Below are 57671 nucleotides of genomic sequence, written 5' to 3' on the forward strand. Positions count from 1 at the left end.
ACACCCCAAATCGCCTTCGAAAACCCCGGATATTCAATAAATTCCATAAAGACAACGCAAAAATCAGACCTGATCACTCTTCCGAAAACCAAGGGGGTAAATGAACACTAAAATAGTAGTATGACCCAACGTTAATGGCAACTCATTTTCTCTTAGGATTGCCTTCTATATTTGACAATTCCACTTCTAGAGCGTTAAAAAATTCATCGATATCGTATTTCCCATGGATAAAAATCCTTCCAGGGCTCAGATAGTCGTGAGATATCTCTCCTTTGTTGATCACAACTATCTTTCCTGAACACATAGATGGGAGATAAGCTGCTGGAGTTACCGTCAGGGACGACCCCACGACAAAAAGAATGTCTGCATTTTTTATGAGGGTCTGACATTCATTGAGATACTTTACATTTTCACCAAAGAAAACGACATCAGGCTTAATAACACCTTTACAGATATCACAAAGAGGGACCTTTTCTTTAAGAACCTTGTGGAAAGAAGTTTTATAATCATATTCTTGACCGCATCGGGTGCAGAAGCTTTGCCACATGCTGCCATGAATTTCAAATACTTTTTCCGAACCTGCTTTTTGATGCAGAGCATCGATGTTTTGTGTAATAATCCCCTTAAGCAGCCCACCCTTTTCCATGTTAGAAAAAAAATAATGGGAAAATGTGGGTTGTATCTCATTAATAGTCTTTAGAAACTCTCGGTGGAATTCATAAAAGAATGACGGATTTTGATAAAAATAATCAATATCGAAAATAAGTTCAGGATCAGTTTTCATTTTTTTTCTATAAATGCCATTTGGGCCTCTAAAGTCAGGGATGCCCGCATTTGTTGACATACCAGCTCCGCTTAAAAGGACCACTTTTCGAGAAGAGAGTAAAACCTCTGCACAACGTTTAACATCAAACATAAAATCTTTATCCATAAGACCACCTCCGTGTGTTTTTATTATATCTTAAAAAAACTTGCAAGTTAATGAAAATTTTATGCAACCGATTGCCCTTTTTGATACAATGTCGCCAGTATAAAAATGGAGGTGTTACGATGGCTAGCAAAAACCTGATTTACGGGGTGGATGACAAACCTCCATTCCCGATTATGGTGTTAGCAGGATTTCAACACGTTTTAACGTTATTTGGCGCTACTACTCTTGTCCCTCTTATTTTTGGCCCAGCCATGGGGATGACGACGGCAGAGATTGGCTTTTTTATTTCTTGCGTTTATTTAGCTATGGGTATTGCCACCCTTATTCAGACCCACCCCAGGTTGGGATCAGGTCTTCCCATTGTTCAAGGTTCCAGTTTCAGTTTTATCCCTCCAATTATGACTATTATTGCAGCTTATGGCGCAGCGGGCCCTGCCGCGGTAATGCAGCATGTAGGAGGTGCCCTTATCGCAGGAGGGATTCTTCTTTCGATCATCGGTTATAGTAGAATAGTAGGGGTTATTAGAAAAGTCATTACCCCTATAGTTATAGGCCCCACGATCATGGCGATCGGGTTTTCTTTGGCTCCAGTTGCCATTCAGGGTAATGCGGCCAATTATTGGCCCATTTCATTGATTGTTGTTGTGTGTGTATTCTTTTTCAGTCTTATGAGTAAAAATAAATATTTCAACATATTTGCTATCCTTGCCTCTATAAGCATTGCTTATCTAGCAGCCTTAGCAGGTTCTCTTCTAGGCTTTTTCCCAAGCGAACATCCTGCTTTTATAAATCTAGCCAGTGTGGCGGATGCTCCCTGGTTCCGTTTCACTGGTATTATGCCATGGGGTTTGCCAAAGTTTGATATCCTTTCCTTTGGGGCCATAATTGCTGGGTTCTTTGCCGTAATGATTGAATCCATTGGAGATTATCACTCTTGCTCCTATGTGGCGGGGTTGCCAGATCCCGCACCAGCCACCATTAATAGAGGGATTGGAGCGGAAGGGCTCAACTGTGCGATCGCTGGGGCGCTTGGAGCTGTAGCCACCACATCCTACACAGAGAATATTGGACTTATAGGACTTACAGGTGTGGCTTCTCGATGGGTAGTTCGCACAGGCGCCATTCTCCTTATCCTTATGAGCTTTGTAGGAAAGATTGGTGCCCTCATCGCAACGATTCCAAGTCCTGTTATTGGCGGTGCTTATATTGCCCTTTTTGGCATTATCGGAGCTCTTGGTATCCAGATTCTTCTTCGGGCGGACATGACTAGCCAACGGAACGTTCTCATTGTAGGTTTTGCCTTTCTTATGGCTCTAGGTCTCCCTGGGTGGGTGGAAGCTCAAAAAGATGCATTCTTTTCTATTGGTATTATAGGTCAGGTTCTCTGGGCCATTATGAAAACGCCCATGGCTGTCGCAGGTATTTGTGCGGCATTTTGGGATAATGTTATCCCAGGAACATTAAAAGAGCGGGGACTTTCAGCGCAGTAGCAATCTTTTGAAACGCTGCTCTTACAAAAAATTGTTTACATGTTAAAAAAGCCCAACCTGAAAAAAAGGTTGGGCTTTTGCGTTATAAAGAAAGCAAAAATAATTTTAATCACAAAAGAATGGGATCGTATCGAGAAGGAAGAAGATTGGGTGATTTTTTGTTTTTGTATACCCTATTTTTTGAAGATTTATTTTAAAATAAAAGAGTATAAATTTCTTGTTTTTTAAAATTAACAGAATGGAATTACAAAACGAATATACGAGGTTGCGTTACTGGTGGTTGACCCTGTTATAAATTAATACGATGAGAAGATAGAGGTGAGAGATAATGAGATTTAAAAGACTATGGGGCGTGGCTGCCATCCTTATTGTTGTTGGAGGTTTTTTCCTTTTATCGAATAGAAAAGAGGAACAAAAAGAGAAGGTTGTGGAAAAAATCGCTCGTCCTGTAAAATATATAACCCTTTCTGCCCCAGACGTTGTTTTACGACGCGTATTTCCAGGTAAAGTCCTTGCCTCAAAGACAGCAGATCTCTCTTTTAGAGTGTCAGGTCCTCTTATTGAGTTACCAGTGAAGAAAGGTGAACCTATAAATAAGGGCGATCTTGTTGCCCAAATAGATCCTCGAGATTTCAAAGTTCAATTGATGAATGCTCAGAGCGCCCTGAATAATGCTAAAGCACAGCTGTCTGCTATGAGAGCTGGAGCAAGAAGAGAAGAAATTTCGGCTTTATCTTCTCAAGTTGCTTCGGCGAAAGCCAAATTGGCAGAGGCAGAAGCAGATTATAAAAGGATGGAACGCTTATTTAAGGAAGGAGTTGTTGCTCAAGTAGATTTAGAGCGGTCAAAAACAACCTATGAGGTGGCGAAAGGGGAAGTGAATGCTGCTAGTCAGGAACTTCAGAAGGCAAAAAGTGGTGCTAGGGCTGAAGACATTGCGGCGATGGAAGCTACTATACAGGGGTTAGAATCTCAAGTTCAAGCTGCTCAAAGTGCCTTGGATGATACAGAACTCAAAGCTCCTTTTAAAGGTATTATTGCTGCTCGATATGTGGACAATTTTCAAAGCGTGCAAAGGACCAACCGATTGTAAGTTTACAAAATCTGGAAGAGGTTGAAATAGTGATCTCTATTCCAGAACAGGATATTATGAAATTTCGTTTAAATACTTCTTTAGGAGTATCTTCGTCTTTTGAGGCAGCACCCAACACTCAATACTCTCTTGTCTTTAAGGAGATATCTACAGAAGCCGACCCACAAACACAGACGTATGCAGTTACATTCACGATGCCTTACCCGAAGGACATAGTTGTTTTGCCAGGTATGACTGCGAATGTTGAATTTACTGGGCAAAACGGGGCCCATGAGGTTAAAGGATTTGCAGTCCCTTCTATAGCCGTTGTTCCAGGAGAGGGAACAACGCATTTCCTTTGGATTATCAATGAAGAAACCATGACGGTTCATAAGGTGGAAGTATATATTCATTCGTATCAAGGCGATATGGTCATTGTTGGTGGGAATATTACAGTTGGAAATCGTGTCGTTACGGCTGGAGTGAATTATTTAGCCGAAGGGGATCCAGTAACGTTCCTTTCTCCTAACGAGTAGAGGCCTATTATGAATATTGCAGAATATTCAATTCAAAAGAGATACGTGACGTGGTTTTTTACAGTTTTTTTGATTATAGGTGGAGTTTTTGCCTATAAAGGATTAGGAAAACTGGAAGATCCTGCCTTTACTATTAAGACCGCAGTAGTTACCACTGCTTATCCAGGAGCTACGCCAAAAGAAGTGGAGGAAGAGGTAACGGAAGTTATAGAACGGGCTGCTCAACAGATGGGACAAGTGGATAAGGTCCGGTCTCTTTCTCAGGAAGGCGTTTCTCTTGTGTATGTAGATATTAAAGATACGTATACAGCAAAAGATTTGCCTCAAATATGGGACGAGTTACGACGGAAAATAAATGATGTTCAAGAGCATTTGCCACCAGGAACAAGTCGTTCTTTAGTTAACGATGACTACGGAGATGTATATGGAGTTTATTTTGCCCTTACTGGCGAAGGATATTCTTACAGAGAACTTGAAGATTTTGCCGATTATCTGCGTAGGGAGTTGCTCCTTGTTCCTGGGGTTGCAAGTGTTGAAGTGACAGGCATACAAAAAGAGGCTATTTATGTAGAAATTTCCAGAACGAAACTTAGTCAGCTCGGTATCTCTATGGGAGAACTTTTTCAAGTTCTCAAAGCTCAGAATTTCGTGGTTCCATCGGGGAAAGTGAGAGCGGGGGCAGAGTATATTCGCATAACTCCAACTGGGGAGTTTTCTTCTGTCGAACAAGTAGGGGCGTTACTTCTTGCATCTTCCTCGAGGGTGCTGATCCGTTTAGATGACATAGCTACAGTTACTCGTAATTATATAGAGCCGACACGGGCAATTATGCGTTATAACGGAAGTCCTGCTGTTGGAATCGGTATCTCCAACGTAGAAGGTGGCAACGTTATTGCTATGGGAGAAGCCATAAAGAAGCGGCTCAAGGAACTAGAGCCGCAGACTCCTATCGGCATGAATTTAGGGCTTATTTACTACCAGTCGGATACAGTTCAAAAGGCAATTAATAACTTTTTATTAAATCTTCTGGAAGCTCTGAGTATAGTTATTGCCATATTACTTATATTTATGGGTTTCCGCAGTGGGATGCTTATTGGCGGGGTATTGTTGCTTACAATTTTTGCCACTTTTATCGCAATGAAACTTGTGAGGATAGATCTTCATAGTATTTCTCTTGGAGCATTGATTGTAGCTTTGGGAATGCTAGTGGACAACGCCATCGTTGTTGCTGATGGCCTTCTTGTGCGGATACAAAGTGGTGAGGATAGAATATCTTCTGCCGTGGGTGTTGTGACTCAAACTCAATGGCCTTTGTTGGGAGCTACTTTTATTGCTGTTATAGCTTTTGCTCCTATTGGCCTGTCCCCAGATAGCACAGGGGAGTTTTGCCAAAGCCTTTTTCAGGTGGTGGGGATTTCCTTGATTATAAGTTGGGTGCTTGCCGTTACCGTTACTCCTGTAGCCGGTGTGCGTTTTTTAAAAACTTCAGCAAAAGCAGAAATTCCCTACGATACAAAACTTTATAGGGTGTATAGAAGATTTCTCAAGGCGTGTATTCGTAAGAGAAAGGTAACAATATTGGTTATGGTTTGTTTGCTTGGTTCTGCTCTCATAGGCTTTACGTTTGTGGATCAATCTTTTTTCCCAAGCTCCTCAAGCCCCCTTTTTACAGTGGAATTTTGGCGTCCTCGGGGTGCTTATATAGAAGAGACCCAGAGAGAGGTAGAAAAAGTTGAAGCTTTTATTTTGAAACAGCCAGAGACAGTTTCTGTAGCAAGCTACGTGGGACAGGGAGCCCTTCGTTTTATTCTCACCTATACGCCAAGTGATTCTTCTGATAGTTATGGACACTTGATAGTGGAAGCTAAGGATTTGAAATCAGCAGAGTCTTTACGTCGTAAACTGGGAAATTTCATGAATATAGAAATGCCAGATATCGACCCCAGGGTTCGTTCCTTTAGTAAAGGAACAGGGGGAGGTGCAAAAATACAGGCGAGGTTTACGGGGGACGATCCTCGTGTTTTACGACGTCTAGGAGAAGAAGCTTTTTATATGATGAGGAACGCCCCCGATTCGATGAACATCCGGAGCGACTGGGGAGAAAGGGTCAAGGTTATTCGTCCCGTACTTGATGAGGTGCGAACCCGACAAGCTGGTTTAACACGGCAAGATGTAGCATCGGCCCTTGAGATGTCCTTTTCGGGTATACAAGCAGGCTTATACAGAGAGAGGGATAAACTCCTCCCTATTATAGCTAGATTGCCTAAAGCGGATAGGGCGAGACTGGGGGCACTTCCAGAAGTAGAAGTGTGGAGCCCCCTTATGAGAAAATATATAGCCTTAACTCAGATTACAAAAAGCATTGATACCATAGCTGAAGACCCCGTTATTTATAGGCGAAATCGTATGAGGACTTTTTCTGTAGAGTGTGATTCCCGTTCTGGGAAAACAGGTCTTTTATTTGCTCGTATAAAGCCCGAACTGGAAAATATTTCTCTTCCTTTAGGATATAGCCTCAGTTGGGAAGGCGAGTATGAAAGTTCTCAAAAAGCTCAAGGTGGACTTGTGGGGATGATTCCTATTGCTTTTTTAGCCATGGTCGCTATATTAGTTGTTCTTTTTAACGGGTTTAAACAACCCATTATGATCCTTCTTTGTCTCCCCTTGTCCATTATTGGTGTAACGGCGGGATTACTTCTTTTTCATAAATCTTTTGACTTTATGGCTCTCCTGGGATTCTTGAGCCTTGCTGGCATGCTCATAAAAAATGCCATTGTGCTTATTGATCAGATCGATCTCGAAATACGGGAAGGAAAAGAGGGCTTTTCAGCTATAGTGGATTCGGCTATGAGTCGTGCTCGTCCTGTTCTTATGGCAGCTATGACCACGGTTTTAGGTATGATCCCTCTTTATTTTGATATTCTCTTTTCTGCTCTGGCAGTTACTATTATGTTTGGCTTGGCTTTTGCCACGGTTTTGACGTTAATTATCGTACCAGTTCTTTACTCTGTTTTTTTAAAAATTCCTGTTTTTAAAGACGAAAATGTTAGGTAGATCTGTCTTTCTGAATTTGACAAATATACCCATATTCCGTATATTATTAATGAATACATTAAGTTTAGCGACTCGGTAGGATATAGCTGTGATAATAATGTTATAATCAAAGAGAATTCTACTGAAAAGGTATACAGTTTTTACTATCTCAAACACAAAAATCATACAAGAGGAGGAATGACGATGACGAAGAGGTTAGAAGTATATAAGTGTGATTTATGTGGCAATGTTGTGGAAGTGCTTCATGCCGGAGCAGGACAACTTGTTTGCTGCAATCAGCCTATGAAACTTTTAGAGGAACAGACGGCCGATGCTTCGACGGAGAAACATGTGCCAGTTATTGAAGGATCAAAAGTTAAGGTAGGAAGTGTTCCCCATCCTATGAAACCTGAGCATTACATTGAATGGATAGAAGTTATTTCAGGGGATAAAATTTACCGTCAATTCTTGAATCCAGGAGATGCTCCTGAAGCTGAATTTCATGAAATTACGCCAGAATTAAGCAGAGAATATTGCAATATACACGGACTATGGAAGGCAGGGAAGTAGACTATGATATCAAAGAAAATGCAGGACGCTATTAACGATCAGATCAATGCAGAGCTCTATTCAGGTTATTTATATTTAGCAATGGCAGCTTATTTTGAGGAGCAGAACCTCATGGGGATGGCCAATTGGATGCATGTGCAGGCCTTTGAAGAGCAGACCCATGCCATGAAATTCTACCACTATGTTGTTGAGCGTGGGGGAAGAGTTAAGCTTCAGGCTATTGCAGAACCTCCTTTTGAGTGGAAATCCCCCATGGATGTTTTTAAGGGAGCATTGGATCACGAGCGTTATGTAACAAGACGTATTAATGACCTTGTTGACTTGGCTATTGAAGAGAGAGACCACGCCAGCCAGATTTTTCTTCAGTGGTATGTTACGGAACAGGTTGAAGAGGAAGCTCATGCCGAAGAGATCATTCATAAGCTGGAGTTTGTCTCTGATTCGAAACATGGCCTCTATATGCTTGATAAAGAGTTGGGAGCTCGGGGGCAGACACCGTTCTCTACTGAATCAGAAGACTAATTTATCGTTAACCTTATAGATAAGAGATATCGAAGCGAAGGGGCAGGGGCAGAAGGTGCTCATGCCCCTTTATTATAAAAAGGGAAGGGGAAATACAATGAATAGTATTGATCCCAGAGCTCTTTTCTCTTTAAGTTACGGAGTATATATATTAAGTACGGAATTTGAGGGTAAGAAAAACGGACAGATTATAAATGCTTTGATACAGGTGACAAGTGATCCAATTTGCATAGCGGCATGTCTTCACAAAGATAATTACACTACAGAATTGGTTGAGAAAAGCCGTCGCTTTTCAGTTTCTGTATTAGAAGAGAGTGTGCCCCTGAAATTTATAGGCATATTTGGTTTTCATTGCGGCCGTGATTTTGATAAGTTTAATGCCTGCTCTTATATCACAGGTTCCACAGGACTTCCGGTGGTTACTGACTTTACTCTTGCTTCTGTAGAAGCCAAAGTCCTTTCAGTCATAGATGTATATACCCACAAACTTTTTATTGCTCAAGTTGAGGCCGCTAAAGCCTTGAAGGAAGGAAAACCTTTGCTCTATGCAGATTATCACTCTATTAAAAAAGGGAAATCGCCGGAGAAAGCTCCTTCATCCATTTTTAATGTGCTAAAATAAAGCTCTTTACATGAGGCATAGAACGGGAGGTTGAAATAGGAATGATACCGCTTGAGATCAAACCGGGTGTATTCTGGACAGGGGTTCTGGATTGGACGTTGAGAGATTTTCATGGGTACTCTACAGAAAAAGGTTCCACTTACAATGCTTATATTGTGAAAGGTTGTGATAAAGTAGCTCTTTTCGATACAGTTAAGACTACTCATTACGAAGAATTTATCGAAAGAATCGAGGAAGTAACGAATCTGGAGGAAATAGATTATATTATTGTAAGCCATGCAGAGATGGATCATTCTGGTAGTCTTCCTATGGTTGTGGATAGAGTCAGGCCTGAGAAGATATTTCTTTCAAAACCCTGTAAAGACGCTCTCATAGAACATTTTGGAGACATTGTAAAAAGCTGGCCGTTACATGTAGTTGCTACAGGGGATGAGATTTCCCTTGGGGGTAAGACAGTTTCTTTTATAGAAGCTAGGATGCTTCATTGGCCAGATAGCATGTTTTCATATATAAAGGAAGACCGCCTGCTTATTTCCAACGATGGATTTGGACAGCATTATTCTACGAGTGCGCGTTTTGATGATGAAGCAGAGTGGGGAGAGCTTATGGATCAAACCGCCAAGTACTATGCAAACATTTTACTCCCCTATTCTTCTCTTATGCTTAAAAAACTTGATGAAATAGCAGGCATGAACATAGAAATAGACATGATTGCCCCAGATCACGGTATTATATGGAGGAGTCGCGTCCCTGAAGTTCTTTCTGCCTATAGGAGATGGGCAGAAGGACTTTGTAAGGATAAGGCAGTGGTGGCGTATGATACCATGTGGCATAGCACAGAGACAATGGCCCGATATGTTGCTGAGGGACTTATGAATAAAGGAATTGAAACAGTAGTGATGGATTTACGGGTAGTACATCACAGTGATGTGATGACTGAAATACTGGAAGGGAGAGGCCTGGTGCTCGGATCCCCCACCCTGAACACAGGGTTTTTGCCTCGCATGGCTGATCTCATCTGTTATGCGAAGGGGTTGCGCCCTATAAATAAAGTAGGGGCAGCCTTCGGGTCCTATGGTTGGGCTGGTGAATCGGTTAGGCTGTTAAATCAGGAGCTGGAAGCAATGAAGATCAAGATCGCCCATCCGGGGATAAAAGTAAAATATGTACCTCGAAAAGAGGATCTCAAAGAATGTTACGCTATGGGAGAAGCTATAGCAGAAAAAATCTATGAAACAAACAAAATATAAAACGGTAGCGCCTGCATTCGGGGGACCTTTTTCCCCCGAATGCTACAGACAGGTTTTGGAAGAAATTTATATAACCTATACCCGTCCAGATCTGATTCACCCTGATCCTGTGGAATTTCCTCGCCGCTATTCTGACAAGGTAGACAGGGAGATAGCGGCTCTCATTGCTTCTTCCCTTGCCTATGGACGGGTGCAGCAGATTCATCGCAGTGTCGAGCGCGTTTTATCACCAATGGAGCATGCCCCTGGTTCCTTTCTTCTTTCAGCTTCGCAAGATGCGCTAGAAGAGCTTTATTATGATTTCAGACACCGTTTTACTTCTGGAAGAGAGCTCATTTCTTTTCTCAAGGGCGTGAAAAGACTCCTTATACGTTTTGGTTCTCTTGAAGAGTGTCTTGCCCACTGTATTGCTGCACAGAATGAGAGGAATGTTTTTAAGGGGATAACAGCCTTCGCCGAAAACCTAAAAGAAGCGGCTGGAGGGGCAAGTTCTCTCCTTGCTTCCCCAGCTGACGGAAGTGCCTGTAAACGTTTTTTCCTGTTTCTTAAATGGATGGTACGTCATGATAGCGTTGATCCCGGAGGCTGGACAGTCCTTTTACCCAAAGACATCTGCGTTCCGGTAGATACCCATATGCATAAAATAGGCAGATCTCTCAATTTCACCATACGGAAGCAGGCTGACCTAAAAACTGTAATGGAAATCACCCGTGCCTTTCAGATCATATCACCCCTTGATCCGGCTCGGTACGATTTTGCCTTGACTCGTTTTGGAATCCGCGCAGAGCTAGAGATTTCCGACCTCATCAAACGATGTTCAGACGGTGTTTCTATTCACCACCAAGGGTGATCTCATCACAGATATTGGTATGGAGCCATTCCGGGATCTCATAGGGTTTTAGGTGGGGGAGTAACACCATAAGTTTTGTAATAATGGCTTCACGGGTCATATCTTTTCCAGAAATCACTCCCATTTTGAGGGTTTTTCTTCCTACTTCGTATACATTAAGATCCACACCTCCATATACACACTGTGTTGCGATGACCACAGGTATGCCCTTGTTCTGAGATAGTTTGAGAGGCGGCAACAAACTTTCCCCAAGGTAGGGGACTCCTCCTAAGCCAAGGGCCTCTATAACAATGGCCCTTGGTTCCATGTTCACAATATACTCCAGATATCGGGCATGGAAGCCGGGAAATAGTGTTAATAGAAATACAGATGTTTCAAACTCAAAGCCTTGGCTGGTATCTCTCAAAAAGGGAGGGGACGAGCCTGGCTTGGGTGTATGGGTTAAAAAAACCCTTCCCTGTTCGATATATCCGAGATGGGGGTAATTAATACTTGAAAATGCCGTATAGTCGCGGCTCAATATTTTTTGAGAGCGGGGGCCGTGGATCAGCTGGTTTCCAAAAGAAATGGCAACGCCTTTTTTCTTTTCCTCAGACAAGGCACGTGCAAAAAGAAACGATGTATAGATGTTATCTGCGGCATCAGTTCCAGATACTGTTATTGGCTGCATTGAACCTGTAAGGATCACCGGTTTTGTAAAACTTGGAAGCATAAATGAAAGGGCAGAAGATGTATAGGCCATAGTATCGGTGCCGTGAAGAATAATAAATCCGTCATACTGCTTTTCCTGTTCGAGAAGGAACATAGCGATGCGTTTCCAGTCGAGAGGGGACATATTCGAGCTGTCCTTTGAAAGGAGGTCGTGAACATCTACCTTCCCAAATTCTTGTAGAGCAGGTATGTACCTTAACAGCTGATTTCCGGTCAAAACAGGCGCAAGTCCTTCTTCGCCCTGCTCTGAAGCGATGGTACCACCAGTTGAAATTACAAGAAAACGGTTCAAAACCAGCACCACCTTTCTCTGAATTTATTGTAGGGAGTTTTGCTGTGATACATTTTTGATCCCCCGGTGGACGTCAACTTTTATAAGAAGTAGCCCTCCGACAATAAAAGTAGTTGCGACGACAGCTACACCCATACGGCTTGATCCTGTGATGTGTGTGATAAGGCCAAAAATAGCTGGTCCTATAACCCCAGCGAACTTGCTTGAGATGTCATAGAAACCGAAAAACTCCGCGCTTCGAGATGGAGGAAGCAAGCTTGCGTACAGGCTTCTGCTCATTGCTTGCGTTCCCCCTTGTACCGTTCCGACGGCAAAGGCTAGAATCCAGAAATGCCAGGCCTGGGATAAGAAGAAAGCTCCAAAAGAGATGGCAGTATAACCGGCAAGTCCCATTAGAATTGTTTTTTTACTTCCGATTCGGGCCGCAAGCCGTCCAAAGAAAAGGGAGAATGGAACGCCAACAAATTGGGTTAAAAGAAGGGCTCCTACTAGATGAGCCATTGATATGCCAACATTTGCCCCATATATAGCAGCCATTCTTATCATGGTCCCAACCCCGTCATTGTAGAACCAGAAGGCAACGAGGAACCTGAATAAATCTTGGTACTGACGTATTTCAGAGAAGGTTTCCCGTAGTCGTAAAATAGCCTCTCCAGCAATACTTTTACGCCGTCTGACAAGAAGGGTCTTTGCAGGAGGCTCAGGTATAAAGATGAGGATGGGAAGAGAGAACGCTCCCCACCAGAGAGCTACAGATAGAAAAGACAGTCTTGGGCCGAGGGTTCCTGGGAGTAACCAGATCATCGCCAGGTTGATGGCAAGGAGCACCCCTCCACCTAGATATCCAAATGCATACCCTTGTGAAGAGACCATGTCCACCTGATCAAGGGGGACAATGTGGGGCAGAAGAGAATCGTAAAAGATCATAGAGGCAGAGAATCCTATAGTTCCAAGGGCCATTAATACGAGGGCAGATTGCCAATGGCCGTAATCCACAAAAAAAAGACCGGCAGAAGCCAGGACACCCAAGAGAGTGAAGATGGTAAGCATCATTTTTTTCTTTCTGACCATGTCGCCTATGGCGCCAAGAAAAGGAGCAGCCACAGCGCAGCAGAGAAGAGCAGATGCGGAAGTGTAGCCCCAAAAGGCAGTGGGAAGACTCCCTTTCAGAAAAGGAGCGGCTATTTCTCTGAAATAGACGGGGAGCACTGCTGCCATAATAGTTGTTGCAAAAGCTGAATTGCCTACATCGTACAGGCACCATGAGGCTACTTTTCGATCTCTTGGGATGATCAGCCTGAATTTTTCCACAATGTCCCACCTCTGATCGCAATATAACAATATAATTGATAGTACCATAGGGTAAGGTGGCAGTGGTGAGATCTATTGAATGATATAATGTCGATTAATTGAAAACTTAAAACATTATGGAGGCCATAATGACATTCATTCGTCCCGATTGGGATTCATACTTTATGATGATAGCTGCGGTAGCGGCTACGAGGGGAACATGTTTGCGACGAAAAGTAGGCGCAGTCATAGTAAGAGACTTACAGATTATAAGTACGGGATATAATGGAGCGCCCAAGGGCCTGCCCCATTGTTCTGAAGTTGGGTGTCTACGGGACAAGCTAGGCATTCCCTCAGGTGAACGGCATGAAATCTGCCGTGGGTCCCATGCGGAAATAAACGCAATCGCCCAGGCCGCGGCTGTAGGAACCCGCACAGAAGGAGCGGTGCTCTATTGTACCCATGAGCCATGTTCCTTCTGTACAAAAGCTATTATTAATGCAGGCATACGGCGGATAGTATTTGTTTATCCCTATCCTGATGCTCTGGCCTCAGAAATGCGCTCTCAGGCATCTTTAGAAGTATGTCAGCTTTCAGAAAAAGTGTTTCAGGAGATGGATCTGGCTCTCAAAGCCTTCTTACAACAAAGAGGCTAAAACGCTGAGGAGGGAAGGAAATATGAAGTTTACTCGGGAACAGGCATTGGCACATTTGAGAGAATACAACAAAGATGAATCCCATATTAAACATGCTTTGGCTGTAGAGGCTGCCATGAAGTATTTTGCAAGACAGTCTCAAGAAGATGAAGAGAAATGGGGCATTGTTGGTCTTCTTCACGACATTGACTGGGAACACACAGAACAGGCCCCAGAGAAGCACACCCATCTTGCTGCCTTGTGGCTTAAGGAAAAGGGATATGCTGATGATATCATTCGTGCCGTGCAGGCCCACGGATGGGGGTTGACGTCTGATGTGGAGCCCCACACCCTTATGGAAAAAACACTTTTTGCCGTAGATGAATTGACGGGGCTTATTATAGCGGCAGCCCTAGTCCGTCCATCAAAATCCCTTCAGGATTTGCAGGTAAAATCAGTAAAGAAGAAGTGGAAGGATAAGGCCTTTGCAAGAGGGGTGGATCGCGATGTCATTCAAAAAGGTGTTGATATGCTCGATATGAGTCTTGATGAAATGATCGATGGGGTTCTTGAGGCCCTTCGCCCAATAGAGGAGGAGTTGGGTCTCGGTATAGAATAGCGTAGTGAGAGTTCAGTCACTTCGCGGATTGTCAAATAAGGTCGATTCGCTATGATAGGAGCGATACAATTAAGACCTTGGAGGGAAAAGCATGACGATACGTGTAGTATTGGCGGATGATCATCCCCTTACCAGAGCTGGTCTCTCAGCTTATCTTCAGCAAGAAAATTCCATAGAGCTTGTTGGTGAGGCAGAAGATGGCGAAAAGGCATGGGAGCTTATTGTTGATCTCAAACCTGATGTAGCTCTGCTTGATATTCGGATGCCCGGAGAAGACGGTGTTTCTATCGCCCGGCGTATAAAAGAAGAGAAACTTCCTGTAATTCCGGTGATGCTTACATCCTATGATGCTCACCAGTATGTTGTAGCGTCTCTTCGCGCGGGAGCTAGAGGCTTTATACTGAAAACGTCTACTCCCCAGGATCTGATTAGAGCTATCCAGACCGTAGTGCAAGGTGGGCTCTACCTTGATTCGGAAGTGGCAACAGTTGTAGGAGATCGGGAACTTGTGCCTGAATCTCTCTCTGCACGGGAAAGGGAGGTCCTTGTATTGGCATCAAAAGGACTTTCGAGCAAAGAGGTGGCAGCGGAACTTTTTATCAGCGAAAGAACGGTGCAAACCCATCTTGCTTCTATTTACGATAAACTGGGAGCAAGAAATAAAACGGAAGCCTTGCTTCTAGCGTTGAAGTATGGTGTGGTCACTCTTGAGGAATTACTGGAATGAGGCGACACCTGCTATTAGTTCTTGTTTTAGCTGTAACACTCCCCACCATGGCAGTCCTTATCGTTTCAAGTTTTGCCATGATCCATCAGGAGTGGGCGATGGAAGCTGTGACGCGATCATATGTGGAGGATCTGGCGGAAAATGTAGCATCATGGCTTAACCTGGATACGCCTATGTGGGGGGGCGACTCTTTTGCCTCTCTAATAAAAAAATTAAGGGTCTTTTCGTGGGGGCCGTCATTACCTGGATGGGTGGCAGTGGTGACTGCTGATGGAAAGATCCTTATGGCCTCTCCAGGTGTAAGCAACCTTGCGGCTATCTGGGATCCTCGCATCCCAATAGGGAAGGCCGTGGAAGTCAGAGATCGCAAGGGGGATAGGTACACCATAGCAGTCTACCCCCTGGATGGAGGCAATCATCTTGTTATTGCCGCGGTGGCATGGCGCCAGCTCATTGGCCCCATGCTCAGATTTGGCCATATCTGGCCTGTTCTGATAGTGCTGATGACTCTTACGAGCCTTATCGCCGTATGGGCAATGTGGCGTTGGCTCATTCTTCCTCTTAAAAAAATGGTGACGGAGGTTGATATCCTGGCCTGGGGTAAGGAATTGCCCGAGGCCGATGATCCCCAGGCAGTTTTTGAACTTGGTCGGCTTCGCAGGGCCCTTTACCGGTTGGCAAAAACAGCTATCGAGCGTGACGATCTTCGAAACCGTTATGTCCACGATGTGGTGAGTGTGCAGGAAGAAGAGAAAAAACGGATTGCTCGAGACATCCACGATGGGCCGCTGCAGGATATTACCGCCATGATTCAGCAGATGCGTCTTTTCAATATGAATCATCATTGCCCTCCTAAAGAGAGCAGGCATTTAAAATTGGCAGAAGAAGCGGCTCAGATAGCAGTGAGAGATCTACGAGAACTATGCGATGAGCTTTCTCCTCCATGGCTTGATCTTGGCCTTGAACATGCACTTACCGAGCTAGCTGATAGACTGGCAAGGCATAATGGTATAGAAATAACGGTAGAAGTGGAAGAGCAGCTTTTTATGCCTTCAGAAGTGGTCTTAGCTTTTTTTAGGATCTTTCAGGAGGCAGTTTCCAATGCGGTCCGTCATGGCAAAGCCACAGAAGTCCATGGGGATGTATCTCTTATAGATTCTTCTACGGTGTCGTTTGAAATACGAGATAATGGAAAAGGATTCGAGCCTTACAAGAGCTACGAGGAACTTCGTATACAGGGTCATAGGGGGCTTGCCAACATTATGGAACGTCTCACCACCCTTCACGGGGAGTTTGAAGTCAAATCCGCCCCAGGAAAAGGTGCAGTACTACGATGTCTTGTCCCCATACCAAAAGATAATGAGGAAAACCAGGAAGGGAGGCAGCCCCGTTCAGGGCGCACTAAATGAGATTAAAAGTACTCGGAGCAGCAGGAGAAGTAACGGGTTCCAATTATCTGATCGAATGCGGCACAAGCCGCATCCTGGTTGATTGTGGCATATATCAGGGGAAGGGGGACGACGAAAAGAATAGGGCGCAATTTGACTTTGTTCCATCGAGCCTTAATGCTGTGGTACTTACCCATGCTCACATGGATCATTCGGGACGAGTTCCTCTCCTAGTACAACAGGGATTTAAAGGTAAGGTCTGGGCAACCCTTCCCACAGTAGAATTGGTTAATGTTCTCTGGCAGGACTCTGTCCGATTAATGAAAGAAGAAGCGGAATGGAAGACAAGAAAGAATGAAAGAAAAGGCTTGCCCCCGGTGGAACCCCTCTATAGGGAAGAAGATGCTCAAAAAGCAGCCCAGCTTCTTACCGCGGCAACCTATGACGATAAAATAGAGGTGGCGCCAGGTATTTCCGTGCGTTTTCGAGATGCAGGACACATTTTGGGAAGTGCTATTATAGAAATTTGGGCCCAGGAAGACGGTAAAGAAGTAAAAATAGTTTTCAGTGGAGATCTAGGTCCTCAGGAAACTGTTATGGAGCGCAATCCCGCTATTATTTCCAGGGCTGACTACGTGGTGATCGAGTCTACCTATGGAGACCGCCTTCATAAGTCAAACAAGGAAACTCGTGAAGAATTCAGACAAGTAATAGCCCATGCTCTAAAATCCAGGGCTAAAGTTATGATCCCCACGTTTGTCGTTGACAGGGCACAACGTCTACTGTATGAACTGATGCTTTTACAGAAGGACGGGATATTGAGAAACAACATTCCCATTTTCTTTGACTCTCCTATGGGTGTTAAAGCGACAGAAATTTATAACAAGCATCTCAGTCTGTTCTCCAGGGAAATACAGCAGCATGTTAAAGAAGGGTACGATCCCTTTACGCCTGAACAGCTTCACTATGTAGAAAGTGTTGCTGATTCCCGCCGCATCAATGATATTAAGCACGCTATCGTTATGGCGGGAAGCGGCATGTGCAACGGAGGACGTATTGTGCACCATCTGAAGCATGGAGTGTGGGATCCGAGCAACAGAATCATCTTTGTAGGATATCAGGCTAAAGGAACATTGGGACGCCGCATGGTGGATGGCGAGAAAACCCTTCGAATCGCGGGGGAAGAAGTTACAGTCAATGCCCAGCTTCATACTATTAATGGGTTTTCTGCCCACGGAGACAGAGACGACCTTTTAACCTGGGCGGACAACTTTGAAACAGACCCTGTCTTTTTTGTCACCCATGGCGAACCTAAGTCATCTCAAGCCCTGGCTCTTGCTTTGCAGAAGAAAAACCATAGGGCCGTTGTACCTATTGCGGGGGAAGAGTTTGAACTGACTCCACAAAAAGATATTACAACGTCGGTCATTGCTCCTGTCTATCTGGAGAAGAGAGGCTACGAAGAACTGAATACCCTACTCTCTAATATTTCAGGCCTGGCAGCCTCTATTCGTACCAAAACTGATAGTGTAGAGAATCCGGATCTTCTCGTTCCTCTTTTGGAGTCAACCATTATCCTATTGGAAACGGCGAGTCAGAAGGCCGGAGTTGTTGAAGAAAAAGAATGATACTGTTTGTTCGTCTGGATTTTAGGGGCTTTTGAGCTTATGATACATCAGTAGTTTGATTTTTATCGCAGGGAGGGAATACGATGCGGAAAGGGCTATTTTTCTGGGGAGGCTTTATACTATGCTTTGCAATCATCGGCCTCGCCATATTCTTTATGGGCAAACAGCCGGAACAGCGAGCTATTACCGAGCCTATTCCAATTCCTGAACCATCAGCTCCATATGTCTACCTCGAAGGGAAAGGCGATGTTTTTGACTTTGACCTCCCGGAAGAGCTGGTTAAAGAAACAAGTCAGGCAAGGCCTTTTTTACTTGCTGTTCAGGGATTTTCTCCAGTCCTTTCCTATTCCCAGCAAGGCGCGAGTCTTATAACGTGGGAAAGCAACCAGCCCCATCTTTACGGATCGGCGCTTTTTAGCCTGGCTACAACGCAGAGTTTGGAAAATGGGGAATTCCCCCAAGAATGGAAAGAGATTGAGGAGCAGATTTCAATAACTAAAGAGGAGGATGGTTCTGTTGTTTTGATGGGGAGCAGCGGAATGCCTCCACTTTATGTCCACATAGATGGCGGGCTCACCCTTTTATCTACTTCCAGAGAAGGGTTGAATCTGATGAAAGACGTGCTGAACAATACGAAAGATAAACTTGACATGAGTTGGAAGGTTTCTGCTGACTGGGCTAGCCATTTTCGTTTCTATGACGGGGGCATATTTTCTCAGCTCCTATCCCTTGATGGTGTGGAAGTATCTCTTGTCCCCTTTACATTTGACGCGGCATGGAATGAAAATGAGGAAAAAGGCGAACTTCGATGGAAAACAACTGGCATAGAGGGAGTCATACCGGCACCTATACTGGAAAGGCTTTCTCCCATTCGGTGGGACAATCGAATAGTTGTGCCAGAACCTCTAATGCTGGCAGGCGGTCTTAATGTTCCTGATGTGGCCCATATGGATATAGAACAGGATTTGACAGAAGAGATTCCAGAGGGATTTCCCTTTTCTTCTGAAGAAATTTTAGAATTGTTAAAAGGTCCGCTGTGTGTCACCGTTGGTGGAAGCAGTAAGTTTATTTTCTTTTCCTTGCCTGGTATCCTTCTTCAGTTGCCAGATAGGGGCGTCGCTGGCGTAAAGCTTGTAAATGAGTTCTGGTCGCAAGAGTGGCGAGTGCTTGTGCCATCCATTCAAGGTCTTGAAGGATTTCATGCGGGAGGAACTTCAGATGTCCCCCTTACCGTAGTAGGCGCAGCCAGAGAGGATCTGGCAATTTTTGGAGTTATGCAGAAAGACGAGATACAAGTTGAGAAAAAAATAAGTAGTACTGTGCCAGCCTTGAAAAATAACTCCGAAGCCTTTGCGTGGCTTTACGCTCATGGAGCTCGTCTTGCAGATGCTTTCGACGTGGTGGCCCGGGCGAGTGCCATGGCAAGCAAGCTTGGAAGTGATATTGGCGTAAATGTGGAGGAACTGGCCAGAGGCGCAGAAAAAATACGCAACATCGGTGAGATATCTTTAGTAATGCCCTCCATCAATGAAGGATACATTAGATGGACAGCACCGGAATTATAAAAACTACTTGATTATTTATTGTGGGAGGAAAAGTATCGATGGTTAATGCGTTCCGCGCTCTTCAAGAGCGAGGTCTTGTGGAATGGTGCAGTCATCCGGAAGAACTGGATGAGTTTTTTGAAAAAGAAGAAATGATTACAGCGTACATTGGTTTCGATCCTACGGCAGACAGCCTTCATGTGGGGCACCTTATCCCCATAATGACTCTGAGCTGGCTGCAACGTATGGGGCACAGGCCAATTTGTCTTGCTGGCGGAGGGACAGGCATGATTGGTGACCCCTCCGGCAAGAGTAAAGAGAGAAACCTCCTTTCCCCAGAAGCGGTACGGGAAAACATCAGAGGTGTTAGAAATCAACTCGAACATTTTATGAATTTTAATTGCGGGAAAAACTCGGCCCTCATTGTCAATAACTATGATTGGTTAAAAGACATCTCCTTTCTTGATTTTCTAAGAGAGGTGGGAAAGTTTTTTACTATCAATTACATGGTCAATAAAGAACATGTTAAATCTCGCCTTAACGATCCGGAAAAGAGCATCTCTTATACTGAATTTTCTTATACTCTCCTGCAGGCCTATGACTTCATGCACTTGCTGGAAAAGTATGGATGTAAAATACAGATGGGCGGTAATGACCAACAGGGGAATATTGTGTCTGGCATAGATCTCATTCGCAAACGAAAGGGAGACCAGGCCTATGGATGGACAAACCCCCTTCTCCTCACTTCATCAGGAACGAAGTTTGGAAAAACAGAGGGGGGTGCAGTTTGGCTTGATCCTAAACGGACATCACCCTACCGTTTTTACCAGTTCTGGATCAACACAGAAGATGAAATGGTAGAAAAGCTTTTAAAATTTTTCACATTCCTTCCGCTGGAAGAAATTGAAGAAATTATGAGCAAGCATCTTGCGGCTCCAGAAAAGCGTGAAGCTCAAAAACGGTTGGCCTGGGAGGTTACTTCATTAGTGCACAGTCCTCATGCTGCAGATACAGTGGCGCGGGCTAGTGAAATTCTTTTTGGAGGAGAAATAACCCACGAAGATATGTCTGAAGAGATGATGGAAATGCTGGCAGAGGAAGTGCCCTATGGAACCATCAGCACAGCTCTGCCTCGTTCTCTTGTAGATGTTCTTGTATCTGTTGAAGCATGTAAAAGCAAAGGAGAAGCAAGGCGTCTCATCCGCGGCGGCGGAGTCTATGTAAATGGTGACAGGATAGAAGATGAGAACGGAACTATTGAAAAAACACTCCTTATCGGTGGCCGTCATCTCTTTGTGCGCCTTGGGAAAAAGAGATTTAATCTTATCGAGATAAAGGAATAATATCATTTTCCCCTGATTGGTCATTTAATGATCTGTTGCCGGTCAGTTCTCACGAGGCAACCTTGGATCTTTTTGAGGGGCTTCGTTATGAAGCTCCTTTTCGTTTCTTCTGCTTTCTGTTTTTTATGAGGACGGTGTATAAAGTGAGCGCTGGTTCTTTTTTATTACAAATTTTTCAAAAATTTGTGGCTCCTGGCTGGAGGGCATCTTTGAGTGCTGCTATTTTTGACAACCTCCTTTGTCTCATAGGCCCCAGAAAAAAAGTTGCCCTTGAAAACATGAAAAACACTGTTTTCCCGGATAGTGAGGAGTGGCGTCAAAAGACCCTTGCTGGTGTATATCGGCATATTGCCTGGATGTTGGCAGAATATCTGGTACTTGTGAAGGATCCTTCCTCGGTTCTCGACTGGGTTGTGGAAGTAGAAGGGGAACACATACTGGAACAGCTGGTGCAAGAAAAAAAGGGAGCAATCATACTTACGGGGCATCTTGGGAATTGGGAATTGCTGGCAGCATGGCTCTGTCAAAAAGGGTATCCCCTTTATGCTGTTGTACGGGATCCTGACGACAAAGATGTGGCGAAACTTATAGAATCTTACAGATGCCGCGTGGGCCTTCGCACCCTAAAGAAAAAATCTATTATGAAAGAATCTGTCCGGCTGGCTCAAAATGGAGCTTTTTTAGGACTGCTTTCAGATCAAGATGGCGGTCACACAGGGCTGCCGTCGCTTTTCCTTGGAAAAGAGTGCTCTACAGTCAATGGCCCAGCCGCTATTTCTCTCATGGCTCATGTTCCTATCGTTCCAGTAATTTCTTACAGTATAGCGCCTTTTAGGCATCAGATTATAATATCTTCTCCTTTGACCTTTTCTGGAGTTGGAAAGAAGAAGGAGCAGTTAGAGGGTATGACACGGAGTGTAGATATGACTTTAGAAAAAATGGTGATCCGTCACCCGGAACAGTGGCTTTGGCTTCATCGCCGTTGGCGATCTCGTTTTCCTTGATAACGTTTTTCTCACGTGGTATCCTTTTTAGAGAAAGGAGGGGATATCGGTGATCTATGAGCTCATGTCAAGCGGCAACATTGTCAGACTTCCAGACGCTATGGCAGTGCCTGGCCTACCGAAAACAAAAGCACCCATAGTCGTCGTCCTCCTCCCGTACAATAGGATTTTAATAGGGACGTCATCGTATTTGAATGGCGAAAAATGGGAATGGGGCAAAATTGGAGAAGAGAGACGGGCAGAGGTCTTCTTATATCAGAACCAATCACTGACATTGGCCGTGGAAGGCTTTCATTCCATTTTTTTGAATGATGAAGTGGTATCAGAACTCCGTAAGAGTTTATTGTCACAGCTTGAACTTCCAGGGGATCACATGTCAACAATACTGATCCTTAAGAGGCTCCTGCGGAATGATGTGGCTGATATTATGTCAGGAGAAACCCTAAAAGACGAGCAGTTTGTTTTAGATCTTATAGAGCGAGATTTATCTGTGAAGCAGGCATATTGGGGCATCCGTTTTGCTCTGGCACGTAATGATTATGCGTCGGTTGCCCGCATAAAGACGTGGATTAAAAGTGTTGGGAATCTTTTTGATGAAGTGGGTCAGGCTATGCAAATGTGGTTTTCTCTCACAGATCTTCCAGGGGGGAAGGAAATGGCAGAGCTAGAAGGCCTGTCTTTTACTCTCGATGATCTTCAACGAATGAACTCCCAGAGATCCAGGCCTGTTGTTCTTTTCAGCCGGACAGGGTACTTGGTTCTTTCGGAGCAATCCCTGGAGAAATCAGAAACCATATTTCGAATATGGCTTTTCCTTCCTCTTCATTTGTGGAACGAGCTCAGAGAAAAAAGGAAACTCTCTATACGTGAAATCGTGTCAGCTTCATGGGGTTATATAGACGCAAGGGACGCCATGAGGGAAATGGAATATTACGGAAAGAAAACACAAACTACAACATCGCCGAATTAAAGGGCCGGGGAGGAAATTATCCCCGGCCTTCCTTTTTATTTTTTAATGGACTTGCCACCGTTTTTCTATAAGCTGAAGAGCAATGCTTGTAAAGCTGGTAAGACACAGATAGATCAGTCCTACCATAATAAAGGTTTCAAAAGAGGCGTATGTAACGCTTCGAACCTGCTGTCCCACCATGGTCAATTCCGCAATGGCCAGCGTCGACAGCAGCGATGATTCTTTGATAAGGGTTACAAATTCATTCCCCAAAGCCGGCAACATGTTCCGTATGGCCTGCGGGAGAATAATATGGCGCATGGTCCCCAGATAGGAAAGGCCAAGAACCTTTGCGGCTTCCCACTGCCCTTTGGGAACAGCCTCTATGCCCCCGCGGACAATTTCCCCCACATACCCTGCCGAATTAATAGAGAGACCAATGATCCCTGCTGTAAAAGCGGGGAGGTTGATGCCAAGGGAAGGCAATCCAAAATAAATCAAAAAGAGCTGTATGAGCAGTGGAGTGCCCCGTATAACGTAAATATATGCCGCTGCCAGCCCCTTAATTGGCTTAACCGGAACTACTCGAAGGGCTCCAATTAAAATTCCCATGATTGAACCAAGGGTAACGGCAAGAATGGAAGCTTTAACTGTGAAAACAGCTCCCGTCACGAACATATGCCAATAGGGAACTATAGAGGAGAAGTCAAGCATCATTTCAGCACGCACCTCCTTCTTCCTTTGTGAGGTCTTCACCAAAATGAACAAGCATTCGTTGTAAAAAGGCCTGAGTACGTGGATGAGCAGGTTTGACCATAATGTCTTGGGGCGAGCCCTGTTCTACAATATTCCCATCGGCCATAAAGATAATTCTGTCAGAAACATCTTTTGCAAAAAGCATTTCGTGAGTAATAATCACCATGGTCATGCCTGTTTCAGCAAGCTGGGCAATAACTTCGAGCACTTCTCCCACGAGTTCGGGGTCAAGGGCGCTTGTAGGCTCATCGAAAAGCATGATCTTAGGCTGCATGGCAAGAGCTCGCGCAATTGCTACCCGTTGCTGCTGTCCACCAGAAAGCTGGCTTGGCTTAGCGTATACCTTGTCCCCGAGGCCTACTCGCTCGAGAAGCCGAATAGCTAGATCTTCCGCTTCCTTTTTTTTCATCCCCTTGGCCTGGATAGGGCAGAGTGTGATATTATCAAGAACTGAAAGATGAGGGAAAAGATTAAATTGTTGGAAAATCATTCCTACGAGGGTTGCGACTTCTTTATTTGAATGTTTCCCATTATCGACTCGTTGGCCGTAGAGGTAGATTTCTCCATCGTTAATGTCCTCGAGACGGCATATGCACCGTGCTAAAGTGCTTTTTCCTGATCCGCTAGGGCCAATGACTGAAACAACTTCACCTTCGCCCACGGTCATGGATACGCCCTGTAAAACGTGAAGATTTCCAAAGGATTTATGTAAATTCTTAACTTCGATTGCACTTTGCAACAATCGTCACCTCCTATTAGTCGCGGGAATTATAACTCAACTTTAGGTTACTGGCAAACATTTTTTTGAAAAAAAATTAAAAAATAAGATTATATAATCTAGCCGCAGTAAATTTACCCTTCTAAAAAGGGGAAATAAGCCATAAAAAAAGGGGCCAGCGGCCCCATGATTTGATTTACCTTAAGACTCTATTGTATCCTTATTCTATGAATCGTAACGGCAACGGTATAATTCCTGATTCAGGTCTGACATCTCGTTAGAGAAGGAGTCACTCTGGTCGTTTAGGTGCTTCGCGCGAATACTCTTAGAGCTCTCTTTTGCTTTTTTCATCTCCACTGCTGTTCCACCTCCTGAAAAACATTAAATCCGAACCATTTGACTACTGACCCTTATTGGTACGGACCAAACAAAGTCATTTTAGCATGGAAAAAAGGAAATGCAAAGTTCAAAAAGTTTTTTGTAAAGGGGATAAATGCCATGGAAATAAAAATATTGAAAGGACAAAGCTGCTATATTCCTGGACGAGTCAATGTCGGCCTCTGGAAAGATGGGAAAGATGGTTGTTTTCTTATCGATAGTGGAGGTGATGAAACGTCAGGGCGGCGGCTTTTCAGACTGATACAGGAAAATAATCTGAAACTCAGAGGGATTCTCAATACTCACTCCAACGCTGATCACGTTGGAGGAAACGCCTATTTGCAGAAAAAAACGGCATGTCCCATTTGGGCAAGTTCAATAGAAGATACTGTAATTCAAAATCCATTTTTGGAGCCGATGCTCTTGTGGGGAGCCGCTCCTTTTCGTGCCCTGACCGGAAAGTTTCTTCAGGCAGCCCCTTCTCTTGTAACGCAAATATTATCTCCTGGTGAAAGAGTGCCTGATACGGACTTAACGGTATTAGCCCTTCCTGGCCACTTTATCAATATGATTGGTTTTCTTTCGGCAGATGGGGTTTGTTATATTGCGGACAGCCTCTTTGCAAAAGAAGTCATAGAAAAATATCGTTTTATGGTTGCTTTTGATGTGGAGGCAACTCTCGCTACATTAGATATGTTGGAAAAACTTGAAGCTGCATGGTTTGTTCCCTGTCATGCGGAGCCAGTTGAAGATATTCGTCCTCTCGTAAATGAAAATAGGAAGGGAATCGAGGCTTTAAGTCACGCTGTTCATGACTTGTGTTCTGTTCCCCGTAGCCGTGAAGAAATCCTCGCCTTGCTGGTGCAAAAATGGGATCTGGAAATGAATCCCGTACAGTATGTCCTTAACTCCAGTTCCCTTTCAGCCTATCTAACCTTTCTGGAGAAAAAGGGACTGATTGTACCTTTTGTAGAAAAAGGCAACCTTCTATGGCAGAAAAAGCATTGAAAAGGAGCCCCGCAACAGGGCTCCTTGGCATATATTAGTATGTCCACTCAAAATCGGGAATCCCAACGTCTAACATTCGCTGTTTCATATCTCTTGTAATATGGTCCAGATCCTCTTGAGTTTTCCCCTCGCATCGAGTAACAAGCACCGGCTGAGTGTTTGACGCCCTCACAAGCCCCCATCCACGCCGGTCATAGAGAATCCTCACACCATCAATGGTAATGGCATCGTGATCCTTGAGGGCTTCTTCCTTTATTTTTTCGATAACCTGAAATTTCTTTTCATCGGGGCAGTCTACCCGTATTTCAGCAGTGCTGTAGTAGACAGGATAGTCAACGAGCATTTCTGAAAGAGACCGCGCGTCGTTAGAGAGAATTCTGAGAAGTCGTCCCGCAGCATAGAAAGAATCATCAAAGCCGTAAAACTCATCAGCAAAGAACATATGGCCAGAAAGTTCTCCTGCAAAGAGGGCATCCACTTCTTTCATCTTTGCTTTAATAAGAGAGTGTCCTGCCTTGTAATAAAGCGGTTTCCCACCAAGTCTCAAAATCTCATCTTCAAGGGCCTGTGAACACTTGACTTCGATAATTGCCACGGCCCCAGGATATTTAGGGAGAATCTCACGCCAATAGAGTCCCATGAGGGTGTCTCCCCATATGACTGTTCCTTTTTCATCTACTACGCCAATACGATCGGCGTCTCCATCAAAAGCGATCCCCAGATCTGCTTTTTCCTGCCTCACTTTTTCTATTAGAAAGGTGAGATTTTCTCTTTTAAGGGGATCTGGATGATGGTTTGGAAATGTCCCGTCAGGTTCACAGAAAAGGGGAACGACTTCACATCCCAGTTTTTCAAGGAAGGTTTGAATATAAAGGCCAGCGGTTCCATTGCCAGCATCTGCTGCCACTTTTAGTTTTCTGGGTCCCAGTTTTATCTTTGAGAGAAGCATGGCAATATATTCTTCCCAGATATTTGCTTTTTTTATTGTCCCTGGAGCAGGGCCTTTTTCGAAGTCATCCTTCTCTATCATTGAGAGGATTAGTTGTATTTGCTCTCCGTACATGGTGCTCTTGCCATAAGCCAATTTTAAGCCGTTCATATCTTTGGGGTTATGGCTGCCCGTTACCATAATACCCCCATCAAAATTGAAGCGGAACTGACTCCAATAAAGAAGGGGAGAGGTGGCAACCCCAATATCCGTAACATGAATTCCTGCCCACGTTACGCCATCGATGACATTTTTTTTGATTCGGTCTGTAGAGAGCCTTACGTCCCCTCCTACGGTAATCGACGTAATTCCCTCTCTGTAAAGGAATGTCCCGTATGCCTTGCCGATAGCGGTAACTGTTTTTTCAGTGAGTTCGGTGTCGGCTATTCCGCGAATGTCATATTCTCTAAAAATATGTTTTGGTACTTGCATCAGGTCTCATCACCTTCCCTGATTATTTTTTGCTTAATATTATATTTCTATGACCTTTTTGCCTACGTAGATTGTATAATACCATTTGAACTGAGGGGAGTGTGGTTTTTCGTGGGAAGCTTTTTCATTGTTCTTCCTATTGTCATTATCGTCGGCATTGGATGGTTCATCAGAAATAAAGGTCTTGTAAGGGAAGAAGCTTTTGCTGGAATGAATTTTATTTTGTATTGGGTAGCTCTCCCAGCCCTCCTTTTTAGAGTAACTTACAATGCAGACGTAGGAATTCTCTCTGGAGGGAATTTTGTTAAGGCCGTTTATGTTTCACTTATGATTGCACCTCCGATGGCGTTGATCTTCGGCCGGTTTGTGGGACTGAAAAAGGAACGTCTTGCTGTTCTGACCATGGTGTCCATTCGTTCCAACAATATCTTTATGGGCGTCCCCGCTGTTTCTGTCGCTTTGGGGGAAGCCGGTCTTCAGGCCCTCTCCCTCTACCTTGCCGTGGTGATGGCTGGCTACCAGCTCATTTCCATAGCATGGGGGCAGATCGTCCTCTCTGGAAGCTTTCGTATCAGTGCATTAAAAGATGCGTTTAAAAAAATATTTACCAACCCCCTTATAATGGCCTGTATCGCAGGAATTATCTTTGCCCTTGCAGGAACGGGCCCCATGCCCAGATGGATCGACGAAGCTCTTAAGGCCTTAGGGAATGTAGGCAATGGTCTTGCACTCCTCGCCCTTGGGGCATCCCTTAACCTTACGAGGGTAGGGGCGTCTCTTAAAGAAACGTGGGAAACTCTTTTGTTCAAGCTTGTTATTTTCCCTTCAATTGTGTGGCTTTTTTTGCTCCTCTGGCCAGTTGATCCCATTCTTTTTCAGACAACAGTGCTTGTGTCTTCCATGCCTATTGCCGTAAACTCTTATATTGTGGCTAAAGGCATGGGGATGGATCCGGCATACACGGCAGAGTCCATTGCCGCGTCAACTTTATGTTCAATTGTTACAATTCCTTTGTGGGCGACAGTATTGGGTCTCTCCTGATCAGTCTTTTTATCCGGCGCTCTTTTTAGAGCGCAACCTGAAATCCAGCCACCAGACACAAACTCCGGTAGTGATGGGGATCGTAAGGAGAAGTCCGATAGTTCCCGCAACGCTTCTTAACAGTTCCTGCGCAATATAAGGGTCGTTAAGAAGGGCCATGGCATCGATCCCTGCGTAAGAAATAAGGATGGTGAAAGGAAGAGAGCTTCCTAGGTAGGCCAGGATCAGGGTGTTGATCATGCTTCCTAAAACTTCTCGGCCAACTCCAATGCCAGCTTGCCAGAGGCGATGGCTTTCTATGTGGGAGTCGTATGAAAAAAGTTCGGCTAGAGTTGATGTAACTGAAACAGCTACATCGAGTACGGCCCCGATAGCACCGATCATGACAGCCGCAAGAAGCAAGCCTTCCATAGAAAGGTTGGGAATAGTGGAAGCTAGAAGGCTGGCGCTGTCGCTTGCCAATCCAGTCAATTGCCATGTCTTAACTATAATCCAGCCTACCGTGGACGCGGCAATGGCTCCACCAAGGGCCCCCAAAAAGGCAACGATCCAGAACGCCGGGCGTCTAACCACAAGAAGAACGGTAATAATAGAAACGGCGCCTATTGTAAGGATGGCAAAGGGTATTGGCGCCACCCCCTTGGCAAGAGCTGGTACATACCATCCCAACAGTACAGCCAGGGAAAGAAGAAGCCCGGCCAGGGCCCTGAAGCCGGCCTTCCCGGCAGAAGCAATGAGCCCCCCTGACGCTAAGATCAGAAAAGCGATGACCCAGGGGATTCTATACCGATCGCTTATAGAGTACTGGAGGGTACCATCTTCGAAGCGGTCGCAGACAAGAAGATATCTGCGCCCCTCGGTCAACTTCAATGATGATGTTGACAGTTGCGTAATAAGGATATCTTCTGATTCCCCTTTTTTCTCTCCATTGAGAAAGGTCACAGTAATATCAATGTATTCTGTTTCCCATGGAGATTCTTCTGTTTCCGGCGAAGCTTTTTCGCGTTCAGCCGTGGAATTGTTAAAGGGCAGAGGCGTTTCAGTACCTCGAACCTTTCCCACACGGTCTATACTGACAATAACCGAATCCTCTGTATTCCACGATTTCAGTACCATTTTATGAAAAGATAGAGCAGCGATAAGAGCAATTATAACTACAGAGAGAGAAGCCAGAATGTAATTCTTAACGCTTTGAGGTTTCTTCATTATGAAGAAGTCTCCCTTCCTCTCCCAAGGCAATGCCATCAAGGAGTGTTTTATATACTCTGGCTACATGGTTGGTCATGAAACGCTGAGCCTTTTTTATGTCCCTTGCCAATATGCATTGATAAATCTCTTTATGTTCTTTAAGAAAGATCTCCTTGTCATCAAGAAGAGAATAGATCCTCTCATGGGTTTCCATAATTAGATTAAAGGTCATTTTTACAATGTTGACGAAAACGAAATTATGAGTAGCTTCGGCGAGAAGCAAATGAAAGTCATAATCGCACTGAGCGCGATGTTCAAGGGACTCTACATCTTTGCTTGTAAGGGTCAGTATCTTCCGTATGCGGGTCAGATCTGTGGGGGTGGCATGTTTAACGGCTTCTGACACGATGGCAGGTTCTAGAATCATGCGGGCTTCTACCAGTTCTAGAATGGCTTCGTCCTGCAGTGGCATTCTCATATTCTGGGTATCAAAACGGGACTTGCGGACAAAACGTCCTTTCCCCGGGATGCTTTCTATAAGCCCTACTAGCTCCAGGATGCGAAAAGCTTCCCTCAGAGAACTTCGACTCACGTTAAGGTCTTCTATAAGTTGTCTTTCAGGGGGAAGAGGATCTCCCTGGGATATTTCTCCCCGGGTAATAAGCTCTTTTATTTCTTCAGCTACGTGTTCATATATTTTAACAGACCTGTTCTTCGTGGTTTTTTTCCCAGTCATATCAATCGCCCTCCACAAACAATTCAAGACGGATTTGCCTTCTTGTAGTAAAGTAAATCATACCAGATAGAAAAGTAAAGATTATAGAGCAATAACGAAATTGCCCGAAAGGAGGAGAAAAATGTCTTTCCAGATCAATATTCGTAACTACCATACGTGCGAGTGTTCTAGTGCCATGAGTGGGAAAGATGTTCTCTCTAAAGCTGATATTGATGGAGGATCCCATATAGTTGCCTGGCGTGTCAACAGTTATCTTCGCCCTTTGGGCTGGGTTGTAGATGAAGACTCGGAAGTGGAATTTGTAGACACCTCTTCCTTTGAGGGGATGGAAGTATATCGTCGTTCTCTGAGTTTTTCGCTTGTATTGGCAGCCCAGCGGGCATTGGGAAAAAATGTGACCATTAAACATTCCATTAGTGACGGATATTATTGGGAGCTTCCAGATAGGGATTTAACGGAGGAAGAAGTTCTTCGTATAAACAAGGCTCTCAGGGATCTGGTCAACCGAGATGTTCCCATTACCCGCGAGGTTGTTCCTCTTGATAAGGCCCGGCGTATTTTTGAGCGTCAGGGCAATCCTGAAAGCGCCAGACTCTTTATGTGGGCGGCTGAGGATCCTGTAGAGCTTTATCGTTGCGAAGACAACTATGGTTTTTATTACGCTCCTCTGGCCCCTTCAACAGGATATCTTCGTGTTTTTGAACTGAAGTATTTCCCCCCTGGAATGGTTCTGCAGTTTCCTACTGTTTCCTACCCAGACCGGCTTCCGCCCTTCAGGGCATCGAAAAAACTTTCCGGGGTCTTTCTTGACTACGCTAAATGGCTGGAAATTTTAGGCCTTAAGACCATGGATAGTTTTCACGCAAAAATAGCCCAGGGAAAGGGGCTTGAACTGGTTCTTATTTCAGAAGCCTTTCATTCTCAACGCCTCAGCCGTATTGCGGAAGACGTAGCACTGCGGGAAAAAACAAAAGTCATAGTTATTGCAGGTCCTTCCGGATCAGGGAAGACAACAACAGCGAAACGGCTAAAGATCCAGCTTCAGGTCTGTGGTTTAAATCCCACAGTGATCTCTCTTGATAACTATTTCGTGGATAGGGAGAAAACGCCTCTTGACGAACAGGGGAATTATGATTTTGAAGTTTTAGAGGCAATAGATCTCGACCTTCTAGAAAGCCAGCTTGCCAAGCTTCTTAAGGGGGAAGAGGTTAGAGTTCCAGAGTTTGATTTTATTAAAGGCAAAAAATTTCCTGGAGCAACTCTTCGCCTCAACAAACACGATGTCCTTATTATTGAAGGTATCCATGGTTTAAATGAAAAGGTAACGGCAGTTGTTCCAGAAGAGATGAAATTTGGTATTTTCGTGTCCCCTTTGACGGGTATCAATCTTGACGAACACAATCGGACAAGTACTACGGACAATAGGTTGTTGCGACGGATGATCAGGGATTATAGAACAAGAGGACATTCGGCTGAGCGGACCCTCGATCTTTGGCCATCGGTCATTAAAGGGGCAAGAGAGTATATTTTCCCCTACCAGAGCAGCGCTGTTGCCATGTTTAATTCCTCTTTGCCCTATGAGCTAGCGGTCTTGAGGGGGTATGCGCAGCCTCTCTTGCAGACTGTTCCAGAATCTTCATCTATGCATGGGGAGGCAAGGCGGCTTCTTTCCATGTTAAAGTTTGTGCCCCCCCTACCTTCTGAAAATGTTCCGTCCAATTCCATATTAAGAGAGTTTATTGGCGGTGGATGTTACGAACACTGATTGAATGGACAGATTCAACAAAACGAGGTGCCAGCGGTGAAAGTTAAGATGGAAGATGTAGCTAAACTGGCTAATGTTAATAAAGCGACAGTTAGCAGGGCGCTCAAGGGAGACTCAAGGATATCAGCATCTACGAGAGAAAGGGTTTGGAAAGCGGCCAAAGCTCTTGGATATCAGCCTGATGCTGTGGCAAGGGGATTATCGAGCAATAGGACAGGTCTTTTGGGGGTAGTCTTTGTAGACCTCTCACAGCCATGGGTAGGAAGCTTTTTGTCAGGCCTTGACCGTGTCGCGTCGAAGCAGAGCTACAGTTTGCTTGTCAAATGTTCGGGACAGGGCCCTTCCCAGAAAAATGTTGTGGCCAGGGATCTCCTTTCTCGTAATGTGGATGGCATTATCTGGATAGCTGGCGCCGTACCAGACCTTTCCTTTGACGGGCCATTGGTAGCGGTGGGTTCGGAGAACCCACGAGGTTTTTCTGTGTTGATCGATGTGGAAAGGGGGGCTCAGAAACTTCAAAAAATAGCGAAGGGGAGAGTCTGTGAGGTTAGAAGTGGGTCGGCACCTTTCTTCAGGGATATTGCCTCCTTTCTAAAAGGGCCCTCCCTCAAAACCTTGCCCCCGCTGTATGTGGTCGATTCATCCCATGATATCCCCATATCGGGGGGGGGAGAGAATGTGGTCCTGTGCGGATACCCCAATGTGGCTAGACTTCTGAAAAGTTATTGCCTTGACTGGCCGGCCTTCGAGCTGGGAGCCATTGCGGGGCGCCTGTCCTTGAACGCCATACAGGAGAAAGGGGTGCGCCCCGAAAAGGTGATGGTCGTTCCTCCTCTTTATAGTCCAGAGGGGGATATCGTTTCCTTATAGACGTGTTCGAGTTCGAATGACAAGGTACACACCGCATAAAATCCTACTACAAGGTTAGCTGCTGCGCCAAGAAAACTGCCATTACCTCCAGAACAGGAACCCAGCGCTAATTCCTTAAAGATCGCCTCCTGATGGATTTTTTGCTATAAACCTATTCGGAAAAGTCGACAAGAGTGTATATTACTTGACGCTATCTATCGCTAGGCGTATAAAAGAGAAGGTAAAAATTTCTTTATATGGAGATGTTGACAGGGAGGAACGATATATGTCTGAGCAAGGATGTAACGAAATGTCTTGTGGAAAGTCTTCCTGCGAAGGTTGCAGTGGATGCTCTAAAAAGAAAAAGGACGTTGGAAAAGTTATTGCTGTGGGCAGCGGCAAAGGTGGAGTGGGTAAGAGCTCCATATCCTGCCTATTGGCGGTGGCTCTAGCTAAAAAGGGGTTTTCTGTAGGAATTCTTGATGCCGATATAACTGGTCCTTCCGTTCCTAAACTTATGGGTGTCACCGATTCGCCGTATGGTTCTCCTCAGGGAATTATCCCTCCGGCATCATCGATTTTCGATATAAAAGTCATGTCTGTCAATCTTCTTCTTGATGATCCAACGAAGCCTGTAGTTTGGCGGGGGCCTATTATTGCTAGCGTGATTAAGCAGTTCTGGGAAGATGTGGCGTGGGATAAAACCGATTTTATCATCGTAGACCTGCCCCCGGGAACGGCCGATGCTCCTCTTACCGTCATGCAAACTATTGATTTGGACGGATTTCTTGTAGTGACGTCACCTCAGGAACTCTCTGTAATGGTGGTGGAAAAGGCCCTTAACATGACTAAAATGATGGAGGTTCCTCTTCTTGGTGCTGTCGAAAATATGAGCTATGTGACCTGTCCTGATTGCGGCAAGGCTATAGAAGTCTTCGGTCCCAGTCATGTGAAGGAGATTGAAGAGAAATTCTCTCTCCCGGTGCTTGGCAAATTCCCCCTCGATCTTGAACTGTCCCATCTGGGAGATCAGGGCCGCATGGAGGAATATAAAAATGAAGAATTGCTGAACGCCTTGGCTGACGGAGTGCTTGTACAGCTGGGTGTTGGGGTAGAAGTATAAGAAAAATATGAAGGGCGGCCTTTGCTATAAAAGCCGCCCTTTCACATTGTGGATTTCTATATTTCAAAAGAAGAGCCCGAATGGGCCCATTCAACATTTGATAGCTGCTCTCCAAGGATAAAAGCAGCGCTGAAGCCGGTACAGTGACAAGGTCTCCAATGCTGTACAGAAAATTTGTCTTTAAGCTCCTTCGCTGAACGAAGAAGGAATCCTCTTCCCTGACTTCGAAAATGCATGCCCCCAGTAACACTGTAAAATTCACGGGTGTTAAAAAGAAGGGCAGCCCGTTCAAGGATATTCACGGTTCCAGCGTGGGCGCATCCGAGAATGACGCTATATCCATTAATACCTCGAACTACAAGAGAAAGATCATCTTCCATAAGGTCAGCTTTGAGCTCACCGTTCTCTTTTATTACGAGATCGGGATCCACTGGAACAAAATCAGGATTTCTTTCTGAGAGTGGTATTGTTATGGCCCATATGGCATCTATAATTTCAGTTCTATCATTTACAGGGCGAAAGTTCAGGTCGTCTTTGCTAAAAAGGCTTCCGGCAATCTCCAGTTCTTCTCCTTTCCGCGCAAATCGCTGGCGGTCGAAAAATGGAGAAGCCCATACGGGCAAATTTCCTTCACGCCTCAAGATTTCAGGCAATCCCCACGTGTGGTCAAAATGACCGTGGCTAAGAACGATTCCATTGAGATTGCCAAGAGGAACCTCAAGGGCCGATGCGTTTGGGTAAAGGGAGGCCCCCCTCCCCGTATCAAAAAGCAAAGAGCCCCTAGGAGTTTCTATATACATACTGAGACCATGTTCTCCTAGCAGTTTAGATGTGCCGCAATAATCATCGACGACCACAGTAACATTCATATATCATTCACTCTCCCTTTTCAAACTTATTTCAGCCAGATCTCTTTATCAGAGGGGAAAGAAAGTCGATAGACTACTGAAATTTGCCATTGTTCCCCTGCTTTAAATTTCTTTTTCCACGTAAGAAGTCCCTTTTTCTCATCTTTTTCCGCAGGCTGGGGATCCAGGGTCTCTACTTCTACTGTTATTTTTTCATGGGCAGATACAGGAATTCTGTCTTTGATCATAAGCTCAGCTTCAAAGGGCAGACCGTTTGTAATATTAAGGGTATAACCCTGAGCCAGTTTTCCTTTGCCAAACCAGTTGCTTCCTTCTTTAGGGATAATTTCTTCCCGTGTAGCGGTAACAGAGGGTGTCTGGCCGAAGGCCAGAGTAAGCTTCTCTCCTCGCGCCAAGGCTGGCAATCTAGTTCTCCCTGACCCCATTCCGTCGATAAATAGGTCGGCCTTTCCAGGTAGGAGCGGATCTTCGATGGCTTCTGAAGAAGCCATTATCCAGGCCTGGGATGAAAGAAGAGGGATACACTCTATGGAAACTGTTGCAGGCATTGTGAAATCACGCAGCAGCAGTGTAACAGGCATATTATCCCCCGATATCTTTCCCTTAGTAGTGAAGAAACGGTCTGTAATTGTTTCTTCTACAGCAGAAGGTATCGCTGTTTCTTCTACTGCCATAGTTTTAAGCATTCGCCCATTTTGCTGAGCGCCAGAGCCATAGAGAGGCTCTGTAAAGGTTGCGACCAAAGGAGGAATGTCAGGGGTTTCAACAGAAGAGACGGGCTGGGCCGTATGGAGCTGTATAATTCCATTCCAGATAAGTCCGGTATGCTGCCGCACTTTAGCCAATAGTTGCCCCTCCACTCTTCCTTCATTGGTGGAAAGAGAAAGACTATATTCAGGAACCCAGCGGGCATGGGGTGTCCACCCTTCTATGAAAAGACTGCCACTTGTCAGAGTCTTATATTCTATAGCTATAACCTTCCCCTGAGTTTGAGGTTTTTTCTCTTCAATTTCTCCCTTTATATCGGTAATCTCCTGTTCAACTCTTTCGATGTCGCTTTCTACAGCGGCTCTTTCCTGCTCTTTCTTTTGTCGGGATTCTTCCGCTGCCTGCAAATAGGATTCCAGATTATGAACAGAAAGGTCGGCGGGCGTGGAGCTTTCTATTAGTGCGGACCATTGTTTTAATGCGACAGCTTGGGATTTTAGGGACGAGAGCTCCCTTTTTTTGTCTTCCAGGCGAAGCTGGAGGGGGACAAGGGAGGGAGGGAGCCACTGAGCATCATTCAAAACCACAATTTGTACCTTCTCTAATAAAAGGCCATCTTCAGGAATGACACTGATACTTTCGAGATCGAAAGTGTTGGGAAGCAAAATTTTACCTTCACCAGTTACATTTGCCTTCAATCGTATTTGTGCTCCCCTCGGGTAGACATATACATGCTCTATAACCATTTCAGCAGCAAAGAGTGATATGCTTGTCAACATGATGACAAAGGTGGCGAAGCATAGAGACAAGAGCTTTTTCATAGAAGAAAAGACCTCCTTTTCTTTTTTCTAATTAGCAGAAGCGTATAATACAATTATAATGCATGTTCGCCATGTATAAATGGATAAATGAATGAACAGGAGGAATGCCCTCATGCTGAAATGCGGTATAGTGGGTTTGCCCCTTTGTGGCAAAAGCACTGTCTTCAATGTTATAACTAGAGCTGGAGCAGAAGTAAAGCCCTATGCCAGTGGTAAAACCGATCCCAACCGAGCAATGGTTTCAGTTCCTGACCCAAGATTTGAGCATCTCGTTACGATCTTTGAGCCGAAAAAACAGACGCCGGCTACTGTGGAGTTTGTTGACTTGGCGGGACTTTCCCGGGATGCCAGCAAAGGAGCCGGCCTGGGAAATGCTTTTCTTTCTTTTGTGGCTGAGTCAGATGCCCTTGTCCATGTGGTCAGAACTTTTGATAACCCGGAAGTTCCCCATCCGGAAGATAATATCGATCCAGCACGGGACTGGAATATAGTGGAAATGGAACTTATTTATCGAGACCTCGGAGTTATCGATAATAGGCTGTCCCGTTTAGCAGCAAAGAAACGTCTTCTTCCTGAAGAGGAGGAAGAAAAAAAGCTCCTTGAACGTTGCCAGGCCTTCCTTATGGAGGAAAAACCTCTTAGAGAGCTTGGTTTATCAGAAGATGAACAGCGAAAATTGAGCGGCTTTGCTTTTCTGACCCTGAAGCCTGAAATGATCGTGCTCAATCTTGACGAAACCCAGACTGAAGGGCACGTGCCAGGCCTTGACGCAATAATGTCTATTGCAAAAGAACGAGGCCTAGGCCTTGTGCAGGTTTTTGGCCGGATGGAAATGGAGATGGCAGATCTCTCGGAGGATGAGCAGAGGGAATTCATGGCAGACCTGGGCATCAAAGAGGCTGGCAGAGAACGTCTCATTCAGGAAGCCTATAGCCTGCTTGGACTCATCTCCTTTTTTACTACGGGAAAAGATGAAGTGAAGGCATGGACGCTGAAAAAAGATGCTACAGCTGTAGAGGCTGCGGGGGCAATTCACTCTGATTTGGCAAGAGGATTTATTCGAGCCCAGGTTGTACACTACCCTGATTTTGTAGCCTGTGGAGATTCCATGCCCGCCTGCCGCGATAAGGGCGTGCTGCGCCTTGAAGGAAAGGAATACCTCGTGCAGGATGGCGACATGATAGAAATTCGTTTCAATGTTTAACCTACAAGCCAGATATTGAAATGTGCTAGAATATAAAATTGAATTTTACGAGAAGAGAGGAGGATCGACACATGCCGATGCAGATTAGTCTTGATGAGCTTTTGAGCGCCTTGCTTGCTCGTGTGGATGGGATGGCCATGAACGAAGAAAATCTTAAGAGCCGTCTAAATATCATCTTCAGAGTTCTATATAAAAAGGGGCTCATTACTGATGAAGATGTTGTCGAATCCATTCGTGACGAACACCGTTTGCTGAAAGAACTGGGGCTTACGAGAGAGGAACCGGATGATGAGGTTGTGAACGCCATAGCCGAGAGCATTTTGCTCTGGATCAAGGGAGACGCAGAAAAACTTAAAGAGCAGATAAAAGAGTATGAACAGAAGATGCAGGAAGCTGCTATGGAAGAAGCCAGAAAGCCTAAAATTGATGTGGCTTCGCCTCAAGTGTTGCAGCAACTTGACCAATTAAGCGGAAAAGAGCGCCGAGGCGGCGGGCGGAAGCTCATTATCTAACAGGATGTCATAAGAATGGGAAGGGGTTAACCCCTTCCCATTCTTATGCATTTCTTTTGCGCTATTTCGCTTCCTTAATCACTTTCTGCAGCTCATTGATAAGAGTTTTGATCTTATTGCTCGTCGCTCCCTTTTTAAGAGCCTGGGAAGCTGTTGTAGGTTTTCCCCAATAGACAGTATTAGCGTTATCGTCCACATTGATAGCTGCCCCTTCAAGAGACATGCCAGCAAAAAGCCCCTTCGTAATGGAGTAGCTATAGATTGATGCTTTGAGCTTTATGTCAGTTCCAAGCTCTCCACGACGCCCCAGAGGCCCGGCTGCTACCCCGAGGTCTCCGCTGAGCTTCACATTATTTCCCATAAAACCTTCAAGACCTCTTTCGTTGGTGATCACAAGAACCAATCCAATAGACTCGGCTCCGATTTGCAATCCCCATGAAGCTCCTGCAATGGTAACAAAGCTTGGCCCATACCATTTCCCCGTCACCGAATCTCTTTTGAGTACAAGACCTTCACCATATTTCCCGCCAAAGACAAATCCCGCCTTAATGACTGAGGGGAATATTGCCACCCCTTTTGCTCTTTCCAGCAAATCTGCCATTGTCCCTATATCGGACTGTTCTTGCATTTCTCGAAGTAGTTTTACAGATCCGGCAATCCGTTCTTCCGGGGTTTTGGCCCAGGCAGCCTGGGTAAAGCCCCATCCCAAGCTTATAAGGGTTATCAGTGTTGCCAAAATAAAAAAGCGGCAACGGCCTCTTCTTAGTCGCGTCATCATAGAATCTCTCCTTTCGCCCAAAACCATCTCGTTATTATCTTAGAGTGTTGTTTTCATTCACGCAAGAACCAAAGAATTGACGGGGCTCCACTTTTTCCTTTACACTGTCAAGATAACTAATAAGGCTAGGAGGAAACAATATGTCTTATTCCGAAATGGAACGAATAGAAAAGCTACTTGAACAAGCATACCAAAGCGATGATATAGAAACAATTTCTAAATTGGCCCGACAGATTCTTGAAATAGATCCTGGGCATCCAGAGGCTCTTATCCTTCTTGCAGATACTACTGAGTATTCTGATGAAAAGCTGGATCTTTTGAAGCAGGCCCTTGAACCCATGCGCAACATGGTGGAAGAGGCCGATCTTGTGAATCGCAAAGAACTGATGGATGAAGAGGAGGGCATTATTTATATAGGTTTATTGCAGCGACTGGGGTTTGCACTGCTATCAGAAGCTCGGCCCGAAGAAGCACTGGAGATTGCAGAAGAAATAATTTCATACGATGAAGAAGGGGTAACTCTTGGTAAAACCCTTATGTATCGTTGTCTTATTGAGCTTCAGCGGTTTTCTGAGGTTCTCGAGAGAGCCATAAGAGATGAAGAAATATCCGCGGCCCGTCAGCATGCCATGGCTATTGCCGCATATATGCTTTCCGGTCCGGATAAGGGGGCTTATCGAGCTTTATGGGATGCTTTCAAAGTTGGTCCTGAAATTCCTTTCTATATTTTAGGCTATATTCCGGAACCTGATTTTGAAACACTTGATGAACAGCAAGAAGAAGATTACAATTTCTCTATTCTTTTTGAAGATGCTTGGAGTCTTTCTCAGGAACTTGCCAATTGGCTTGCCTCCGCTACCATTCTTTTTGGGATGCTCACTGGGCGGTTCCTCGAAGAAGATGAAGAAAATTTTGCTGTTCTCATGGACTCTCTTGGTATTAGGTCTTTCTGCGAAAAGGCCGAAAAAGCCATTGAGGAAATGAGTGACAGCCTAAGCAGTCTTGACGCTGAAGCCTTTGATGCAAACATTCTTGAAATGCTGAGGGCAAATATCTATCTTCCCCTTAAATAAAAACACCGAGGAGGGACACCGTGTTAGAAGACTTTTCTCAACACGTATTAGATATAGCAGAAAATAGCATTAATGCGGGAGCAACATGGGTGGATATACGAATAACAGAAGACTGCGCGGGGGGGTGGCTATATTTCGAGGTAAAGGATAACGGGAAAGGAATGGATGGGGACACATTGCTCGCTGTAACAGACCCTTTTTATACGAGTCGAACTACAAGGAGAGTAGGATTGGGAATACCTTTTTTAAAACAACTTGCCGAGTTATGCGATGGAGAGTTTGAAATAGAGTCTGCGCCTGGCAAGGGCACTCGGGTGTGGGCAAGTTTCCGCTATGACCATATTGACCGTCCACCGCTTGGGAATATGCCAGCATCGCTCATTTCCCTTCTTATTGCTCATCCTGATGTTCAGCTTGTTTACTGTCATTCCTTTAATGAGAAGAAATTCATTTTTGATAGTTTTGAATTAAATAGAGTTCTTGGGAACATTAAAGAAGTTCAAAATCCAGCAATAGCTTGCTGGCTTCAAGATTACTTTGAGGAAAACATTGAAACTTTAAAGCACCATTGCGAGTGATGTACACGTTAGGGGGAGTGATCGGATATGAATTACAAGTCGCCCTTGGAGATGGCGAAAATGGCCTGTGCGGCCTCACAGACGAAGACGTCGTGGAATCATAGACAAATACTTTTACTTGGTATTCTTGGGGGAGCCTACATTTCTTTAGGCGGATGGCTTATGACCTGTGTGACCTATGATCTGCCAGGTGGTATAGCAAAGTTTATGGCAGGAGCGGTTTTTTCCGTAGGCCTTATGCTTGTAGTCATTGGGGGTGCTGAGCTTTTTACGGGCAATTGCATGATGCCCCTTGGGGCTCTGGTGGGGTGTACCCCTATGAAAAAGATTTTCATAGCCTGGACCTGGGTCTATTTTGCTAATTTTTTGGGGGGACTTATCGTTGTTTTTCTTCTTTACAACACGGGATTATGGGAAGGACCTATAGGTGTAAAGACTCTTCATATTGCAGCAGCTAAAATGAGCCTGCCCTTCGGTCAGGCCTTTTTCAGAGGAATCCTCTGCAACTGGCTGGTAACTATTGCCGTATGGTTGAGCATGGCTTCTACAGATGTGACAGGGAAGATATGGGCTATTTTCTTTCCCATAATGGCTTTTGTGGCTTCTGGTTTTGAACACTGCGTTGCGAACATGTACTTTTTACCTATGGGGCTTCTTCTTAAAAGAGTTCCGTCCCTTCTGCAAGCAGCCCAGCTTTCTGATGCACAGCTGCAGGTGATGAATTTAGGAGGGCTTGTAAAGAACCTCATCCCTGTAACTTTAGGGAATATTGTGGGTGGAGTTCTATTCATAGCCGTATTCTATTTCTTCATCTTTAAGGAGAAACTTCTGGCTTCAGATTAGTGTTTACAACAGGTTGACACTCATGCACGCCTCTTTAAATATGCTATAATAAGCATAGAAAGACTAAGTTGTTAATAACCCTGCGATGTTCGTGTTCATGCACTTAGTCTTGAGCCAACACTCGATCTCAAGAGGGTTGAAGTTCGAGCCGGCAAAGGAGATGGGTAACCATCACCGAAGCTAAGGCACGACAAACCCTTAATAATTAGGACCGGGTCAAGACGACCATGACACGGCATTGCGGGGAGACATAGAGGGGCGCAGGAATTGTCTTGCGTCCCTCTTTTTAGATGTCATCATGTACATCAGGAGGCTTTACTATGAAAACAATCTACACTCCTTTTTGGCATCCTATAGAGAGTGCGGGGTTTATTCTCGACTGGGATGGAGTTCTCGCCGACACCAATCTTGATTTTTCAGGAATCCGCACAAAATACTTCAATGGCGAGCCAGCTCCCCTGATTGAAGGAATGACAGCCCTCTCGGAAGAAAGAAAAAAGGAACTTTGGCAAGACATCTATTCCCTTGAAATGAATGGCGCTGAACAGGCTGTTCCTGTTGAAAAATCCATAGAGTTCGTAAAGTGGCTTAACGACCATAATATCCCCTGGGCAGTAGTTTCGAGGAACTGCATGGATTCAATTCGCCGCGCTGCGGAGAGAATAGATTTTCCACTTCCGCCAAAAGTTTTTAGCCGTGACAATGGGCCTGTGAAACCTGATCCGGAGGCACTCTGGCTTGCAGCTGAAGAGATAGGGGTTCCTGCGGAACAATGTGTTATGGTGGGAGACTTTGTTTATGACCTTATCGGTGCGCGGCGGGCCGGAATGCGGGCTGTGCTCGTTGAGCGTCCCCGGGTGGAATGGCAGCATTGGGCTGATGCAATATATCCCACCATGAATGATTTTTTAAAGAGCCTGAATTCCCCAGCTCCCCTCGTTCCCTGGGAGTACTCCTCCCTCGAAAAGCAAAAAGGGAAGGGATGGCTGGAGAAAGCGTGGAAACTCTTGGTTCAGATTCCCGATGATGTACCTGATATTTGCAATTACTGCGAAGAAGTAGCTCGTCTTGGAGTTGGAACTCTTATTTGCACTCCCAGTGTGAAGCTCTCCGTTCAGCAATGGAGGATCTGGCCTGGGCTGGCGCCATCCTTTCTTGACATAGACCAGGTGTCGGTGATCCAAAAAACCCTTAAACAGCGCTACCCTCTCGTAACTGTAAAGGAAGGAAGCGAGGGCATTCGTCTTTCGGAGAGTATGGATTCCATAGAACGGGAATTGGAGGAAAAGATTAAATGATATCCCAAACCCAGTGGGAAAGACCTCTAGCGGATCGGATGCGCCCTTCCTCTCTCGATGATTTCGTAGGACAAAATCATCTTCTTGCCCCGGGAACTCCCTTGCGGCAAATTCTTCAAAGCGGCAAGGTCCCAAGCTGTGTGCTGTATGGTCCGCCGGGGGTTGGAAAAACGACTCTCGTTCGGCTTATGGCCATGGTAACTGAACGGAGTCTGCTCGAAATTAACGCAGTTTCAGCCAAGGTTTCAGAGTTGCGAGATCTTGTAGAAGAAGCTAAAAATCTCAAGATTCTAAGCGGATCGGCAGCAATCGCCTTTGTAGATGAAATTTACCACTTCAATAAAAGCCAGCAAAACGCCCTCCTTCCTTCAGTAGAGAAGGGGGATATCATTCTCGTTGGAACTACCACAGAAAACCCCTGGTTCGAAATTAATAAAACCCTTCTTTCCCGTCTCGTTGTCTTTCAGCTTAAGCCTCTAGCGGAGGAAGACTTGGTACAGATTCTTTATAAAGCACTTAAAGACGAAGAAAAAGGGTTGGGGGCTCTCAAACTTGCTGTATCAGAAGATGTTATCACAGTCTTGGCGAAGATGGCAGGCGGGGATGCCAGACAGGCTTTAACACGCCTTGAACTCTTAGCGTCATCGGTGGCCGCTTCAGGGGCCGCAGAACTTACCATGGCCCATGTAGACAGGCTTATTCCATCCGCTTCCATTCGTTTTGATCCTAAGGCAGACGATCATTATGCCATTATTTCAGCACTTATCAAAAGTATGCGGGGTTCTGATCCTGATGCGGCTCTCTACTGGCTTGCCCGTCTTATTGAGGGGGGCGAAGACATTCGCTTCATTTGCCGCCGCCTCATGATTTTTGCTGCGGAAGATGTAGGTCTTGCTGATCCCCAGGCTTTGCAGATTGCCGCTGCCGCATCATATGCTGCCGATATGACAGGGCTTCCAGAAGCCAGGATCATTCTTTCTGAAGCTGTCATTTATTTAGCGGCATCGCCAAAGAGCAACAGCGCATACCTGGCGATAGACAACGCAACACAATCAATTAAGAAGGGGAATCTGCAGGAAGTTCCTAATCATCTTAAGCCTGGAGGAACGGGGTATATCTATCCTCATGACGACCCACGACACTGGGTTCCTCAAAAATATGTCACGTCACCCCAGCGTTTTTATTTTCCAGGGAATTTGGGGAGGGAAAGAGCTTTTCATGAGCGCCTGAAGAGATTTTGGCGCCGTTTTTCCAGAGAGCAGGAAAACTAAGAAGAGGCCGGAGGGCATCCCAGCCACGACCCCTTCAATTCTTTATTCTTCTTCTACGCTTGTATAATCTCCAGGGTGTTGCCTCAGGAAAGCCAAAAGACTTCGTTTCGTATCCTCGATATGGCTGCCCATTTCAGCTATAGCCTTCTTGCAGTCGCCATGCAGTACGGCATCTATGATAGCGAGGTGCCCTTTAAGGAACACACCCATAATCGTTGGGTCGGATTGCATAGAGTAGGGGCGGCACAGATTGATCAAATCAACAATGTTGTTGAGTGTTTTATGAAGATACTTATTGCCGCTGCACTCATAAAGGAAGCAGTGAAAGCGGCGGTCTTCAGTCAGATATTCTTCGTGGGATGTTTGGCCGGACATTGCAGAAAAAATTTCGCGAAAAAGCTTCAGATCCTTGATTGGAGGATTCTCGCATACGTTTTCTATGGCGATAATTTCTAGTGCCTGTCTCAGTTCGTACAGATCAGAGGCATCCTTGAGAGAGGGTAAAGTGACAAAAGCTCCTCTCCGAGGAGTCAGGGTGATAAGCCCAGTTTGGCTCAATTGCCGAATAGCTTCTCGAACCGGAGTCCTGGAAACAGCCAACTGTTCAGCAAGCTCTATCTCAGAAAGCTTAGAGCCTGGTTTCAAAACGCCATTTACGATCGCGTCTTTCAACTTTTCATAAACAATCTGTCTCAACCCCTGGTTTGTGGCTGGGGTTAGTGTATTTTGGTCCATAGTCACAATCCTCCTCTAAACCAAGCACTTTGCACCCATTATACACTAATTGAAAAGCTTTGTGCTCTTTTTCTCTTTCTCGTCGAATCATGTTACTGGCGACATTCGCTTTTTTCTTCCTGCGTTCGCGCCAGATGATCGTACCAGAGAGAGAGAGCATAAATAACATCAGAAAGCCGGTTAATATAGGAATATCCTTCTTCCTTTAATTCTTTTGAGCGGAAAAGTTTCACCGCTAAACGTTCTGCCCTTCGAGCGACAGTTCTTGCTACGTGTAATGCGGCTCCTGCTTTCGAATCGCCGGGCCGGACAAAACGAAAATTCCTTTCTGTTACATTTCCCACTTTATCTATAATTGCTTCAAGAGCTTCAATTTTTGGGCAGGGTAGGCCGGGGAAAAGAGCTAAGTAACCCATTAACAGCCCCAATTGCTGTTCAAGCCAACAGAGATTTTCACAAATTTCTTCGTATTCGCAGAGAGCCCTTGCCATCCCTACATGGGCCTGGCACTCATCAATGGTTCCAAAAACTTCTACCCTGAGGTGATCTTTAGGAACCCGATCACCATTCCCGAGACTTGTCTCACCAAAATCTCCACCCTTGGTTGTGATCCAGGTTTCAGCCACTGTCTGCCACTCCCTTCTTAATTCGTGCCAGGTCTTGAAAATGTGCACGCTATTCCGTTAGTCCTGTAAATGAGGAAATTTCGTGGGCTTTCTTTCTACGGTTAGTTCTTCAGGGGCTCCAAGGGCGATAGATAGTTCACGGCTTTCATGAAGGAGGGCAAGGATGATGCGAGGAACAACGTCGTCTGTAAATCGGATGCTGGGTCCTGAAATGGTTAGGCAGGCTATGGGAAGTCCCGTGAAATTAAATATGGGACAAGAAACTGAAGAGACGCCGGGTTCCCTTTCCGCAATACTGGTTGCATACCCATCGTCTTTTACCTTAGTTGCCCTATCTATAAGAATTGTCCGCTTGAGGCGCACTTCTTCAGGTGCGGCATCAAATACAGCATCCACTTCCTCAAGAGCCATGTAAGCCAGAAAACAGCGTCCTGCCGCTCCCGCCCAGAGGGGAAAACGGTCGCCGGGATTTGCAAAGCGTTTGAGAGGATAGGTACTTGATACCTGTTCACAGCATATGCGCCATATGCCTTTGCGCTGGTATAAACTAACCGTCTCGTTGAATGTATCCCTCAATTTCCGCATATGTGGAAGAGCTACATTTTTTGTAGGATCGCTGGCCTTGAAAATTGCTCCCATACGATAACATTTCCAGCCAAGCTGGTATAGGTTTCCCTCACATTTATCTAGAAAACCCTCCTCACAAAGCACTGCAGTGATACGGGAAGCCGTCGGCAGTGGTGCGTTGATCTCTTCCGCTATTTCAGTCAGTGTCCGATGGGGATTGTCCCAGGTAAAAGAGTCTAAGACGGCGAGACACTTACGAATTGATGAGGCTCCTTTTGTTTTTTGGGGTCTCATTGTCATTCTCCCTTCTGTGTTAAATCCCTTTATACGATCGGGTGTTGCTCTCTTCTCTCTGGTAGATAGCATTAGAGTAGAGTCATAAAAAATATATTTTCAGCAATTATCTGCAATTTTATCCTTTCTTCATACTCTATCAGAAAGTAGAGTTTTTCGCTCCCTATCACTAGAGATGAAGAAGGGATGAATTTCTACACTTTGTTTAACCGTGTATTAAACATGATATTTCTTACTTGTTTGCACTTGCTTTATTTTAATTTATTTTATAATATGAAAGCTACTTCCACAATATAAAATAATCTAAGGAGGAGCCTTCGTGAAAAAATCTACTATTTTGCGTCAATTGCTTGAGAAGAGAGAGGCCCTTGTAGTTCCGGGCGCTCATGATGTTCTTTCCGCAAAGCTCATTGAAAAGGTTGGTTTTAAGGCGTTGCAGGTAAGTGGTTTTGGTTTGGCGGCCACGCTTCTTGGTTTGCCTGATATGGCTTTTCTTTCTTTTGAGGAAATGCGAAATTTCACCCGCAATATAGTTGACGCAGTGAATATTCCTGTAATGGCCGATGCAGACACTGGCTTTGGTAATGCGATCAATGCCATGTATGTTACCGAAAAGCTCATCAAAGCTGGTTGTGCCAGTATGAACATAGAAGATCAGATGTTTCCCAAACGATGTGGCCATATTGAAGGAAAAACTATTGTACCTTGTGATGAAATGGTTTTAAAAATCAAAGCCTGCGCCAAAGTTCGAGATGAACTTGATCCCGACTTTGTGATCAATGCCCGTACAGACTCTATTGCTGTTTCTGGCATTGACGAAGCCATTCGCCGCGGCAATGCTTACGCTGAGGCCGGCGCAGACATGATTTTTGTAGAGGCTCCTCGCACTATCGAAGAAATTGAGCGTGCCGTTAAAGAAATCGACGCCCTGGTGAGCATTAACTTCTTCGATAGCATCGAAGGTGGTAAAACTCCCCTTCTTCCCGTAAATCAGATGAAAGAGCTCGGAGTGGCTCGTATCAGCGTGCCGGTAGGATCGGTTTTTGCTGCGGCGAAGGGAGTTCAGAACTACCTTGAAGCCATTAAAGACGATATTGCTCCTGATCGAAAGGAAGTACTCTTCTCCTTTGACGAATTTAAAAATATCGTAGGAGTTCCCGGATTCCGCGAACAGGAAAAAGAATATCTTCCTAAATTTGTTGATTAATTGAAAAGTCCTGATATGAGTATTGGTTTTCGAGTCTTTACCCAGCGAGACCTTCCCCCGAAAGACCTGGTGGAGAAGTTTAAACATATTCCTGCAGCGAACATTGCAGACGGAATGAATCGTTCCGCTGCCATGGCTTCCTATATTCGTCTCATGACCGCACCAACGGAATGCAATATGGTGGGTGTGGCTCTGACAGTGCGTGCTCGTGGCGGGGACAACCTTATGTTCCATAAGGCTTTGAACATGGCAGAAGAGGGAGATGTAATTGTCCTCTCGAATGAAGGGGATCGAAGCTATGCTCTCATGGGGGAGATGATGGCTCTTTATGCCCGCCATAAAAAGGTGGCTGGAATAGTTATCGAAGGCCCGGTTCGTGATGTTGAAGCTCTGTATAGCCTGGGGGTACCGGTCTATGCTACAGGCTCTACGCCCGGCGGTCCTTATAAGGATGGCCCGGGAGAAGTTAATGTGGGAATTTCCTGTGGCGGCATCTTTGTCTGCCCCGGGGATATCATCGTTGGCGATGCCGATGGGGTCATAGTTGTTCCCAAGGGCCTGGCCCGACAATGTCTTGAAGGAGGCCGTCGCCTGCTTTTAAACGAAGAGGTTAAGGGTCCCCGACTGGCTGATGGCACAGGTGATCGTAGCTGGGTTGAAAAAACTCTCGACCAAAAAGGCTGCGAGACCATAGACGGTATATGGCTTCCCTAAGTGGAGGTAAGGACTGTGGCTGAATTATCTTTGGGTTTTGTAGGATTTGGAGAAGTTTCCTTTTGCATCTCTTCAGGACTCCGGGACGAAGGACTGTCAGGTATATGTGCCTACGATGTGGTGCTGGGAAGCGGGACACTCTACGAGGAAAACCTTCGTAAACGGGCCAATGAAGCCAATGTTATTCTTTGTGATACGCCAGAAGAGTTGTTCAGATCGTGTAAAGTGATTGTCTGTGCTGTTCAGGCTCCATATGCAGGCCATGCTGCCAAGTCTGCCCTTTCCCATATGTCGGCGGGATCTCTGTATGTTGACGTGACCACAGCTGCGCCTGCTGAGAAAGAACGCTGGGAAAAGGAATTTCAGGCCAGGAGCATTTACTTTGCAGATTCGGCTATGATGGGTCCTCTTACAATCAACAGGCATAAGGTGCCTATGATAGCCTCAGGCTGTGGTGCGAGTCTGTGGCAGGAGAAGATGGTTCCGCTGGGAATGAAGATCGATGTAGTAAAGGGGCCAGCAGGAGATGGAACACGGATAAAGCTGGTCCGTAGCGTTTTCATGAAAGGACTAGGCGCACTTCTAGTTGAAACTTTTCTCCTGGCCCATAGGAGCGGTCTGGAAGATGTTGTTCTTAAATCAATATCCGCTACGGTGGATCAGCTTCCTTTCGAAAAAACAATTTCTCGAATGCTTGGTGCCGATATGATCCATGCGGAACGCAGAGCCCACGAAGTGGCGGAATCCATTGCTTTAATGGAAACTCTCAGATTGAAACCTGTTATGGCTGCAGCAACGAAAGAAAGACTGGAGCTCTCCGCCGCAATGGGATTAAAAGATGAACTTGCAGGGTTAGCCCCGAAAACAATAGAAGAAGCTTGTTCTGTGTGGGATAGAAAAAATTACCGCTAGTTTGGCTTATCTCAGAAAATCTGTACTGTTTCTATCATATAAAGAATAATGAGGAGGTATGGATATGTTTCGCAAAAGTATGGTCAGTGCTTTAATCGCAGCAAGTCTAGTATTTGCAGTTGCGGGAGTTTCCTGCGCCGCGGAATTTGCCCGAATCGGGACCAGCAGTGTTGGCGGTGGATTCTATCTCATAGGTAACACGATTGCTCAGCTGGGAAACCAGGAAAAGAATGGCATCAACTACACAGCTGTTACTGGCGGTTCTGCGAAGAATTTGATGGCGCTTGCCAAAAAAGACATGGAATTTGGCCTTGCACAGTCTGCAACAGTTGATGAAGCCTGGAACGGAACAGGCGGCTTTGAGGGGCGTGCCCTCAAGCAGCTTCGTTTTGTGACGGCGATCTACCCTATGCCCGCACATATCCTTATAAGTGGCGATGGGATCGAAAGTATTGCAGATCTCAAAGGGAAGAAGATAGACTACGGCCCAATTGGCAACGGCATCGATACAAACTGCCGTATTGTTCTTGGCGCTTATGGCATAAAGGATGAGGATATCACCATCGACCGTTATGGCCGCTCCGAGGTCGTAGAGGCCCTTCAGACAGGCACTGTTAATGGTCATATCTGGCTTACTACCTATCCCAACGCTCAGATTACAGAGATGATTTCCAAGAATGTGCGTCTTCTTTCTATCGATGAGGAACAGCGTCAAACAATTCTGAAACAATGCCCGTTCTTTGCCTCTGCTGTAATTCCTGCAGGCACCTACAAGGGATTCGATAAGGATCTACCTACAATTGCAGCTGTGGGAGCCTTGATAACCTATGCTGACATGAGCGACGAAGTTATCTACAAGACCGTTAAGATGATGTACGAGAACTCACAGTTCTTAAAAGATCGGCTTCCTAACTACTTTGCAAACTTCAGCCTTGAAAACGCTCTCAATGGTTGCTCTATGGAAGTTCACCCCGGAGCCCTTAAATACTATAAAGAAGCCGGTTTAGTTAAGTAACCCACGTTTTTATAACGTATAGGGGGGCGATCAAGCCCCCTTCTTTTTACACACTAGCAAAGGATTTTACATTGGGGGTGTTGTTGTGAGTTCTCCAGTCTCCTCTGTTTCATCGAACAGTTCTGATGCGGCTGTCACTGCCAAGAAGGTCGGCAAGCGGCGATCCCTGACAGGATTTTCGGGCAAGCTTATTATGATCTTGGCGGTTTCCCTCGCTATTTTCCAGCTTTATACGGCCTTTTTCGGGTTGTTGCCTACGATGAAACAGCGCAGTTTCCACGTAGCTTTTGTAATGACCATGATTTTCCTTCTTTATCCAGGGACTAAGGATTCTCCACGAGATAGAGTACCTTTTGTGGACTGGATATTGGCTTTAGCTGCTGCCGGTTGCGCTCTTTATGTCTTTTTCGGTTATGAAGATATCGCTATGCGGGCAGGATTGATCTACGATTATGAATTGATACTTGGCGGGATTTTTACAGTGCTGGTTTTTGAGGCGGGACGCCGCGTCTTAGGCAACGCTCTTCCAGGCTTCTGTTTCCTTTTCCTCCTTTTTGCCTATTTTGGACGCTCAATGCCTGGCCCTATATAGCACTTCGGGCTCTCCATTCCTCGTATCATTGAAGAGCTCTATCTTACTACAGATGGATTATTCGGCCTTGTGACAGGAGTATCTGCTACTTACATATACCTGTTCGTCTTGTTCGGGGCCTTTTTGACGTCTACTAAGGCATCGGAATTCTTTAATGACTTCGCTATGGCTCTGACAGGACATCTCAAAGGCGGTCCAGCCAAAATTGCCGTAGTGTCCAGTGCTCTTATGGGAACCATTAGCGGCAGTACATCTGCAAACGTGGCAACCACTGGCGCCTTTACGATCCCCCTAATGAAAGAAATAGGGTACAAGCCACATTTTGCTGGGGCTGTGGAAGCGGCAGCATCCACAGGTGGACAGATCATGCCTCCTGTTATGGGAGCAGCGGCGTTTATCATCGCCGACACTCTTGGGGTGCCTTATACCAGAGTGCTTACTGCCGCAATCATCCCCGCCCTTCTTTTTTTCTGGGGCATATGGTGTTCCCTCAGTCTTGAGGCTTCCAAACTAGGTCTTAAAGGTCTTCCGAAGGATAGGCTGCCTAAGGTTGGCAAAGTTCTTCTGACCAGCGGCTACAAGGCCATCCCACTTTTTGTAATAGTCTATTTTCTTGTAAAAGGTTACAATCCGCTCTATTCAGGATGCTGGGGCATTTTCAGCTGCGTTCTCCTCAGTTTCGTAAAGAAATCCGATCGGCTGAACGTGAGGACCCTTGTATCTACCCTTGAAAGCGGTTCAAAAGGGGCTCTTTCTGTTGCTATGGCTTGTATTATTGTCGGAGTGGTCATAGGCATGATGGGAGCTACAGGTGTGGCTCTGCGCGTCGGTGACGCGATTCTTGCCATGACCCAGGGACACCTGATAATAACTCTTGTGGTGACCATGATCATTGCCATGCTTCTTGGCATGGGGATGCCTACAACTGCTAGTTACGTCATGGCTAGTGCTGTGGCCGCTCCCGCTATGGTCTTGCTCGGAGTGAGGCCTTTGGACGCACATCTGTTCGTATTCTTCTACGCAGTGCTCTCATCGGTGACTCCACCGGTCTGCGTAGGGGCTTATACCGCAGCCGGCATAGCTGGAGCTGACCCAAACAAAACGGCATTCGCCGCGGTCAAACTGGCCCTGTCCGGGTTTATCGTTCCCTTTATCTTTGTTTTAGCCCCAGAGATTCTGTTGACCAACGTTACCAGTTGGTTTGTGACGTTTCAGGCCATGATCTCAGCTATCGTGGGCGTATTCCTGCTGGCTTCTGCCGCTGAGAACTATATAATGGCGCGCCTTCGCTGGTATGAGCGGCTCCTCGCTTTTGCAGGTGCCTTGGGATTGCTTTATCCAGGCACGGTCACCGACCTCTGTGGCCTGGCAGTACTTGTCGTTCTTTATGTAGTTACAAAAAAGCGAGCGAAAGATTTGCCAGATCTTGCTTAATAGTAATGTTCGGGCTTCCCTCTTGTAGAGGAGACCTTTATACAATATAAGGGGGGTTAAAAAATGATTGTGCATAGTGCACAGGCTGGTTCCGACGGAAAAAGTGACTGCTTTGTCACAGTTAAGCCAGCAGAAACAATGGAATGGAAGTATCAAGGTAGAAATAGCCAGCTTTTTGCCACTCGTACAGACTCGCTGATTCGAGAGACTCTGGATCGTTATGGTTCGCCCAAAGTTTGCCTGATAGTAGAGGATTTTGGGGCCTTGCCCTTTGTGATCCGTGCGCGGGTCGAGGTGGCTCTTGAGCGGGCCTTGAAGGAAAGGGCGTGAAAAAATAGTGAAACTTCGCCGTTCATTGCTTTATATACCAGGAAATAATCCTGCAATGCTGCAAAGCTGCCCATCTCTCGGTGCCGATTGTGTGATCCTTGACCTGGAGGATGCGGTTGCTCCAGCACATAAGGATGAAGCCAGACGCCTGGTGGCCTATGCGTTGCGCTGTCTTTTTTTCGATTGTGTTGAAAAAGTGGTCAGGATCAATGATGTGTCCACCCCTTGGTGGGAGCTAGATTTAGAAGAAATTGTTCCGGCAGGGCCAGATGTGATTCGTTTGCCAAAAGCAGAGTCAGTGGAGAATATTCGCATGGTGGATAACCGTATCACAGAATTAGAGAAGGCAAACGGACTTTCAGAAGGCGGAATAGAGCTTCATATTCTACTAGAATCGGCCCAGGCTGTAGAAAATGTAGCGAATCTGGTAAGAAGTTGTAAACGGGTAAAAGGTGTCGGTCTTGGTGGACAAGACTTGACAGCAGACATGGGAATTCGCAAAACATCCTCAGGAGAAGAACTGGCTTATGCAAACGGTCATATGATCCTGGCTGCCAAAGCAGCGAAGATTGACTGTTTTGACTCAGTTTATACAGATATAAACGATGGAGAAGGATTGTTGACCAATACCCGCAAAGCCGCAACCATGGGTTTCTCGGGCAAGTCAGCGATCCACCCTTCACAGGTCAGGATCATCAATCAGGGATTCTACCCTTCCGAAGACATTCTATCTCATGCTCAGGACGTCATCGCTGCGGCGAAAATTGCCAGAACAGAGGGCAGAGGAGCTTTTAGCGTCAACGGGAAAATGGTTGACGGCCCAGTGATTCGGCAGGCCATGAATGTTCTGGCCCAGGCAGGCATTCCTTGTAACTCTGAGGAGGTGTTACCATGACCATGGTGAGAAATGCGGCAGGGCGCCTTGTTCCCGATGAGATTCCAGGTATTGGTTCAGTTCGTCCCTTCGAAGGAGTAACAGGTGTTGCCCCATCTCCAGCTTTTAACACCATTATGGAGGTCGAGCGCGATGTGGTTCCAATGGGCACCAATAAAATTGCCCCAGACCTGCGCACGGCTATTGAACGTTCAGGCCTCTGCGATGGCATGACCATCGGCTTCCATCATCACCTCCGCAATGGTGATAGAGTGGTTGCTCAGGTTCTTGAAGAGCTTAACTGCATGGGCTTTAAAAACCTCGTATTGATGAGTTCTGCTCTGTTGGAATGCCATAATTTTGTAGTGGATTACATCCGTTCTGGCCTTATTAGCCAGATCTATGCTCCAATTCGTGGTGCCGTAGGCGACTATTTCCAGACTGAGAACGAAAAGCTTCCGCCAGTTATTATCCGTACCCATGGAGGGCGGGCAAGAGCCGTAGAAGAAGGATCCATTGCTGTTGATGTAGCTTTCATAGGTGCTTCGGCCTGCGATATGTCCGGCAATATGACCGGCATGAGCGGCCCATCGGCTTTCGGCTCCCTTGGCTACGGTATGCAGGACGCTCGTTTCTCTCGACATGTTATCGCCGTTACAGACAACCTTGTTGAATATCCACTGAGGCCGCGGGTCTCCATCCCTCAGTATCTTGTTCATCAAGTGGTGGTACTGGATTCCATTGGCGATCCCCAGAAACTGGCTACAGGTTCGATACGTATTACCAAAAGCCCAACGCAGTTGGCACTGGCATATCACGCTTATGAGCTCATAGCCGCATCTGGCGCTATCTGTCCCGGGTTCTCTTACCAGGCAGGCGGTGGCGGAATCTCCATGGCAGTGACCCAGTATGTACGTGAGTATATGCAGCGAAAAGATATTACTGGAAGCTTTGCTCTCGGTGGTATCACTGCTGATATGGTTTCCCTTCTGGAAGAGGGTAGATTCCAGGCCCTCTTTGACGTTCAGAGCTTCGATCCAGCCATGGGGGCATCAATGTTGAGGAACCCCACACACTACGAAATCGACGCTTCCTGGTATGCAAACCCATTAAATGCCGGGTGCATGACCCATCAGCTTGATGTGGCCGTGCTGGGAGCTCTTGATGTGGACGTTGACTTTAATGTCAATCTTCTCACAGGCCATGATGGATATCTTCGCAGCGGAATGGGCGGCCACCCAGATGCAGCAGGGGGTGCAAAGCTGACGGTAGTCGTGTTGCCGAGCTTCCGTCGAGGATTGCCATCCATAAAGAAGAGAGTACAGACTATCTGTACTCCAGGAGCCAGCGTGGACGCAATTGTCACCGAGCGTGGCATTTGTATAAACCCCCGCAGGGAAGATCTTCTAAAACAGGCTTTGGATAGTGGCTTGAATGTGGTGGATATTGAGAAACTCCGCCAGGATACAGAAGCTCTTACCGGGGTGATGGATCCTGTTGAGTTTGACGAATCTCGAGTCGCCGCGGTAGTAGAATATCGCGACGGATCGATTCTTGACGTTGTATATGGAATGAAGCGTTAAAAAGAGAAAGGATAACGGCAGTGCTTGGCTCTACAAAAGAACTACTCTGCAGTTATCCTTCTTTACGCACTGGACCAAGGGTATTTTTAACTACTGTTGCCATCCATTTAAAAAGACGGAATTGAAATATCCTACTGGACATCACCCTTCATATATGATAGAAATATTGGCGTTGCCGGAGTGGCGGAATGGTAGACGCAGCGGACTCAAAATCCGCCGGGCCTCGGGTCTGTGGGAGTTCGAGTCTCCCCTCCGGCACCATAATAGAAAAGACATTTTCCCCTTTCGATTCTGCTAAAGCAGAACGAAAGGGGATTTTTTATTTTGAAGTTTCGCAAATCCCACATTACTTTATTTGCATTTATAAAATAAAGTGCAATATAAAATTTAACATTTCCAATATTAATATTTTAGTATTTACATACCATGTTATTGGGGCTATAATTTCATTATTAAAATAGAGCAGAAAGGAGCTCCTTCCTAGAGATGAGAATAGATAATGCCTTAAACGTCTTATTCCAGAGGCAGCTATCTTCAAGAGAGCAGTTGCTTAATGAAATGCTTCGGGTAAAAATGACCCAAAAGAAACTCAAAGAGAATTTTGATAAAACAGCTAACATACAAAGAGACAGAGAAGTTTTATTTCAGCTTATGAAAAAAACGACAGAAGATCACTTGGGGTTCTTCCCTACTGATAGAGATGATTTTTTAGAAATTTTTGAAGCCTTAAAAGACATAGACCTTGTCGATTTCACTATTGAAATATACAAAAATGATCGAATGGGCACCGTTATTTCCCCCCAATATCTTACTGAATATATAAGTGAAAGAATACAGCGGCTCTGTCCCCAAAAAGTGCTTATTACAGAAGCTGAAAAGCATCTGTCAGGGCTAGGGGATTTGATAAAACGCTTTCCAAACATAAAAATCACATTAACAACGCATCTTAAGCCAATGCACATTCTTTTACAGTTGGCCTTCGGAGAATACGAACATGTAAAAATCCGATTCGAGTCTATTTATATGCCATGCCTAGAAAATGAAAAATACGATTATGTCTATTCATTGCCAATTTTTAGCAATAGGCCAGAAGGAACGAGCCAAACCTTCTTGACAAGAGATAGTGACGGTATTGCTTTCGAGAACATGTTGAATCATCTTGATGAGAATAGCACTTTAGATATTATTGTTCCTGCAAAAATAACTTTTGCCAGTCTTGGTTATGAAAAGCTACGGTCGTATATAACAGAGAATTTTTATGTGGAAAACATGTATCTTCTTCCAGAAGGAACATTTCGCCCGGCGACAGCTATAAAAACATATCTATTCTCTGTAACTTCCTTACCTAAAGAACAAGTCAATATTGGAACTTTCGAACTTCAAGAAGAGAAAGTTAATATCAGAGATAAACAGACGATATCAATCAAAGATTTTTTATCTCATAAAGATTGGCGAATAGAGCTTCTTTTAGCAAACGACAATGAAAACATCCGATGCTTTAGAGATTCTGATCTCCCAAAAGTAAAACTCAAAAATGTAGCTGAAGTCTTCAGAGGAAAGTCTATATTAAAAAAAGACCTAGGTCCTGGCAACGTAGCTGTGCTTAACATTTCTAATATTAAAGATGGTGAGATAGATTATCACGATTTAGATACTATCGATGAGGAAGAACACAAGATAAAACGTTATGAACTTAGTTCTGGTGACGTTGTTCTTTCTTGTCGAGGAACATCTATTAAATCTGCTGTGTTTGAAGCTCAAGATAAAACAATTATTGCTTCTGCAAACTTGGTCGTAATTCGTCCCAAGGAAAAAGTAAAGGGCGAGTTTATAAAAATCTTTTTAGAAAGCCCAGTTGGTCAGGCCATGATTCAAAGTTTCCAGCGAGGAACAATCCTCATGAATATTAATTATGCTGATATTATGGAGATGGAAATTCCGTTTCTTCCGATATACGAGCAACAAAAAATGATTGAGACGTATTGTCAAGAGTTTAAAACATATAAAGAAGCTATCAACCTTGCGGAATCCCGTTGGTCGAATATAAAAATGAACATTTACAACAACTTGCTATAGGAGGATCAGAGCCATGTCTGTGAACTTGGAATTTGAAGATAAATTATGGGAAATGGCAGATAAACTGCGAGGCAATATTCAGCCTTCAGATTATAAAGATGTTGTTCTTGGTCTTATCTTTTTGAAATATATCTCTGATAGTTTTGAAGAAAAATACAACGAACTGGTAGCAGAAGAAGAAGGTTTCGAAGAAGACAGAGATGCCTACGTAGCAGAAAACATTTTTTATGTTCCACCCAGCGCCAGGTGGGATTTTATTAAAAAGAATGCGAAACAGAGCACCATTGGACAAATTATAGATGATGCCATGATAACTATTGAACGAGAAAATAGAAACCTAAAAGGAGTCCTTCCCAAAAATTACGCGAGGCCTGAGCTTGATAAAGCAAAATTAGGAGAGCTCATTGATTTGTTTTCCTTCAACCTCGGAAACAAAGAAGCCAAAGCTCAAGATATTCTAGGCAGGGTATATGAGTATTTCTTAGGGAAATTCGGTTCCAGCGAAGGTGAATTTTATACGCCGCCTAGCATCGTAAAACTTCTAGTTGGCATGATTGAACCGTATAAAGGAAGAGTTTATGACCCTTGTTGCGGTTCTGGCGGCATGTTTGTGCAGTCATCCCGTTTTGTTGAAGAGCACCAGGGGCGAAAAGATGATATCCACATCTTCGGTCAAGAATATACGGCTACGACCTGGAGACTTTGCAAAATGAATCTGGCTATCAGGGGAATTGATGGAAATCTTGGAGCGCGAGACGCAGATACATTT

Annotated in this window: 54 protein-coding genes, 1 tRNA gene and 1 pseudogene (1 of these 56 running past the window's edge); 42 read left to right on the plus strand and 14 right to left on the minus strand. The window is 45.2% G+C overall.

Annotated features, from left to right (window positions below; genetic code table 11):
• Nucleotides 1-142: 142 nt before the first annotated feature.
• The gene (locus BUC50_RS05410; RefSeq protein ID WP_013047804.1) at nucleotides 143-931 is read right to left on the minus strand and encodes an SIR2 family NAD-dependent protein deacylase; all 789 of its coding nucleotides are present in this window, start codon (nucleotides 929-931) and stop codon (nucleotides 143-145) included.
• 119 nt (nucleotides 932-1050) lie between these two features.
• Here BUC50_RS05410 and BUC50_RS05415 point away from each other — a divergent pair, with 119 nt between their 5' ends.
• From BUC50_RS05415 to BUC50_RS05455, 9 genes are all read left to right on the plus strand, one after another.
• A complete protein-coding gene (locus BUC50_RS05415) occupies nucleotides 1051-2421 on the plus strand; it encodes a uracil-xanthine permease family protein (RefSeq protein ID WP_013047805.1) in 1371 nt (456 codons plus the stop codon).
• 427 nt (nucleotides 2422-2848) lie between these two features.
• Complete coding sequence (locus tag BUC50_RS05420) at nucleotides 2849-3514, plus strand: HlyD family secretion protein (RefSeq protein ID WP_286677216.1); 666 nt, start codon at nucleotides 2849-2851, stop codon at nucleotides 3512-3514.
• 29 nt (nucleotides 3515-3543) lie between these two features.
• Nucleotides 3544-4029 (plus strand): efflux RND transporter periplasmic adaptor subunit, encoded by a 486-nt coding sequence (locus tag BUC50_RS05425; protein ID WP_273015411.1) that lies wholly within the window; start codon nucleotides 3544-3546, stop codon nucleotides 4027-4029.
• A gap of 9 nt (nucleotides 4030-4038) precedes the next feature.
• Nucleotides 4039-7083, plus strand: coding sequence for an efflux RND transporter permease subunit (locus BUC50_RS05430; RefSeq protein ID WP_273015410.1), 3045 nt, complete (start codon nucleotides 4039-4041; stop codon nucleotides 7081-7083).
• A 183-nt stretch (nucleotides 7084-7266) separates the two neighbouring features.
• A complete protein-coding gene (locus BUC50_RS05435; protein ID WP_013047808.1) occupies nucleotides 7267-7632 on the plus strand; it encodes a desulfoferrodoxin in 366 nt (121 codons plus the stop codon).
• Between the two features lie 3 nt (nucleotides 7633-7635).
• Nucleotides 7636-8154, plus strand: coding sequence for a ferritin (locus tag BUC50_RS05440; RefSeq protein WP_013047809.1), 519 nt, complete (start codon nucleotides 7636-7638; stop codon nucleotides 8152-8154).
• 97 nt (nucleotides 8155-8251) lie between these two features.
• Nucleotides 8252-8776, plus strand: coding sequence for a flavin reductase family protein (locus BUC50_RS05445; RefSeq protein WP_013047810.1), 525 nt, complete (start codon nucleotides 8252-8254; stop codon nucleotides 8774-8776).
• A gap of 41 nt (nucleotides 8777-8817) precedes the next feature.
• Nucleotides 8818-10026 carry an FprA family A-type flavoprotein gene (locus BUC50_RS05450; protein WP_013047811.1) on the plus strand — a complete coding sequence of 403 codons (1209 nt, stop codon included), beginning with the start codon at nucleotides 8818-8820 and terminating at the stop codon, nucleotides 10024-10026.
• Complete coding sequence (locus BUC50_RS05455) at nucleotides 10007-10876, plus strand: TIGR02757 family protein (RefSeq protein WP_013047812.1); 870 nt, start codon at nucleotides 10007-10009, stop codon at nucleotides 10874-10876. Before BUC50_RS05450 ends, BUC50_RS05455 begins: the two co-directional genes overlap by 20 nt.
• Here BUC50_RS05455 and BUC50_RS05460 read toward each other — a convergent pair.
• Both BUC50_RS05460 and BUC50_RS05465 read right to left on the minus strand, forming a co-directional pair.
• Nucleotides 10857-11879 (minus strand): asparaginase, encoded by a 1023-nt coding sequence (locus BUC50_RS05460; protein WP_273015409.1) that lies wholly within the window; start codon nucleotides 11877-11879, stop codon nucleotides 10857-10859. The two genes, BUC50_RS05455 and BUC50_RS05460, sit on opposite strands and share 20 nt — an antisense overlap.
• Nucleotides 11880-11903: 24 nt before the next feature.
• Nucleotides 11904-13190 carry an MFS transporter gene (locus tag BUC50_RS05465; protein ID WP_013047813.1) on the minus strand — a complete coding sequence of 429 codons (1287 nt, stop codon included), beginning with the start codon at nucleotides 13188-13190 and terminating at the stop codon, nucleotides 11904-11906.
• Between the two features lie 128 nt (nucleotides 13191-13318).
• Between BUC50_RS05465 and BUC50_RS05470 the strand changes: the two genes are divergently transcribed.
• The 9 genes from BUC50_RS05470 (at nucleotide 13319) to BUC50_RS05510 (ending at nucleotide 23027) form a co-directional block, all read left to right on the plus strand.
• Nucleotides 13319-13825 carry a deoxycytidylate deaminase gene (locus BUC50_RS05470; RefSeq protein WP_013047814.1) on the plus strand — a complete coding sequence of 169 codons (507 nt, stop codon included), beginning with the start codon at nucleotides 13319-13321 and terminating at the stop codon, nucleotides 13823-13825.
• Nucleotides 13826-13847: 22 nt separating this feature from the next.
• Nucleotides 13848-14423: an HDIG domain-containing metalloprotein gene (locus BUC50_RS05475; RefSeq protein ID WP_013047815.1), complete on the plus strand. Its 576-nt coding sequence runs from the start codon at nucleotides 13848-13850 to the stop codon at nucleotides 14421-14423.
• Nucleotides 14424-14514: 91 nt separating this feature from the next.
• Nucleotides 14515-15150, plus strand: coding sequence for a response regulator transcription factor (locus BUC50_RS05480; RefSeq protein ID WP_013047816.1), 636 nt, complete (start codon nucleotides 14515-14517; stop codon nucleotides 15148-15150).
• A complete protein-coding gene (locus BUC50_RS05485) occupies nucleotides 15147-16559 on the plus strand; it encodes a sensor histidine kinase (RefSeq protein WP_013047817.1) in 1413 nt (470 codons plus the stop codon). The genes BUC50_RS05480 and BUC50_RS05485 overlap by 4 nt, the downstream gene beginning before the upstream one ends.
• Nucleotides 16556-18166, plus strand: coding sequence for an MBL fold metallo-hydrolase RNA specificity domain-containing protein (locus BUC50_RS05490; RefSeq protein WP_013047818.1), 1611 nt, complete (start codon nucleotides 16556-16558; stop codon nucleotides 18164-18166). The genes BUC50_RS05485 and BUC50_RS05490 overlap by 4 nt, the downstream gene beginning before the upstream one ends.
• Before the next feature lie 83 nt (nucleotides 18167-18249).
• Nucleotides 18250-19731 carry a hypothetical protein gene (locus BUC50_RS05495; protein ID WP_286677217.1) on the plus strand — a complete coding sequence of 494 codons (1482 nt, stop codon included), beginning with the start codon at nucleotides 18250-18252 and terminating at the stop codon, nucleotides 19729-19731.
• A gap of 38 nt (nucleotides 19732-19769) precedes the next feature.
• The gene (tyrS, locus tag BUC50_RS05500) at nucleotides 19770-21053 is read left to right on the plus strand and encodes a tyrosine--tRNA ligase (protein ID WP_013047820.1); all 1284 of its coding nucleotides are present in this window, start codon (nucleotides 19770-19772) and stop codon (nucleotides 21051-21053) included.
• A gap of 209 nt (nucleotides 21054-21262) precedes the next feature.
• Nucleotides 21263-22057 carry a lysophospholipid acyltransferase family protein gene (locus BUC50_RS05505; protein ID WP_286677218.1) on the plus strand — a complete coding sequence of 265 codons (795 nt, stop codon included), beginning with the start codon at nucleotides 21263-21265 and terminating at the stop codon, nucleotides 22055-22057.
• A gap of 49 nt (nucleotides 22058-22106) precedes the next feature.
• The gene (locus tag BUC50_RS05510; RefSeq protein ID WP_013047822.1) at nucleotides 22107-23027 is read left to right on the plus strand and encodes a hypothetical protein; all 921 of its coding nucleotides are present in this window, start codon (nucleotides 22107-22109) and stop codon (nucleotides 23025-23027) included.
• A gap of 42 nt (nucleotides 23028-23069) precedes the next feature.
• On the opposite strand, the gene BUC50_RS05515 is transcribed toward BUC50_RS05510, so the two are convergent.
• Nucleotides 23070-23723, minus strand: a complete 654-nt coding sequence (locus BUC50_RS05515; RefSeq protein ID WP_013047823.1) for an amino acid ABC transporter permease — start codon at nucleotides 23721-23723, stop codon at nucleotides 23070-23072.
• 1 nt (nucleotide 23724) lies between these two features.
• Nucleotides 23725-24501: an amino acid ABC transporter ATP-binding protein gene (locus BUC50_RS05520; protein ID WP_013047824.1), complete on the minus strand. Its 777-nt coding sequence runs from the start codon at nucleotides 24499-24501 to the stop codon at nucleotides 23725-23727.
• Nucleotides 24502-24978: 477 nt separating this feature from the next.
• Here BUC50_RS05520 and BUC50_RS05525 point away from each other — a divergent pair, with 477 nt between their 5' ends.
• Nucleotides 24979-25866, plus strand: coding sequence for an MBL fold metallo-hydrolase (locus tag BUC50_RS05525; protein ID WP_013047826.1), 888 nt, complete (start codon nucleotides 24979-24981; stop codon nucleotides 25864-25866).
• Nucleotides 25867-25900: 34 nt separating this feature from the next.
• Here BUC50_RS05525 and BUC50_RS05530 read toward each other — a convergent pair whose 3' ends face one another.
• Nucleotides 25901-27286, minus strand: coding sequence for a phosphomannomutase/phosphoglucomutase (locus BUC50_RS05530; protein ID WP_013047827.1), 1386 nt, complete (start codon nucleotides 27284-27286; stop codon nucleotides 25901-25903).
• A gap of 111 nt (nucleotides 27287-27397) precedes the next feature.
• Here BUC50_RS05530 and BUC50_RS05535 point away from each other — a divergent pair, with 111 nt between their 5' ends.
• Entirely contained in the window at nucleotides 27398-28327 is a 930-nt protein-coding gene (locus tag BUC50_RS05535) for an AEC family transporter (protein ID WP_013047828.1), read from the plus strand.
• Between the two features lie 9 nt (nucleotides 28328-28336).
• On the opposite strand, the gene BUC50_RS05540 is transcribed toward BUC50_RS05535, so the two are convergent.
• Together BUC50_RS05540 and BUC50_RS05545 are read right to left on the minus strand one after the other, a co-directional pair.
• A complete protein-coding gene (locus BUC50_RS05540) occupies nucleotides 28337-29533 on the minus strand; it encodes a YibE/F family protein (RefSeq protein WP_013047829.1) in 1197 nt (398 codons plus the stop codon).
• Entirely contained in the window at nucleotides 29511-30251 is a 741-nt protein-coding gene (locus BUC50_RS05545) for a FadR/GntR family transcriptional regulator (RefSeq protein ID WP_013047830.1), read from the minus strand. Before BUC50_RS05545 ends, BUC50_RS05540 begins: the two co-directional genes overlap by 23 nt.
• Nucleotides 30252-30372: 121 nt before the next feature.
• Between BUC50_RS05545 and BUC50_RS05550 the strand changes: the two genes are divergently transcribed.
• The 3 genes from BUC50_RS05550 to BUC50_RS05560 all read left to right on the plus strand — a co-directional run bounded on the left by BUC50_RS05550 (nucleotide 30373) and on the right by BUC50_RS05560 (nucleotide 33988).
• Nucleotides 30373-32016: a nucleoside kinase gene (locus tag BUC50_RS05550; RefSeq protein WP_013047831.1), complete on the plus strand. Its 1644-nt coding sequence runs from the start codon at nucleotides 30373-30375 to the stop codon at nucleotides 32014-32016.
• 36 nt (nucleotides 32017-32052) lie between these two features.
• A complete protein-coding gene (locus BUC50_RS05555; RefSeq protein WP_013047832.1) occupies nucleotides 32053-32886 on the plus strand; it encodes a LacI family DNA-binding transcriptional regulator in 834 nt (277 codons plus the stop codon).
• 265 nt (nucleotides 32887-33151) lie between these two features.
• A complete protein-coding gene (locus tag BUC50_RS05560) occupies nucleotides 33152-33988 on the plus strand; it encodes an Mrp/NBP35 family ATP-binding protein (protein ID WP_013047833.1) in 837 nt (278 codons plus the stop codon).
• Nucleotides 33989-34044: 56 nt separating this feature from the next.
• Here the strand turns inward: BUC50_RS05560 and BUC50_RS05565 are convergent, their stop codons facing one another.
• Entirely contained in the window at nucleotides 34045-34857 is an 813-nt protein-coding gene (locus BUC50_RS05565) for an MBL fold metallo-hydrolase (RefSeq protein ID WP_013047834.1), read from the minus strand.
• A 26-nt stretch (nucleotides 34858-34883) separates the two neighbouring features.
• On the minus strand, nucleotides 34884-36386 hold the full coding sequence (locus BUC50_RS05570) for a mucoidy inhibitor MuiA family protein (protein ID WP_273015608.1): 1503 nt from the start codon (nucleotides 36384-36386) through the stop codon (nucleotides 34884-34886).
• Between the two features lie 112 nt (nucleotides 36387-36498).
• On the opposite strand from BUC50_RS05570, the gene ychF reads away from it, so the two are divergent.
• Together ychF and BUC50_RS05580 are read left to right on the plus strand one after the other, a co-directional pair.
• A complete protein-coding gene (ychF, locus tag BUC50_RS05575) occupies nucleotides 36499-37590 on the plus strand; it encodes a redox-regulated ATPase YchF (RefSeq protein WP_013047836.1) in 1092 nt (363 codons plus the stop codon).
• A 71-nt stretch (nucleotides 37591-37661) separates the two neighbouring features.
• On the plus strand, nucleotides 37662-38102 hold the full coding sequence (locus BUC50_RS05580) for a hypothetical protein (RefSeq protein ID WP_013047837.1): 441 nt from the start codon (nucleotides 37662-37664) through the stop codon (nucleotides 38100-38102).
• 61 nt (nucleotides 38103-38163) lie between these two features.
• Here the strand turns inward: BUC50_RS05580 and BUC50_RS05585 are convergent, their stop codons facing one another.
• The gene (locus tag BUC50_RS05585; RefSeq protein WP_273312063.1) at nucleotides 38164-38880 is read right to left on the minus strand and encodes a lipid-binding SYLF domain-containing protein; all 717 of its coding nucleotides are present in this window, start codon (nucleotides 38878-38880) and stop codon (nucleotides 38164-38166) included.
• A 140-nt stretch (nucleotides 38881-39020) separates the two neighbouring features.
• Between BUC50_RS05585 and BUC50_RS05590 the strand changes: the two genes are divergently transcribed.
• From BUC50_RS05590 to BUC50_RS05610, 5 genes are all read left to right on the plus strand, one after another.
• Nucleotides 39021-39953, plus strand: a complete 933-nt coding sequence (locus BUC50_RS05590) for a hypothetical protein (RefSeq protein ID WP_013047839.1) — start codon at nucleotides 39021-39023, stop codon at nucleotides 39951-39953.
• A gap of 20 nt (nucleotides 39954-39973) precedes the next feature.
• Nucleotides 39974-40531, plus strand: a complete 558-nt coding sequence (locus BUC50_RS05595) for an ATP-binding protein (protein ID WP_013047840.1) — start codon at nucleotides 39974-39976, stop codon at nucleotides 40529-40531.
• A 27-nt stretch (nucleotides 40532-40558) separates the two neighbouring features.
• The gene (locus BUC50_RS05600; RefSeq protein ID WP_013047841.1) at nucleotides 40559-41374 is read left to right on the plus strand and encodes a formate/nitrite transporter family protein; all 816 of its coding nucleotides are present in this window, start codon (nucleotides 40559-40561) and stop codon (nucleotides 41372-41374) included.
• Between the two features lie 320 nt (nucleotides 41375-41694).
• Nucleotides 41695-42672, plus strand: coding sequence for an HAD family hydrolase (locus BUC50_RS05605; protein WP_013047842.1), 978 nt, complete (start codon nucleotides 41695-41697; stop codon nucleotides 42670-42672).
• On the plus strand, nucleotides 42669-43943 hold the full coding sequence (locus tag BUC50_RS05610) for a replication-associated recombination protein A (RefSeq protein WP_013047843.1): 1275 nt from the start codon (nucleotides 42669-42671) through the stop codon (nucleotides 43941-43943). The genes BUC50_RS05605 and BUC50_RS05610 overlap by 4 nt, the downstream gene beginning before the upstream one ends.
• A gap of 42 nt (nucleotides 43944-43985) precedes the next feature.
• Here BUC50_RS05610 and BUC50_RS05615 read toward each other — a convergent pair whose 3' ends face one another.
• The 3 genes from BUC50_RS05615 to BUC50_RS05625 form a co-directional block, all read right to left on the minus strand.
• Complete coding sequence (locus BUC50_RS05615) at nucleotides 43986-44678, minus strand: GntR family transcriptional regulator (protein WP_013047844.1); 693 nt, start codon at nucleotides 44676-44678, stop codon at nucleotides 43986-43988.
• 92 nt (nucleotides 44679-44770) lie between these two features.
• Nucleotides 44771-45304 carry a cob(I)yrinic acid a,c-diamide adenosyltransferase gene (locus BUC50_RS05620; protein WP_013047845.1) on the minus strand — a complete coding sequence of 178 codons (534 nt, stop codon included), beginning with the start codon at nucleotides 45302-45304 and terminating at the stop codon, nucleotides 44771-44773.
• A gap of 57 nt (nucleotides 45305-45361) precedes the next feature.
• Complete coding sequence (locus tag BUC50_RS05625) at nucleotides 45362-46165, minus strand: IclR family transcriptional regulator (protein WP_013047846.1); 804 nt, start codon at nucleotides 46163-46165, stop codon at nucleotides 45362-45364.
• 319 nt (nucleotides 46166-46484) lie between these two features.
• Between BUC50_RS05625 and BUC50_RS05630 the strand changes: the two genes are divergently transcribed.
• The 12 genes and pseudogenes from BUC50_RS05630 to BUC50_RS05685 form a co-directional block, all read left to right on the plus strand.
• On the plus strand, nucleotides 46485-47372 hold the full coding sequence (locus BUC50_RS05630) for an isocitrate lyase/PEP mutase family protein (RefSeq protein WP_013047847.1): 888 nt from the start codon (nucleotides 46485-46487) through the stop codon (nucleotides 47370-47372).
• On the plus strand, nucleotides 47373-48086 hold the full coding sequence (locus BUC50_RS05635) for an RraA family protein (RefSeq protein WP_244392425.1): 714 nt from the start codon (nucleotides 47373-47375) through the stop codon (nucleotides 48084-48086).
• 15 nt (nucleotides 48087-48101) lie between these two features.
• Nucleotides 48102-48998 (plus strand): DUF1932 domain-containing protein, encoded by an 897-nt coding sequence (locus BUC50_RS05640; RefSeq protein ID WP_013047849.1) that lies wholly within the window; start codon nucleotides 48102-48104, stop codon nucleotides 48996-48998.
• A 64-nt stretch (nucleotides 48999-49062) separates the two neighbouring features.
• Nucleotides 49063-50013: a TAXI family TRAP transporter solute-binding subunit gene (locus BUC50_RS05645; RefSeq protein ID WP_013047850.1), complete on the plus strand. Its 951-nt coding sequence runs from the start codon at nucleotides 49063-49065 to the stop codon at nucleotides 50011-50013.
• Between the two features lie 85 nt (nucleotides 50014-50098).
• On the plus strand, nucleotides 50099-50605 hold the full coding sequence (locus tag BUC50_RS05650; protein WP_286677219.1) for a hypothetical protein: 507 nt from the start codon (nucleotides 50099-50101) through the stop codon (nucleotides 50603-50605).
• 12 nt (nucleotides 50606-50617) lie between these two features.
• Nucleotides 50618-52039, plus strand: a pseudogene (locus BUC50_RS05655) (TRAP transporter permease); the annotation flags it as partial.
• A gap of 63 nt (nucleotides 52040-52102) precedes the next feature.
• Entirely contained in the window at nucleotides 52103-52369 is a 267-nt protein-coding gene (locus tag BUC50_RS05660) for a citrate lyase ACP (protein WP_013047852.1), read from the plus strand.
• Nucleotides 52370-52376: 7 nt separating this feature from the next.
• Complete coding sequence (locus BUC50_RS05665) at nucleotides 52377-53264, plus strand: HpcH/HpaI aldolase/citrate lyase family protein (RefSeq protein ID WP_013047853.1); 888 nt, start codon at nucleotides 52377-52379, stop codon at nucleotides 53262-53264.
• Nucleotides 53261-54826, plus strand: a complete 1566-nt coding sequence (citF, locus tag BUC50_RS05670; RefSeq protein WP_013047854.1) for a citrate lyase subunit alpha — start codon at nucleotides 53261-53263, stop codon at nucleotides 54824-54826. The genes BUC50_RS05665 and citF overlap by 4 nt, the downstream gene beginning before the upstream one ends.
• 174 nt (nucleotides 54827-55000) lie before the next feature.
• Nucleotides 55001-55087: transfer RNA gene (locus tag BUC50_RS05675), tRNA-Leu, on the plus strand.
• 225 nt (nucleotides 55088-55312) lie between these two features.
• Nucleotides 55313-56902 carry a restriction endonuclease subunit S gene (locus BUC50_RS05680; protein WP_041459312.1) on the plus strand — a complete coding sequence of 530 codons (1590 nt, stop codon included), beginning with the start codon at nucleotides 55313-55315 and terminating at the stop codon, nucleotides 56900-56902.
• 13 nt (nucleotides 56903-56915) lie between these two features.
• Nucleotides 56916-57671, plus strand: the 5' portion of a protein-coding gene (locus tag BUC50_RS05685; protein ID WP_286677220.1) for a type I restriction-modification system subunit M. 726 nt of this gene lie beyond the right edge of the window; 756 of the gene's 1482 nt are visible here — the first part of the coding sequence; its start codon is at nucleotides 56916-56918; its stop codon lies off the right edge, out of view.

Source organism: Aminobacterium sp. EBM-42, assembly GCF_001896635.1.
Classification (GTDB): Bacteria; Synergistota; Synergistia; order Synergistales; family Aminobacteriaceae; genus Aminobacterium; species Aminobacterium colombiense.

What these genes read in the sequence shown, in the direction of transcription:
- BUC50_RS05410 (WP_013047804.1), bottom strand. Translation starts at nt 931, where the DNA reads ATGGATAAAGATTTTATGTTTGATGTTAAACGTTGTGCAGAGGTTTTA.
- BUC50_RS05415 (WP_013047805.1), top strand. Translation starts at nt 1,051, where the DNA reads ATGGCTAGCAAAAACCTGATTTACGGGGTGGATGACAAACCTCCATTC.
- BUC50_RS05430 (WP_273015410.1), top strand. Translation starts at nt 4,039, where the DNA reads ATGAATATTGCAGAATATTCAATTCAAAAGAGATACGTGACGTGGTTT.
- BUC50_RS05435 (WP_013047808.1), top strand. Translation starts at nt 7,267, where the DNA reads ATGACGAAGAGGTTAGAAGTATATAAGTGTGATTTATGTGGCAATGTT.
- BUC50_RS05440 (WP_013047809.1), top strand. Translation starts at nt 7,636, where the DNA reads ATGATATCAAAGAAAATGCAGGACGCTATTAACGATCAGATCAATGCA.
- BUC50_RS05445 (WP_013047810.1), top strand. Translation starts at nt 8,252, where the DNA reads ATGAATAGTATTGATCCCAGAGCTCTTTTCTCTTTAAGTTACGGAGTA.
- BUC50_RS05450 (WP_013047811.1), top strand. Translation starts at nt 8,818, where the DNA reads ATGATACCGCTTGAGATCAAACCGGGTGTATTCTGGACAGGGGTTCTG.
- BUC50_RS05455 (WP_013047812.1), top strand. Translation starts at nt 10,007, where the DNA reads ATGAAACAAACAAAATATAAAACGGTAGCGCCTGCATTCGGGGGACCT.
- BUC50_RS05470 (WP_013047814.1), top strand. Translation starts at nt 13,319, where the DNA reads ATGACATTCATTCGTCCCGATTGGGATTCATACTTTATGATGATAGCT.
- BUC50_RS05475 (WP_013047815.1), top strand. Translation starts at nt 13,848, where the DNA reads ATGAAGTTTACTCGGGAACAGGCATTGGCACATTTGAGAGAATACAAC.
- BUC50_RS05480 (WP_013047816.1), top strand. Translation starts at nt 14,515, where the DNA reads ATGACGATACGTGTAGTATTGGCGGATGATCATCCCCTTACCAGAGCT.
- BUC50_RS05485 (WP_013047817.1), top strand. Translation starts at nt 15,147, where the DNA reads ATGAGGCGACACCTGCTATTAGTTCTTGTTTTAGCTGTAACACTCCCC.
- BUC50_RS05490 (WP_013047818.1), top strand. Translation starts at nt 16,556, where the DNA reads ATGAGATTAAAAGTACTCGGAGCAGCAGGAGAAGTAACGGGTTCCAAT.
- BUC50_RS05495 (WP_286677217.1), top strand. Translation starts at nt 18,250, where the DNA reads ATGCGGAAAGGGCTATTTTTCTGGGGAGGCTTTATACTATGCTTTGCA.
- tyrS (WP_013047820.1), top strand. Translation starts at nt 19,770, where the DNA reads ATGGTTAATGCGTTCCGCGCTCTTCAAGAGCGAGGTCTTGTGGAATGG.
- BUC50_RS05515 (WP_013047823.1), bottom strand. Translation starts at nt 23,723, where the DNA reads ATGATGCTTGACTTCTCCTCTATAGTTCCCTATTGGCATATGTTCGTG.
- BUC50_RS05525 (WP_013047826.1), top strand. Translation starts at nt 24,979, where the DNA reads ATGGAAATAAAAATATTGAAAGGACAAAGCTGCTATATTCCTGGACGA.
- BUC50_RS05530 (WP_013047827.1), bottom strand. Translation starts at nt 27,286, where the DNA reads ATGCAAGTACCAAAACATATTTTTAGAGAATATGACATTCGCGGAATA.
- BUC50_RS05540 (WP_013047829.1), bottom strand. Translation starts at nt 29,533, where the DNA reads ATGAAGAAACCTCAAAGCGTTAAGAATTACATTCTGGCTTCTCTCTCT.
- BUC50_RS05545 (WP_013047830.1), bottom strand. Translation starts at nt 30,251, where the DNA reads ATGACTGGGAAAAAAACCACGAAGAACAGGTCTGTTAAAATATATGAA.
- BUC50_RS05550 (WP_013047831.1), top strand. Translation starts at nt 30,373, where the DNA reads ATGTCTTTCCAGATCAATATTCGTAACTACCATACGTGCGAGTGTTCT.
- BUC50_RS05560 (WP_013047833.1), top strand. Translation starts at nt 33,152, where the DNA reads ATGTCTGAGCAAGGATGTAACGAAATGTCTTGTGGAAAGTCTTCCTGC.
- BUC50_RS05565 (WP_013047834.1), bottom strand. Translation starts at nt 34,857, where the DNA reads ATGAATGTTACTGTGGTCGTCGATGATTATTGCGGCACATCTAAACTG.
- BUC50_RS05570 (WP_273015608.1), bottom strand. Translation starts at nt 36,386, where the DNA reads ATGAAAAAGCTCTTGTCTCTATGCTTCGCCACCTTTGTCATCATGTTG.
- ychF (WP_013047836.1), top strand. Translation starts at nt 36,499, where the DNA reads ATGCTGAAATGCGGTATAGTGGGTTTGCCCCTTTGTGGCAAAAGCACT.
- BUC50_RS05580 (WP_013047837.1), top strand. Translation starts at nt 37,662, where the DNA reads ATGCCGATGCAGATTAGTCTTGATGAGCTTTTGAGCGCCTTGCTTGCT.
- BUC50_RS05585 (WP_273312063.1), bottom strand. Translation starts at nt 38,880, where the DNA reads ATGATGACGCGACTAAGAAGAGGCCGTTGCCGCTTTTTTATTTTGGCA.
- BUC50_RS05590 (WP_013047839.1), top strand. Translation starts at nt 39,021, where the DNA reads ATGTCTTATTCCGAAATGGAACGAATAGAAAAGCTACTTGAACAAGCA.
- BUC50_RS05600 (WP_013047841.1), top strand. Translation starts at nt 40,559, where the DNA reads ATGAATTACAAGTCGCCCTTGGAGATGGCGAAAATGGCCTGTGCGGCC.
- BUC50_RS05605 (WP_013047842.1), top strand. Translation starts at nt 41,695, where the DNA reads ATGAAAACAATCTACACTCCTTTTTGGCATCCTATAGAGAGTGCGGGG.
- BUC50_RS05610 (WP_013047843.1), top strand. Translation starts at nt 42,669, where the DNA reads ATGATATCCCAAACCCAGTGGGAAAGACCTCTAGCGGATCGGATGCGC.
- BUC50_RS05615 (WP_013047844.1), bottom strand. Translation starts at nt 44,678, where the DNA reads ATGGACCAAAATACACTAACCCCAGCCACAAACCAGGGGTTGAGACAG.
- BUC50_RS05625 (WP_013047846.1), bottom strand. Translation starts at nt 46,165, where the DNA reads ATGAGACCCCAAAAAACAAAAGGAGCCTCATCAATTCGTAAGTGTCTC.
- BUC50_RS05645 (WP_013047850.1), top strand. Translation starts at nt 49,063, where the DNA reads ATGTTTCGCAAAAGTATGGTCAGTGCTTTAATCGCAGCAAGTCTAGTA.
- BUC50_RS05660 (WP_013047852.1), top strand. Translation starts at nt 52,103, where the DNA reads ATGATTGTGCATAGTGCACAGGCTGGTTCCGACGGAAAAAGTGACTGC.
- citF (WP_013047854.1), top strand. Translation starts at nt 53,261, where the DNA reads ATGACCATGGTGAGAAATGCGGCAGGGCGCCTTGTTCCCGATGAGATT.
- BUC50_RS05680 (WP_041459312.1), top strand. Translation starts at nt 55,313, where the DNA reads ATGAGAATAGATAATGCCTTAAACGTCTTATTCCAGAGGCAGCTATCT.